The sequence below is a fragment of the Shewanella nanhaiensis genome (assembly GCF_019457885.1).
GTDB lineage: Bacteria > Pseudomonadota > Gammaproteobacteria > Enterobacterales > Shewanellaceae > Shewanella > Shewanella nanhaiensis.
Window position 1 is genome coordinate 57,672 of sequence record NZ_JAHZST010000007.1, and the last position, 57,671, is coordinate 115,342.

At 45.1% G+C, this 57,671-nt stretch carries 39 protein-coding genes and 1 pseudogene (1 of these 40 only partly in view); 18 read left to right on the forward strand and 22 right to left on the reverse strand.

The window, feature by feature from the left end:
* Positions 1-424: 424 nt before the first annotated feature.
* Positions 425-525: pseudogene (locus K0625_RS11470) on the forward strand (cupin domain-containing protein); the annotation flags it as partial.
* Positions 526-619: 94 nt separating this feature from the next.
* On the opposite strand, the gene rsmS reads toward K0625_RS11470, so the two are convergent.
* Positions 620-787, reverse strand: a complete 168-nt coding sequence (rsmS, locus tag K0625_RS11475; protein ID WP_220109824.1) for a pleiotropic regulatory protein RsmS — start codon at positions 785-787, stop codon at positions 620-622.
* Between the two features lie 164 nt (positions 788-951).
* On the opposite strand from rsmS, the gene K0625_RS11480 reads away from it, so the two are divergent.
* From K0625_RS11480 to K0625_RS11490, 3 genes are all read left to right on the forward strand, one after another.
* Complete coding sequence (locus tag K0625_RS11480; protein ID WP_064791932.1) at positions 952-1,191, forward strand: hypothetical protein; 240 nt, start codon at positions 952-954, stop codon at positions 1,189-1,191.
* A gap of 134 nt (positions 1,192-1,325) precedes the next feature.
* Positions 1,326-1,841 carry an NUDIX hydrolase gene (locus K0625_RS11485; protein WP_220109825.1) on the forward strand — a complete coding sequence of 172 codons (516 nt, stop codon included), beginning with the start codon at positions 1,326-1,328 and terminating at the stop codon, positions 1,839-1,841.
* A 390-nt stretch (positions 1,842-2,231) separates the two neighbouring features.
* Positions 2,232-2,729 carry a universal stress protein gene (locus tag K0625_RS11490; protein ID WP_220109826.1) on the forward strand — a complete coding sequence of 166 codons (498 nt, stop codon included), beginning with the start codon at positions 2,232-2,234 and terminating at the stop codon, positions 2,727-2,729.
* A 72-nt stretch (positions 2,730-2,801) separates the two neighbouring features.
* Here K0625_RS11490 and gltS read toward each other — a convergent pair whose 3' ends face one another.
* Both gltS and K0625_RS11500 read right to left on the reverse strand, forming a co-directional pair.
* On the reverse strand, positions 2,802-4,046 hold the full coding sequence (gltS, locus tag K0625_RS11495; RefSeq protein ID WP_220109827.1) for a sodium/glutamate symporter: 1,245 nt from the start codon (positions 4,044-4,046) through the stop codon (positions 2,802-2,804).
* Between the two features lie 106 nt (positions 4,047-4,152).
* Positions 4,153-4,614 (reverse strand): DUF3291 domain-containing protein, encoded by a 462-nt coding sequence (locus tag K0625_RS11500; protein WP_220109981.1) that lies wholly within the window; start codon positions 4,612-4,614, stop codon positions 4,153-4,155.
* A 240-nt stretch (positions 4,615-4,854) separates the two neighbouring features.
* Between K0625_RS11500 and K0625_RS11505 the strand changes: the two genes are divergently transcribed.
* Positions 4,855-5,988 carry a GGDEF domain-containing protein gene (locus K0625_RS11505; RefSeq protein ID WP_220109828.1) on the forward strand — a complete coding sequence of 378 codons (1,134 nt, stop codon included), beginning with the start codon at positions 4,855-4,857 and terminating at the stop codon, positions 5,986-5,988.
* On the opposite strand, the gene K0625_RS11510 is transcribed toward K0625_RS11505, so the two are convergent.
* The 6 genes from K0625_RS11510 to K0625_RS11535 all read right to left on the reverse strand — a co-directional run bounded on the left by K0625_RS11510 (position 5,975) and on the right by K0625_RS11535 (position 11,439).
* On the reverse strand, positions 5,975-6,382 hold the full coding sequence (locus tag K0625_RS11510) for a GFA family protein (protein ID WP_220109829.1): 408 nt from the start codon (positions 6,380-6,382) through the stop codon (positions 5,975-5,977). The two genes, K0625_RS11505 and K0625_RS11510, sit on opposite strands and share 14 nt — an antisense overlap.
* A 104-nt stretch (positions 6,383-6,486) precedes the next feature.
* Entirely contained in the window at positions 6,487-7,770 is a 1,284-nt protein-coding gene (locus K0625_RS11515; RefSeq protein WP_220109830.1) for a dicarboxylate/amino acid:cation symporter, read from the reverse strand.
* A 132-nt stretch (positions 7,771-7,902) separates the two neighbouring features.
* Positions 7,903-8,817 (reverse strand): pseudouridine-5'-phosphate glycosidase, encoded by a 915-nt coding sequence (locus K0625_RS11520; RefSeq protein WP_220109831.1) that lies wholly within the window; start codon positions 8,815-8,817, stop codon positions 7,903-7,905.
* Positions 8,811-9,902, reverse strand: coding sequence for a PfkB family carbohydrate kinase (locus K0625_RS11525; RefSeq protein ID WP_220109832.1), 1,092 nt, complete (start codon positions 9,900-9,902; stop codon positions 8,811-8,813). Before K0625_RS11525 ends, K0625_RS11520 begins: the two co-directional genes overlap by 7 nt.
* A gap of 386 nt (positions 9,903-10,288) precedes the next feature.
* Positions 10,289-10,744, reverse strand: a complete 456-nt coding sequence (locus K0625_RS11530; protein WP_220109833.1) for a YaiI/YqxD family protein — start codon at positions 10,742-10,744, stop codon at positions 10,289-10,291.
* Positions 10,745-10,860: 116 nt separating this feature from the next.
* Positions 10,861-11,439, reverse strand: coding sequence for a PhnA domain-containing protein (locus K0625_RS11535; RefSeq protein ID WP_220109834.1), 579 nt, complete (start codon positions 11,437-11,439; stop codon positions 10,861-10,863).
* 278 nt (positions 11,440-11,717) lie between these two features.
* Here K0625_RS11535 and K0625_RS11540 point away from each other — a divergent pair, with 278 nt between their 5' ends.
* The 4 genes from K0625_RS11540 (at position 11,718) to K0625_RS11555 (ending at position 15,003) form a co-directional block, all read left to right on the forward strand.
* Complete coding sequence (locus K0625_RS11540) at positions 11,718-11,894, forward strand: carbon storage regulator (RefSeq protein ID WP_220109835.1); 177 nt, start codon at positions 11,718-11,720, stop codon at positions 11,892-11,894.
* Between the two features lie 235 nt (positions 11,895-12,129).
* Positions 12,130-12,747: an NAD(P)H-dependent oxidoreductase gene (locus K0625_RS11545; protein ID WP_220109836.1), complete on the forward strand. Its 618-nt coding sequence runs from the start codon at positions 12,130-12,132 to the stop codon at positions 12,745-12,747.
* Positions 12,748-12,772: 25 nt separating this feature from the next.
* On the forward strand, positions 12,773-14,707 hold the full coding sequence (locus K0625_RS11550) for a monovalent cation:proton antiporter-2 (CPA2) family protein (protein WP_220109837.1): 1,935 nt from the start codon (positions 12,773-12,775) through the stop codon (positions 14,705-14,707).
* Complete coding sequence (locus K0625_RS11555) at positions 14,704-15,003, forward strand: DUF6506 family protein (protein WP_220109838.1); 300 nt, start codon at positions 14,704-14,706, stop codon at positions 15,001-15,003. The genes K0625_RS11550 and K0625_RS11555 overlap by 4 nt, the downstream gene beginning before the upstream one ends.
* 30 nt (positions 15,004-15,033) lie before the next feature.
* On the opposite strand, the gene K0625_RS11560 is transcribed toward K0625_RS11555, so the two are convergent.
* Together K0625_RS11560 and K0625_RS11565 are read right to left on the reverse strand one after the other, a co-directional pair.
* Positions 15,034-16,452: a leucine-rich repeat-containing protein kinase family protein gene (locus K0625_RS11560; RefSeq protein WP_220109839.1), complete on the reverse strand. Its 1,419-nt coding sequence runs from the start codon at positions 16,450-16,452 to the stop codon at positions 15,034-15,036.
* Positions 16,453-16,539: 87 nt separating this feature from the next.
* Positions 16,540-17,787: an MFS transporter gene (locus K0625_RS11565; protein WP_220109840.1), complete on the reverse strand. Its 1,248-nt coding sequence runs from the start codon at positions 17,785-17,787 to the stop codon at positions 16,540-16,542.
* Between the two features lie 228 nt (positions 17,788-18,015).
* On the opposite strand from K0625_RS11565, the gene K0625_RS11570 reads away from it, so the two are divergent.
* A complete protein-coding gene (locus K0625_RS11570; protein WP_220109841.1) occupies positions 18,016-20,382 on the forward strand; it encodes a glycoside hydrolase family 65 protein in 2,367 nt (788 codons plus the stop codon).
* Between the two features lie 12 nt (positions 20,383-20,394).
* Positions 20,395-21,096, forward strand: a complete 702-nt coding sequence (gene pgmB / locus K0625_RS11575) for a beta-phosphoglucomutase (protein WP_220109842.1) — start codon at positions 20,395-20,397, stop codon at positions 21,094-21,096.
* Here the strand turns inward: pgmB and K0625_RS11580 are convergent.
* Complete coding sequence (locus K0625_RS11580) at positions 21,026-22,045, reverse strand: LacI family DNA-binding transcriptional regulator (protein ID WP_220109843.1); 1,020 nt, start codon at positions 22,043-22,045, stop codon at positions 21,026-21,028. The genes pgmB and K0625_RS11580 overlap by 71 nt on opposite strands.
* A gap of 223 nt (positions 22,046-22,268) precedes the next feature.
* On the opposite strand from K0625_RS11580, the gene K0625_RS11585 reads away from it, so the two are divergent.
* Positions 22,269-24,530 carry a TonB-dependent receptor gene (locus K0625_RS11585; protein ID WP_220109844.1) on the forward strand — a complete coding sequence of 754 codons (2,262 nt, stop codon included), beginning with the start codon at positions 22,269-22,271 and terminating at the stop codon, positions 24,528-24,530.
* A 57-nt stretch (positions 24,531-24,587) separates the two neighbouring features.
* Here the strand turns inward: K0625_RS11585 and K0625_RS11590 are convergent, their stop codons facing one another.
* The 6 genes from K0625_RS11590 to K0625_RS11615 all read right to left on the reverse strand — a co-directional run bounded on the left by K0625_RS11590 (position 24,588) and on the right by K0625_RS11615 (position 31,270).
* A complete protein-coding gene (locus K0625_RS11590; protein WP_220109845.1) occupies positions 24,588-25,538 on the reverse strand; it encodes a M14 family metallopeptidase in 951 nt (316 codons plus the stop codon).
* A 114-nt stretch (positions 25,539-25,652) separates the two neighbouring features.
* Positions 25,653-26,945 carry a hypothetical protein gene (locus K0625_RS11595; RefSeq protein WP_220109846.1) on the reverse strand — a complete coding sequence of 431 codons (1,293 nt, stop codon included), beginning with the start codon at positions 26,943-26,945 and terminating at the stop codon, positions 25,653-25,655.
* The gene (locus K0625_RS11600) at positions 26,942-27,625 is read right to left on the reverse strand and encodes an ABC transporter ATP-binding protein (RefSeq protein ID WP_220109847.1); all 684 of its coding nucleotides are present in this window, start codon (positions 27,623-27,625) and stop codon (positions 26,942-26,944) included. Before K0625_RS11600 ends, K0625_RS11595 begins: the two co-directional genes overlap by 4 nt.
* Positions 27,626-27,714: 89 nt before the next feature.
* A complete protein-coding gene (locus tag K0625_RS11605) occupies positions 27,715-29,001 on the reverse strand; it encodes an ABC transporter permease (protein ID WP_220109848.1) in 1,287 nt (428 codons plus the stop codon).
* A complete protein-coding gene (locus tag K0625_RS11610; RefSeq protein ID WP_220109849.1) occupies positions 28,994-30,229 on the reverse strand; it encodes an ABC transporter permease in 1,236 nt (411 codons plus the stop codon). The genes K0625_RS11605 and K0625_RS11610 overlap by 8 nt, the downstream gene beginning before the upstream one ends.
* 237 nt (positions 30,230-30,466) lie before the next feature.
* The gene (locus K0625_RS11615) at positions 30,467-31,270 is read right to left on the reverse strand and encodes an outer membrane lipoprotein-sorting protein (protein WP_220109850.1); all 804 of its coding nucleotides are present in this window, start codon (positions 31,268-31,270) and stop codon (positions 30,467-30,469) included.
* Positions 31,271-31,724: 454 nt separating this feature from the next.
* Here K0625_RS11615 and K0625_RS11620 point away from each other — a divergent pair, with 454 nt between their 5' ends.
* A complete protein-coding gene (locus K0625_RS11620) occupies positions 31,725-34,634 on the forward strand; it encodes a TonB-dependent receptor domain-containing protein (protein ID WP_220109851.1) in 2,910 nt (969 codons plus the stop codon).
* Positions 34,635-34,748: 114 nt separating this feature from the next.
* Here the strand turns inward: K0625_RS11620 and K0625_RS11625 are convergent, their stop codons facing one another.
* Positions 34,749-35,129: a DUF6841 family protein gene (locus K0625_RS11625; RefSeq protein WP_220109852.1), complete on the reverse strand. Its 381-nt coding sequence runs from the start codon at positions 35,127-35,129 to the stop codon at positions 34,749-34,751.
* Positions 35,130-35,655: 526 nt separating this feature from the next.
* Here K0625_RS11625 and K0625_RS11630 point away from each other — a divergent pair.
* The 5 genes from K0625_RS11630 (at position 35,656) to pfaD (ending at position 54,929) form a co-directional block, all read left to right on the forward strand.
* The gene (locus K0625_RS11630) at positions 35,656-36,522 is read left to right on the forward strand and encodes a transcriptional regulator (RefSeq protein ID WP_220109853.1); all 867 of its coding nucleotides are present in this window, start codon (positions 35,656-35,658) and stop codon (positions 36,520-36,522) included.
* Positions 36,522-44,891 (forward strand): type I polyketide synthase, encoded by an 8,370-nt coding sequence (locus tag K0625_RS11635; protein WP_232847056.1) that lies wholly within the window; start codon positions 36,522-36,524, stop codon positions 44,889-44,891. Before K0625_RS11630 ends, K0625_RS11635 begins: the two co-directional genes overlap by 1 nt.
* Positions 44,891-47,233: a PfaB family protein gene (locus K0625_RS11640; RefSeq protein ID WP_220109854.1), complete on the forward strand. Its 2,343-nt coding sequence runs from the start codon at positions 44,891-44,893 to the stop codon at positions 47,231-47,233. Before K0625_RS11635 ends, K0625_RS11640 begins: the two co-directional genes overlap by 1 nt.
* Positions 47,233-53,079 carry a hotdog fold thioesterase gene (locus K0625_RS11645; RefSeq protein ID WP_220109855.1) on the forward strand — a complete coding sequence of 1,949 codons (5,847 nt, stop codon included), beginning with the start codon at positions 47,233-47,235 and terminating at the stop codon, positions 53,077-53,079. Before K0625_RS11640 ends, K0625_RS11645 begins: the two co-directional genes overlap by 1 nt.
* Before the next feature lie 212 nt (positions 53,080-53,291).
* Positions 53,292-54,929, forward strand: coding sequence for an eicosapentaenoate synthase subunit PfaD (pfaD, locus tag K0625_RS11650; RefSeq protein ID WP_220109856.1), 1,638 nt, complete (start codon positions 53,292-53,294; stop codon positions 54,927-54,929).
* 134 nt (positions 54,930-55,063) lie between these two features.
* On the opposite strand, the gene K0625_RS11655 is transcribed toward pfaD, so the two are convergent.
* The 3 genes from K0625_RS11655 to K0625_RS24595 all read right to left on the reverse strand — a co-directional run.
* The gene (locus K0625_RS11655; protein WP_220109857.1) at positions 55,064-56,476 is read right to left on the reverse strand and encodes an alginate export family protein; all 1,413 of its coding nucleotides are present in this window, start codon (positions 56,474-56,476) and stop codon (positions 55,064-55,066) included.
* A 147-nt stretch (positions 56,477-56,623) separates the two neighbouring features.
* Positions 56,624-57,586, reverse strand: a complete 963-nt coding sequence (locus K0625_RS11660; RefSeq protein WP_220109858.1) for an MBL fold metallo-hydrolase — start codon at positions 57,584-57,586, stop codon at positions 56,624-56,626.
* Between the two features lie 29 nt (positions 57,587-57,615).
* Positions 57,616-57,671, reverse strand: the end of a protein-coding gene (locus tag K0625_RS24595) for a VOC family protein (RefSeq protein WP_232847057.1). It continues 160 nt past the right edge of the window; the window shows 56 of its 216 coding nt (coding positions 161-216); its start codon lies off the right edge, out of view; the stop codon is at positions 57,616-57,618.

Sequence of the window (57,671 nt, forward strand, 5' to 3'; positions counted from 1 at the left end):
AAAATAGCAGAAAAATCGCAATCCATTGTTTAAGCATAATCCATTACCCAGAGTTTATTTTGATCCCTATTCGCAAAATAGTTACACCAAAAGAACAAAATGTAAACAAATATTACAGTTTTCACACTAAAAATAGTTGCGCATTCGAGATTTTGTGCTATCAGAATACGCATATGATTTCTTAATAGCCTAAACGACTAGGTTTTGGGAATATAGGAACTTCGCCTTAGGAATATTCACACTTTTCATAAAAGTATCCACTCCCTAATGAAAAAGCTCGGATTTTGATGTTAAATGAATGACTACTAAACGCGCAATATCATTTATCAGATGGGGTTTATTCACAAAGTAGTAATGGTAAAAATACCCAAGGTACACTTCGAATGTCTGTAGCTGTAACTTTTATTGAGGCATGTATGGACAATACCCAGCAAACACTTGGATACGTAGCCCGCACATGAGCCAACATCACCCTTTTGTTAAAGAGGAGACCACCAAGTTAAAGTAGGACACTTGCCAGTTTAATAAAATAAAAAGTTAGCCTGAGTTGATCAGCCTTTTGACTAGCCCATCAACTTAACAGTTTGATGGCATAACGATTTTATCTTGGAGATGAGAGCTATGTCTTAGCAAGCTTAGCTTTAAGATCTGATGCGACTATCTCGATGGCTGATAGTGCAACTTGCGGGTCGATATTATGGCTTTCAAGCAGATAGATAAGATCTACCGCAAGCTTAACTTCATCACTGGCACTGCCGATTGTGCTTTTGGGAGTATCTGTAGCCATCACTATGTCCCCTATTACAGGTCTTTAATTTACTTGAACCAATATTCTAAGTAGTTAGATTGCAAGTTCACAGTAAAAAATGATTAATTAAAAATATTAATCCTTATCTATTCAAAATAGCTTGGGTATAATGCCGCTATAGCTTAAGTTAATCACGAATATTTATGACCACAGAGACTAACAAAATCGACTTTTCAACTATCAATAAGACAACCGCTAAGTCGTTTAATGAGCAGAAAAACCTGATAAAGCGCCTCTTTAAAGGTAACACTGTGTTGTGTGAAACCTGTAAGCAGCCACTGACTTTAATCGTCCCTACCGAAAAAGACACAGAGAAAAAATATGGTGTGTTCTGCAAAAAACATTGCACTGACATTGAGCTAGAGCTTGAATTAATCCTTTAACGATAACAGCTTAAAAACTCAAGCTGGCTCCTGAAACAAGTTCAGGATGACGAATAAAGATTCAAGGCCTAGATTCGTTTTAAACGACTATCTAGGTATAATCCTTTGCCTTCACTCTAACATCAGATCTTCATATGCGTTTATTAGCCTCAAGCACACACCCAGATATCCAATCACGTGAAGGTAAAAGTTTCACCCGAAAAGCGGCCCGTGGCATCATTCTCGATGGTGAGAATATATTAATGCTCTACACCGAACGTTACCATGATTACAGTCTTCCTGGCGGCGGAGTCGATGAGGGCGAGTCAATAGAGGCGGGGCTCATACGTGAGCTTGAGGAGGAGACTGGAGCGCAGCACATCGAAGTGTTACAGGAGTTCGGTCTTTATGAGGAGTTTCGGCCTTGGTATAAAGGTGATTTCGACATTGTGCATATGGAGTCCTACTGCTTTATCTGTGATATCCATCCAGAGCTTGGAGAAACTAAGTTAGAGGCTCATGAGATCCAAAATGGCATGACTCCAGTGTGGATAAACATCCATGAGGCCATTAAGCATAACGAGCACACCCTAGCCAACAGCGACAAAAAAGGCCTCTCTATCGTGCGCGAAACCTTTCTATTAAAACGAATAGTAGAAGAACTACTCTAACCTTAAAAATCCGCTATCAAACAGGGCAGACAAAACAGCCCTATCACCAGCTTATACCAATTGCAGTAAGTATCTGACCATTCAGCGGGAGTTCAAAGCGCTGTAGGCAAGGCTGGGTATTGAAGCTAATTATTCTATATCTAGAGACCCAAACGCAGCATAAAGTGCTTTGCCATTTGCTTTGAGCATCAGCCGCACTATGTGAGCGTCTCAGGATTTCCTCTTCTGCTTTGCATTGACTTAAAAGGGAATAACCATTTCCTCGCCAATGCGCCTTGAATAGAAAAACCTGAGGCACTCTGAATTGATTACATACTTAATGCAATTGGTATTACAGTCAATTTTTCTTAATGGTCGCATTGAAATAACTCAATGTTACCCAGAGTCATTATGGTCTACTCTGAACTTATACCTAATCAACTTCTGGTTTTGCCAGTGACGGTGATCATGATGAACTACAAGCATATTCTTCTTTCAGTCGCTCTAAATAAAGACAGTGAAAAAATCTTAAAAAAAGCCACTCAAATAGCGAAACAAAATAATGCCCAACTCAGTTTGATCCATGTGGACTTAGATATCCCCCATACCTATGAAGGTATGCTTGGTGTCGACTTTCAGGAAAGGGAACAAGCGTTAAAACAAGAGTCTATCGCCTCTATGAATCAACTGGCTAACTCACAAGATTACGAGATCAAGGAACACATCATTCATAGTGGCTATGTCGATGATGAGATTATCGATAGCGTCGAGAAGTATCACATTGACCTCTTGATTATGGGACATCACAAATCAAGCTTTATTAGGCAGATGTTACTCTCTCCCAGCGAACCCGTTCTACGTAACATGCCTTGCGATCTTATGTTTATCAAACTAGAAGATGAAGAGTAATATTTTATATCTGAAACCAAAAAGGAGCCTTAGCTCCTTTTCATCCACACAAATTTAACAGCCCAAACGCATTTAAAAGTATGCAAAAAGGTTAATGATCATCGCATTGATAATATCGATAAAGAAACCACAAACTAAAGGTACAATAATAAAAGCTCTGTGCGCTGCACCATATTGTTGGGTAACCGCAGTCATATTCACAATTGCAGTTGCCGTAGAGCCTAAAGTAACCCCTCCAAAACCCGAACAGATAACAGCAGCCTCATAATCTTTGCCCATCATTCTAAAAACAATAAACACAGTAAACACTATTGAAAGCAGCACCTGTAAGCTCATTACCACTGATATATAAAACAGGCTACCTTCAAGCTCCCATATTTTAAGACTCATCAATGCCATGGTTAAAAACATGCCTAGACAGATATCTTGAATCAAAGAGAGCCCTTGAGAAGCATCTTTAAGGTAAGCCTCTCCTTTATCTTTCTTGCGGTTAAGCAGGGCTCGCCCACTATTACCTATGATGATACCAGCCAATAAACACGCTACAAACATGGGCAGTTTAAGCCCTATCTCTTGCAGTGCAATATCGATAAAATAACCAATAATCAAGGTCACATTTAACCAGAGCCAAGCTCTTAACACACCAAAATAATCCACCCTAATATGCTGTGAGCTTGTTGCATGACTAGCACCAATATCTAAGCTCTCATCTTGATTAGCCTTAATATGATGGCGTTTCATCAAGTATGCCGCGATAGGTCCACCAATTACACAAGCTGAAATTAACCCTAATGTATTTGATGCAATCCCAAGCTCATTTGCATTAGCGATACCCAGCTCTTCCACAAACGTCGGCGTCCAAGCCATTGCCGTACCCACGCCACCAATCAACGAAATAGAGCCCGACATTAAGCCTGCTTTAGGATCTAATCCAAATAGAGATGCAACGCTGACCCCCATAAAGTTTTGCATAAAGATAAACAGCGTCGACAATGTGATTAAAATAAGTAAGGGTTTGCCACCTTTAATTAAGGTGGCAAAATCAGCTTTCAATCCTATTCCAGCAAAGAAATACAGAAGCAAGATATCTCTTACCTCCAAATTAAACTCTATTTGTAGATCAAATCCATAATAGAGAATGCCGACAATAGAAGCACATGCAAAACCACCAACTACGGGCTCCGGAATACTATATTTACGCAATAATTCATAGCGGGAGATGATGGCTTTTCCGATAAAGAGTGCGATGATAGCTAAAGTGAAAGAGACAAAATCTTTAATCTCGAGCAGTTGTGGTTCTAATACTTGGGGATCCATTCTAGTTTTTATCCTTTATAAGCGTGAATTTAGCTTACAAAATAATAACGCTTAGTAAAAGATAAAAACTGATTAAAATAAATAACTTATTTAGATGCAGACAAGGTCAAGCTATCTTAGTGGTTACTAAATCACTGGGCTCAAATCGGCTCTTAAAACTAAACGCATAGGGTGACTCCCCATGCTCTCTTAAGTGCTCTAACCTTAACTTTCCCTCCTCGACATCGGGTATATGCCCTTTAGGTACCCACCAAAGCACATAGTTCGCCTGGGTTAACTTCTCAAACCACTCCTTTTTACGCTTCATAAAGCTAATATGGTGAGTCATGTACATAAACCCCTTAAGTGCATCGGGAGATTGCCATACTGACATATTGACCAGTAACAGAGGATCATCAAAAGCCTGAATAGCGGTTGCATCACCACTCTCATCTTTAAGTCGCCAGATAAAGCCTTCACTGGACTCTGCCATCGCGTTGACAGACTCTAAGTTATCGACGAACTCCTTCATCAAAGGCTCATCCATCTCTCCTCTGGCTTTAGCAATATTTAATTGTGCCAGCTCCATATCATGCTTTCTCATCACTCCATCCTTGAATCTAAAATGTCACGTTAGTCATAAGCATACACAAGAGTAAAATTGCATCAAGCCTATTGCATCAAACCTATTGCATCAAGCCACAGCTCATCACTTTCCTCTTCAACTGCTAACGCATAAAAACAAAACTGTGCGCCAGAACAACGACAGTGCACTGATCTCTATCTAAAATCTATCGTCGATAAAAAATATGAGAGTGATAATTTTAAAATGGATTCATTTCAATGGGATAAAAACTTTGCTACAGGGATAGATGATGTTGATTTCCAACATAAAAAGTTAGTGGATCTGATAAACCGCTTTGGTCATCAACTCGCCAGCGATGAGCTGGTCATGGAGGATATTAATCAGGTATTGCAGGAGTTATGGTTATACACCCAAGAACACTTCCAAGATGAAGAGCGGTTAATGCATAAAAAGGGGATAGACCCAAGACACCTTACTATGCAAAAACAGGCTCATCGTTACTTTCTCCATGAAGTGCAGCAGATGCAGGCAAGCATCTCCATCGACCAACCTGACGCCCTTAAATACCTGTTAGATTTTCTGACTCAATGGCTTGCTTATCATATTTTAGGTGATGACAAGAACATGGCTCGTCAAATTGAAGCAATAGATGCAGGCATGAGTCCGCAGGAAGCTTTTGCAAAGGAGGAGTCACAGGCCGATAATGCCACCGCTCCCCTACTGACCGCGCTCAACGGCCTCTTTAATCAGGTCTCTCAACGTAATAAACAGCTAATCGATCTCAATCAAACCTTAGAGGAGAAAGTGCGCCTACGAACTCAGGCCCTTAGCGATGCTAACACTCATCTGGAAAAGCTTTCCATTACCGATATGCTTACAGGTTTGGCAAATCGACGTTTTGCGATGGAGAAATTAACTCAGCTTTGGCACAAACCTGACTCATCTCTTGGCTGCATTATGATAGATGCCGATCACTTTAAAACCGTAAACGACACCTATGGCCATGATGCAGGCGATCTTGTGTTATGTCGGCTGGCCAAAGTTCTCGAACATGCTGTGCGCACCGATGATTTTGTCTGCCGCTTAGGGGGGGATGAGTTTCTTATTCTCTGCCCCGAAACAGATTTGGCAGGATTACAGTATATCGCCGACCAACTCCTCACTAAAGTTAACGCCATCTTAGTGACATTTGGCGCCAACAAGAGCAATTTAAATTTAAATGGACACTGGAGAGGCAGTGTCAGCATAGGCTTGGCGGTGAGAACCCCAGATATGATGCAGCAAACTGAGCTTCTTAAACAGGCCGACCAAGCCCTCTACCTTGCCAAAGAAGCGGGGAAAAACTGCATACGGACTGAAACTGCTATTGCCTGCTAGGTTCAAAAGAATCGTACCTAGGCAGCTGGATATCTAGCTCTTCCCAACTCGCTTTCGATGAAACAAAATTGTGGGAGATGGGTCGCTCAGTAATATCTGAGTCGAGGATCCCTAGCCTTAATCTATAACGGCTAGGATCCTGCTCATTTGAACTATATACAGGTGAGCCACAGTGAGAGCAAAAATGTCTATTTCGGCCAGGTTTAAATGAAAATGTACTTAAGCTTTCTTGGCCTGATACGATCTCAAAATCTGCTGCTTTGACGAATCCATTAGTGGCAAAAGCTGTACCGCTATTCTTTCTGCACAATGAGCAGTGGCAGTGAATAATGTCACTAATCCCGCCATTGATTTTTATCTGCACTTCACCGCATAAACACTTTCCGACATACATAATTAATTCTGTCTCCAACTTACTTTACTATCTCAGGCTTAGCATCCAGTTTGCCAAAAACTGCCACTAAGTTAAAGTTCAAGCAGAATCCTCCTCACCCAGACTTAATCCTCCTCAGGCAGCTCCACCTCATGCTCTTGATTTAGTACCCAGCTCTCCCCCTCTGTTCTGGCAATGATCACTGCGGCGCAAGCATCGCTGAACACATTCACCGCCGTGCGCATCATGTCCAAAATTCGGTCCGTGACCAGCAATAGGCCTATCGCCTCCAGCGGCAAACCGATGGCACCTAAAATAACGGTAATGGCGACTAAACTGGCTGCGGGGATCCCTGCGACGCCAATTGAGGTCAATAGCGCCACTATCACTATGGTAAATTGGGTCACAACTCCAAGCTCCAACCCATAGGCCTGAGCAATAAACATGGCGGCAACGCACTCATACAAGGCGGTGCCATCCATATTAACCGTTGCACCGAGAGGCAGTACAAAGCTGGATGTTTTTCTCGATACACCTGCGCGTTTCTGTACACACTTCATGGTTAACGGCAGCGTTGCCGAAGAGGATGCTGTAGAGAACGCCATCAACATGGCAGGCATCATAGCAAGTAGGTGTTTTTGGGGGGAGACACCGCCAATAAATTTAAGTAGAAGAGGCAAGACTACAAGTGTGTGAACAGCCAGTGCAACTATCACAGTGAACATAAAAACTAACATAGGTGACAGTGCTGAAAAGCCTGTAACAGTCACCGTTTTAGCAATTAACGCAAATATACCTAGCGGGGCAAACTTAAGTACAAAGTTGGTTATTAGCACCATGGTCTTGGAAACCCCTTTGCAAAAATCCCTTAACACCTCCCCCATCCGCCCTTCGACGCGGCCCATAAAAAAACCAAACAGCAGACTAAAAAAGATAAGCCCCAACATCTGACCCCCACTGGCTGCGGCGACGATATTTGTTGGGATCATGCGAATAAAGATATCGAGTAGATCTTTACCACCTCGCCCCTCAACTTTCTCTAAAGTCGACTCAAGCTCAACAGGATCGGCATCAAGGTTTAAAGACTCCCCAGCAGCTTGTCCATCAACCACTCCAGGGGTTGTAATATTAACAAGCGTTAAACCTATTAAGATGGCAAATAGGCTAGTCGTGGCGTAGTAACCTAAGGTTTTAAGCCCGAGCCGACCTAAATTTCCCCCTTGATTCAGGCTGGCCATACTCGAGATGATAGATGACATGATCAAAGGCACAATGATCATCTTTAAGGCATTAAGAAAAAGCGTCCCTACAAACTCATAACCTTGGTAAAGCCAAGTGTCTACACTTGTAATGCTTCCTATGACAACCGCCAACACCATAGCGATTACGATCTGCCAATGAAGTTTCATCGAGTTAATCCGGCTATTAGCTGAACTTACTTTAATCCTAGACAAGAAAAGAGATCTGCAACCAACTAAACGTAAAAAAGCGCCCTAAGGCGCTTTATCTCTCTAATTGATGATTTATCTAATCAATATTAGTTATTTTACATATTCAACCGCAATCTCAGCAGCAAGCTTAGCATTATTAAAAACCAGCTCAATGTTGGCCTTAAGGCTTGAACCTTTGGTCTTTTCAGCTACTTTAGCCAATAGGAATGGCGTCGATGCCTTACCCGATATGCCCTGATCATCCATCTGAGCCAAGGCATCTAAGATAACCTCATCAATCATAGCGCGATCCAGTTGATGGGCTTCAGGAATAGGGTTGGCCACCACCACGCCACCTTTTAATCCCATGGCCCACTTAGCTTTCAATACATCAGCGATCTGCTCCGGAGTATCAAGTCTGTAGTCCACACCAAAATCACTTTCGCGGGTATAAAATGCAGGCAAGGTATCAGTTTGGTGGCCGATAACCGGCACACCTTGGGTTTCTAGGTATTCAAGGGTTAGGCCGATATCTAAAATCGATTTCGCCCCTGCGCACACTACGGCGACATTAGTATTGGCTAGTTCTTGCAGATCGGCAGAGATATCAAAGGTTTGCTCAGCTCCGCGATGAACACCGCCAATGCCTCCAGTGGCAAATACCTTAATCCCTGCCATTGCCGCTAAGATCATCGTTGATGCAACAGTTGTGGCGCCATCAACTTGCTTAGCAACGATAAAAGGGATATCGCGGCGACTGGTCTTAATCACATCCAAGCCCGCTTTACCTAAGTACTCAATCTCATCAGGCGTCATCCCTACCTTTAGTCGCCCCTTTAAGATAGCGATCGTCGCAGGAATCGCCCCATTGTCTCTAATGATCTGCTCAACGCGCAGCGCCGTCTCAACATTTTGTGGATAAGGCATGCCATGGGAGATAATGGTCGACTCTAATGCAACAACTGGCTTTCCAGCAGCTAATGCAGCTGCAACTTCAGGGTTAATATCTAGGTATTGCTCTAACATATAGACTCCTTGATAACGCGATTGACTGACATTTCAGACATGTTTGGGTTGATGGTCGCAAGATGTGACAAAGCCACTACGGCTGCGGCCATGGCAAATTTTGTTGATTGTTCGATATCCCAATCCTGAAGCCAGCCATGGGCAAGGCCTGCAAGAAACGCATCCCCAGCGCCATTGGCATTGACCATAGGGACATCGACAGCGGGAATAAGCGCTTGAGTTTGACCATCACTATAGAAAACCCCATCAGCCCCTAAGCTTAAAAAGATGCGTTGCACCCCCTGCTCATGAAACCAACGACCTAACTTAGGTAGCTCGCCATAATTCGCGATGCTTATTCCAGAGAGCTGCTCAGCTTCTTTAAGATTGGGCTTTAATGTGTGAATAGCGCTCAAAAAAGGTTGAATTTTCTTTGCTTTTGCACAGGAGACAGTATCGACAAATATCGGCCTGTCGGAGAAGTTGCTTAGCAGATACTCCAGAGCTGGCGCCGAAAGATTAGCATCTAAGATAAGCAGATCTGCACGTCTTAGCATCTCCTCTTGTACCTTTAATAACTCAACGCTCAGCCTATCTAAAATCGCCATATCATTGATAGCAACATGCATATCGCTATCACCGTCAAGTACTGACAGGTAAGTAGAGGTTGATGCATCCTTTAGCTGCAAACAGGCCTGCATATCGATACCGGCTTGCTGACACTGGTCGATAATAGCCTGCCCATAGGTATCTTTTCCCACCGCACTCAGTAGTCGAGTTTGCGAGCCTAAGCGGGCTAAGTTTTCGGCAATATTTCGTCCCACTCCACCAGGAGAGCAGGTCACGCTACCGGGATTTGAATCACCCACTTGCAACGTATCTAAAGGGCGACCAAGGATATCCATATTGGCCCCCCCAACCACCACGGCATAACGGGATTCAGCCAAAATATAGCCCTTGCCGCGAATAATGCCTTTATGGGTCAGGTTCATAATATGCCCTGCAACAGCTGAGCGACTTATTCCAAGTCGATCGGCAAGGTCTTGTTGTGCAATTAACGGGTTCTGTTTAAGTATTGCCAGTATCTGATGTTCGCGTTCTGTCATTGTTATTATCCAGTTTTAACGACCAAACATTTGTTTGGATACCAAACTTAAGTCCAAGGTTGGATTTTAAAATATGCTGAATAAGAATAAAGTTCAAGTAAAACAGATAAAAACCTTGCTCAAACCGTGAACAAGCTCCGATTAAGCCAGTACTTAATTAGTAACAGATAGAGAACAGTGGGGGTTGTAAGTTGGGAAATAACAGAGCGGAACAGGATGGGCTAAAGATACGGCATAGAGAGTGGTGATCAGAAAGAAATAGATAGTGATTAATCACGAGTAAAGGCTGCTCAAAAAAGTTTGTAGCCTTAAACTCGATATCTGTTACACGTAACCACCCTAGCTCTTAGCTATTACTTGTAACTTATAACTCGTAACTATAAAGCTTAAACTGGCTTATGGTGTTTAGTGACAAAACGGTCTAGCTGATTACCAAAAGCTTGTTTCTCGCTAGCACCAATTGCAGCAGGTCCTCCAGTTTGCACGCCACTGGCACGCATGGTATCCATAAAGTCGCGCATGTTTAAAATCGACTTGATGTTCTGCTCAGTATAAAGCTCACCTCGAGGATTTAATGCAACGCCACCTTTATCGATCACCTCTGATGCTAGCGGAATATCGGCGGTGATCACCAGATCGCCTGCATCAAGACGCTTAACGATTTCATCATCGGCCACATCAAAGCCTGACGGCACTGTGACCATGTTGATATAACGTGAAGGTGGAATACGCATAGCGTGATTTGCCACTAGAGTGACTTCCACTTTCGCTCTATCGGCCACCCGAAACAGGATCTCTTTTATTACGCCTGGGCAGGCATCGGCATCAACCCAAATCTTCATCAACTTCCCTTCTTTTATAAAACGCTAATTCTACATATAAAAAACCGCCATGTTCAATAATACCAATCGGTATAAGAGCATAGCGGTTAATCAGCACAACTTACTAAGTGTTGAAGTTACTCTTCACCAGCAGGTACTTTTTTCACAAAACAGGTCAGGATAACAATGCGAGTGCCGTTTACACGACCTTCGATATGCTCTGGGTTGTTTGTTAACGAGATCCCACGAACTGTAGTACCACGCTTGGCCGTAAAGGTGGTTCCCTTAACGTTAAGATCTTTAATGATAACCACGTTATCACCTGCTTCCAAGATAGCGCCATTACTGTCTTTATGAGGCACAAAATCTTCATCGACCTCTTCAATACCCGCTTCAGCCCATGCTTGCATATGTTCATCAAGGTATAACATATCTAACAGATCACGAGCCCAAGCCTCAGCACTTATCTGCTTTAGCATACGGTAAGCCATGATCTGAACAGCCGGAACTTGACTCCACATGCTGTCATTAAGGCAACGCCAGTGATTCATATCGATACTGCTTGGATCTTGGACTTGACCAGTACAAGTGTCACAAATCATGATACGCGCATCGCCATAACCTTTTGAATCAGGAAGCTCAAAAGAGGCTAACTTTGTCTCGCTACCACATAACTCACACTTACTATCACAACGCTTTAATAGTTCTCTAGTCATATCAATCTTATCTATCTGAAATCAAAAAATTGCACGGCAAAAATACCACTACAATAAGGATAAAATGCTGGCATATTTGGCAAATGCCAACAATTAATTGGTGCGCATTATAGCATATTTGAATAGGTCAAAAAAGTGAGCTAAGTAGCCTATAAGCAAACTGTGATTAATAAGGCAAAGGTGCTCATTGTAGATAGATTTTTTGTTATCCATTGAATTTTGGGCATTAGGCAACTACACCTTAATAGAGTAACACCACTGCTTGTAAGGGAATACATATGCTTATACTCACCAGAAAAGCCAATACCTCACTCATTTTGACTAATATCTATGATAAAGATGGCCAGCCCTTAAAAGATATAGAGGTTCACCTCTACCATGATAATCGGGTTGGTATCGATGCTGCCCCCAGCATCGATATCTACCGCTCTGAGATATTAGATCTGGATAAGTAGCCCACTGTTATCAAATCGTGCCCAGCTAGCCTATATTCAAAGCAATGTTCAGGCACACTCGCACGGAAGAGTTACAAACTACAGATAACCAAAATTAAAGACCATTAGACCAAAGATGAAAAGCGAAACAAGTTTAACCACTAAAAACAAAAGGAGTAACAAAGCAGTTACCCCTCGGCTCAACCTATGCTAATTTACTAAAGTTAATCATATTAAAGGTGCAAGGATCGGAAGCATGCCCGAGGAAAAAAAGAAAATTTTAGTGCTGTTTGCACACCCCGCCCAAGAGAGATCAGAGATCAATAAGCCACTTTTTACCGAGTGCCAACAACATGGTGATGTCACCTGTATTGATCTCTACCATGAATACCCCACATTCCATATCGACATAGACAAGGAGCAGCAGAGGCTCGTTGACCATGACGTGGTCATCTTTATGTTCCCCCTCTATTGGTACTCCACTCCCGCTATTTTAAAACAATGGCAAGATCTGGTACTGGAATATGGCTTTGCTTACGGCACTAATGGCACCGCATTGAAGGGAAAAACGTTTCTGTGTGCCATCTCTGCCGGAGGCTCTGAAGATGCCTATCAAGAAGCTGGCTATAACCATTTCTCCATACGCGAACTACTTCAGCCTCTTGAACAGACCGCCTCATTAACAGGCATGGAGTATTTGGCCCCTTTTGTTCTATTTGGCTCCCGTAGTGCCGTCGAGGAAAATCGCGTCCATGAGCATATTAACCAGATGCACCAGCTACTTAATGCACTGGCCAATAATAAACTCGACTTAGCACAAGCCAAGTCACTGCCGCTGTTGAACAAGAATTTGGCAACACTTATCCAAGCATAACAATAATTAAGGAAGACAAAACGCCATGACAGCTTACTTTATTCAAGCCTTTATCTACCTTTGCGCTGCGGTTATTGCCGTGCCTTTGGCTAAACGACTCGGGCTTGGCTCAGTTCTTGGTTATCTGATCGCTGGAGTCATCATTGGACCTGTGATCGGACTGGTCGGTAGTGAAACGAATACGCTACAACATTTTGCAGAGTTTGGTGTCGTGATGATGCTATTTCTCGTTGGCCTTGAACTTGAGCCTAGAATGCTCTGGGATATGCGTAATAAACTTATCGGACTCGGCGGCCTGCAGATAGGACTCACAACATTAGTTATCACCGCAGGCGGGCTCTATTTTGGACTCGTGTGGAGTGTCGCACTCACCGTCGGCCTTATCTTTGCGCTCTCATCGACAGCCATCGTGTTGCAAACCTTCAGTGAGAAAGATCTCTCAAAAACCGAAGGCGGAAAGAATGCTTTTTCGGTATTACTGTTTCAGGATATCGCCGTCATCCCTATGCTGGCCCTTATCCCACTACTGGCGCTGCCTGAGCTGATAGAAAAAGCGCAATCCATTGCGGGTCAAGCCGCAGAACATCATGAAGAGCTCTCCTTAGTCGCTGGACTTCCGGGCTGGGCTTACGGGATCGTGTTACTGCTCTCCATCGCCATCGTTGTCGTCGGTGGTCACTATTTAAGTCGCCCTCTATTTCGCTATGTGGCTAACTCAGGTCTGCGGGAGATTTTCACCGCCACGGCGCTTATGCTAGTTATCGGTATCGCTGCACTGATGAGCCTTGTGGGCCTATCGCCTGCGCTAGGAACTTTCCTAGCTGGGGTGGTACTAGCCAACAGCGAGTTCCGCCACGAACTCGAGTCCAATATTGAGCCCTTTAAGGGGTTGTTATTAGGGTTGTTCTTTATCACAGTAGGGGCTGGCATCGACTTTAACGTACTGGCAAGTAATATTGGTCCGGTATTGGGGTTAACTGCTGGCGTAATGCTCATTAAAGCTTTGGTTTTATTTGCATTAGCTTTTATCTTTAAAATTAAGAATAGCGACCGTTGGTTATTTGCCTTGAGCTTAGCCCAAGCAGGGGAATTTGGCTTCGTACTCCTTAGCTACACAGTACAGAACCACGTGATCCCAAGCGACCTTGCTCAGATGCTATCTCTGGTCGTCGCACTCTCTATGTTCCTCACCCCAGGCCTATTTATCTTCTTCGATAAGGTGATATTGCCAAAATATGAGCATTCCGAAAACGACAGAGAAGCCGATGAGATCACCGAAAAAGGCACTGTCATTATCGCAGGTATCGGCCGTTTCGGTCAGCTGGTGAACCGTTTTTTACGGGCCAATAAGATTGATACCGTGGTGCTAGATCACCAAATATCCCAAGTCGAAAACCTTAAAAAAATCAATGTTAAAAGTTTTTACGGTGATGCCACTAGGCCAGATCTATTGCACACGGCAGGCATAGAAAACGCCGCTATGATCGTTATTGCCATCGACAATAATGAGCGCGCAGTTGAGCTGACAAAATATGTCAAACATACCTACCCTAAGGTCAAAATATTTGCTCGAGCCTTCGACCGAGGCCACCACTTTGAACTCAAACACGCAGGCGCCGATTTTATTATCAGTGAGACCTATCATTCAGCCTTAGAGTTAGGCAAAGAAGCACTGATCTCCTTAGGCGTGCACCCCTTTAAAGCTGAGCAGAAAAAGGCCACGCTCCGTGAGCTTGAACTCTGCTATAAAGACTCTCTCTACGAGATGTGGAAGGCAAATAGCGAAGACAGTAAATACAGCACACACTTTAGGGATCTGTTTATTGAACTGGAAACCGCCATCGCTAAAGCGATGAAAAGTGAACGTTTTGATGAACAAGCTAAGGTAGAGCGTGGCTGGACTCCACCACCAAAAGGGTATGAGAAACAGTTTAGTGACTCAGATGAAGGAGCATCATGACACTGTCAAACTATGGCTTTATTGTGTTGGCAAAAGAGTATCAGCCAACACAAAATAGCTCAGTCATTGAGAATAAATACTTTAAAACTCAGGTAGTCGGTGTCAGCACTGTGGAGCAGGCAATCACAGTGTGCCGAGAACTTATCGAGGAGGGAGTACAAGTGATTGAGCTATGCGGTGGCTTTGGTGAAGAGAATGCCAGTAAAATTATCAATAGCTTAGACAGCCAAACTCCTATCGGATTTGTTGGGTTTTCAGTCTCTGAAACCCAAAAGCTGACTAAGCTATTAAGTTAACTTTTATTCAAACTTCCCTAAGGGTTATATCTAAATTGCTACATCAGCTAAGCCTTGCACTTTATATTGCAAGGCTTTCAGCGCTGAGCCTATCTCGTTAAAACGAGGACGCATAGGAAGTTGAGTCTGCATACAAGCTTGGCTTAACTCAATAAGCTCATCAAATATCGCTTTATCAGCAATGCAACTGACTTGCTGTGAAACCTGATTTAGCATGTCATCTAATAAACAACCAAAAGCGCGCACCTCAATGCTTTCCATCGCCTCAGCTTGCAGGCTTGGTAGCAAGTGTAAATTGGAAGCCGCGCCGAAGTCACCAAACAGCGTAGTGCCGCTCTTTGACAACGTAGCTGTATTTAACATCGTATTGTGAGCGTAAAGATCCCCATGGCTAACGCCATTGTGATGCAGGTGTTTCATAGAGTCAGCCATCTGCTTACCCACATTGATAATGGTCGCTAAGCTAAACTCGGTACCAGCAGGGAACGTGTCTCGAGTACAGGTAATTAACGAGGGGGGCAAGCCTAAATTACTAAAAGTTGAAGGTATAAGATCCATCACTAACCCAAGCTGACCGCCATCATCTATCTGGGCAATCACCTTAATCAGGTTTTGATGTTCACCCGCCTGTAAACAGTTAGCTAACTCATCGCTTGGGTAGCCATCGCTGGTCACCTCACCTTTAAAAAGTTTCACCGCGATATCAAGAGACTCACCCAGCAACCATTTAGGTTGAACTAACCATCTGGCACGATAGATAACACCAGATGCCCCCTCGCCTATCTGCTCACCCAACTCAATATCGCTCAAGTTCACATGGCCAACACTCTTGTTAGTCTGAGTGGTACTCACACATTCGCTCTGGCTATCATCAAAGCGTCTATCTTGTGTAGCTAATGTGTTCCCCGACACTGCCAACCAAGAGAGTTTTGGCAGTTGAAACAACCAGTCAGGCAGAGAGGTGAATTGATTTGCCGATAAACGAGCCAACTCTAAGCTGTGACAATTGGCCATAGTATCTGGCAGCGCAGTCAAGCAGTTACCCGCTAGAGCCAACTTTTGCAGGCGATACAGATCGCCCATAGAGTTGGGCAGGTGCGTTATCTTATTGTCGGTCAAAATAAGCCAGCGGGTATGCTTAGGCAATGAATTTTCGGCAACCGACACTATCTGATTGGCTTTAAAGCCAATCATCTCAAGCTTTGGGCAGTTCGCAATCACGCCTGGAAGCTGAGTAAAATGGTTATTGGAAAGGAATAAGATCTTAAGCTCTTTAAGACAGCCAAAATCATCGGGCAAGCTATCAAGCTGATTATTAGAGAGATCTAGCACCTCTAAGCTGTCAGCAAGTTCAAAAATTTCCGTCGGAAACAGTGATAAGTTTTCAGCAAGTTGTAGGCGTGTCGCCCCCTTTAGCTGCCCAGATTTAAGTTGTTCAAGAGTCTGCAAAGTGATTAGCCCTGATTAATCGTTAATGATTTTAAAGCCCAAAGTAAGCTTTAGGCTTTCGAGGTCGGGCATCTTAATACATATACTTTATGACGTCACCACTTCGCCAGTGTCACTGCGTTGAACATTTCCCTTCAAGAGTCTTAAGGTGATCATGATAATTAAGATAGGGATGAGGATGAGATAGAAAGCTGTCTGTCCATCAAAAACAGCAAATACATATCCTGTTAGCATTGAGCCACAGGTGCCACCTAAGGCTGAAAAAAGTACAATTAGTCCTGTCATAGCCGCATGCTTATCTTTAGGTAGAGCACTTAAAATTACTGAGTTTATTGCTGGGTATATGGGCGCCATAAATAGACCAATACAGGGGAATAACCAAGCGGCAAGAGGGACACTGCCCCAATCATTATTGGCAATTGGTGCAAGATTATTTGTCATAGGCAAGGTCAACAAAACCAAGGCCGCCATTGCAATTAGGCATATATTCAATAACAGATACCAATGAATACGCTTTAGAATAACGCCTGCACTAAGACGGCCTAAAGCCAAGCACGCTGCAAATATACTAGTAACCTGAATACTCATATCGGTAGGTAAGCGAATTATTTCATTATTAAAGGTTGGCAGCCAAGTCCCTATACCTTGCTCTATAAGTACATAGAGAAATGCTGAAATGACAAAAACATACACCATAGGTAGTTTAACTAGTTTCAGCATTGCCAAAAACTCTGTGATAGCTGAGTCTTTTCTTTCAACCTGACGACTTTGCTTAAATGGGGTGGATAGGAGTAGCAGTATATTGAAAGCACACAGTAGGGCTAGCCAATAATACACCTGTAGCCACTGTGTTGATTTCGTATTGTCAGGATCGATAAATAGGCTAAATATCCAATATCCTGACAAGACTCCCACCATGAAAAAGCCCTCAATAGTATTGAGAAAAGCGGCATGAGATTGCCTATCATGGGTGATTAAGCCTACGGTTGCGTATACAGAGACTTTCACCAAAGCGAAACTAACACCTACGGATAAAAATAGGATTTTTGTCATAGCAAAACTGGGAATTAACGGCATCACGATACAGGCTAAGGTCACAATAGCCAGCCCAAGCACAATGGCATTTCGATAACCAAAGCGAGGAAGATAGGAAGCAACAAAAAAGGAGACTATTGCGATAGGAAGATCTTTAAAACCTTCAAGAACACTGGCTGAAGATTTGCTTACTTCATAGTTATTAATAACTTGTAATATCACAACGCCAACACTATTGAGCAAAATAGCAAACACCAAATAGGTTAACAATAACGACAACTTAATACGCCAAGAACTCATAACACCCTCAAACTAATATTATTATAATTCAGACTGATAAGACCAATAAGAAGGTAATTTTCTTAACTATTGCCCCTGTAATCATAGGCAATACAAACAAGTTAAAACCCAACATCTCACCATCAATTGATTAACATACTAGCGTAAAAAAATATTTTTGCAATCGTTTGCAAAAATACAATAGATGAGTATGATTCAGTTATCGCAACATGGATTATGAGATAAATATTGAACACTCTCTCGAACGAAATCGTGCTAAATAAGAGCAAACAATGGCTTTTATCTTCAGATGAACTTTCCCATTTGGGAGAGGGTGTCGTTGAAACCCTCCTCTCTTTAGGCAATGGCTTTATAGGAACTCGAGGAACTAGCGGTTATAAAAGCCCAATTACCGATGCTGAAATTGAGGGCTCTTATATTAATGGAGCCTTTACAAAAGAGGCTATTGAATATGACGAAACAGCTTATGGGTTCGCTAAATTCAATAATAAAATGCTGCAAGTTGAAAACACCAAACAGATTGAAATATCTAATGGTGAAGAGATTTTTCAGCCTATCAGCAGAGGTGAGAAAGTCTTAAATATCTATCATGCAAACCTTAAAGAGTCTCTGCTACTTGCCACTAGGCAAGGTAAAACCATTAAGCTCAATATCACCAGAACAGTTTGTCAGCATCAGCAAGACTTAATGTTAAACCACTATCAAATAGAGCCGGTTAACTTTACTGGAAAACTCTCAATAACCTCCTTCATTACATCGAATCATCTAGACTCGAACAGCAACGATGATCCTAGAGTGGGCGATCTATCCAATCAAGAGCAACTGACCTTAATGAGCTCGGCATCAACACTCGATTTTAGCTATCGGATCCACCAACTAGACTCACCAAAAAGCTTAGTGATAGCAGCAGATAGGCATGAGTTCTATCAAAGTCAGACCATCGAGTCTAGCGCAGTAAACGAGGCCAATTCACTAGGAACTCAATTTGATTTGATGCTGACCGACACAGGAGTTGAGTTTACCAAATACAGCGTATTTCATTGCAGCCAAAGTGAAAGCTCTCAGCACGAATGCTCTGTCATTGAAACCTGTGACCAGCTCAAAGAGGTTCTGTCCAGATCAGCTCTACTAGGCTACCGACATCATCAACAACAGCACCAAACAATCATGGAGGAGTTTTGGCAGAACAGTGATATTCAGATCACTGGAGAGGCTGAGCACCAAATAGCCATACGGTTAAACATGCTTCATTTGACTATGTCTGCTGGTCGAAATGGCAAGAGCAACATAGCAGCGAAAGGCCTAACAGGGCCAGGGTATAACGGTCACTACTTTTGGGACTCAGAGATCTATATCACACCTTACTTTATCTACACTCAACCCCATATCGCTAAAGGCCTTCTCAGCTATCGATATTCAGGTTTAGCACAAGCAAAACAGAGAGCCCAAGAGTTAGGTCATTCTAATGCCGCCCTCTTTCCATGGCGTACCATAGGCGGTGAAGAGTGCTCATCATACTTTCCAGCTGGAACAGCCCAGTACCATATCAACTCAGCCATAGCTTATGCGGTGAAACACTACTTCAGTGCCACCAAAGACTGGGAGTTTATCTGGCAAGAAGGCGCTGAACTTGCTATTGAAACGGCAAGATTATGGCCCAGCCTAGGACACTTTAATCCTTTAAGAGACAATCAGTTCTGCATCGATACAGTGACAGGACCTGATGAGTACACAGCACTGGTCAATAACAACTACTACACCAATGCCATGGCCAAAATACATCTAAGTTTTGTCTGTGACCTATTAGCTTTACTGCAAGCTAACGATAGTGAAAAATATAGCAGCCTAATAAGCCGCTTAGCTGTAACTAAAGATGAGATAGCACTGTGGAAAAAGATCTCAGAGACTCTCTATCTCCCCCACCAAACAGTGCTTAATCTAACTCCCCAAGATGATAGTTTTCTCAGTAAAAAAGCCTGGGACTTTACCAATACGCCAAAAGACAAATATCCATTACTGCTCCACTTCCATCCATTGACCATCTACCGCCATCAAGTGTTAAAGCAAGCTGATGTGATATTGGCAAACTTTCTACAAGATGATCATGTGGATATTGACCTCAAAAGAAATAACCTGAATTTCTATGAGCCACTTACCACCCATGACTCCACACTATCAGCTTGCACTCATAGCTTGGCATATAGCGAAACGGGTAACCCTATTGCCGCTTTCGATTATTTCGAAGAGACACTGTTAACAGATATTAAAAACCTACATCACAACACTGAGCAAGGGGTGCACACGGCAGCCATGGCGGGTTCATGGATGTGTATAACCCATGGTTTCAGTGGATTACGCTTGCGAGAGGAGTATGTCAGCTTCACGCCTCAACTTCCCAAACAGTGGCAGGGCTTGAGTTTTAAATTAACCCTTAGAGGCTGCCAACTTGAGGTTCAAATGTCCAAGGAGAAAGTTATCTATCGGCTTATTTCTGGCTCAGAACTTACCTTAAAACATTACAGCCAAACATTCAGGCTCGATAGCTTACATTCGAGAAAAGAGATGCTCATTCCTGCCGTTGCGCAGAGTGAATAAGTGGAGTTAAACATGGCATTACAAGCAGTAATATTCGACCTAGATGGTGTGCTCACCGATACCGCGGAGTTTCATTTTATCGCCTGGCAATCGATTGCCCAGGATTTAGGTGTCGACTTTAATCTAGACGATAATGAAAAATTGAAAGGCGTAGACCGACATAACTCATTGCAGCATATTCTAAACAAAGGCAACTTGACGATTGACGAGCAGGCATTTAACCAGCTACTCGATAGGAAAAATAAACATTATCTATCATTGATAGCCGCCATCACGCCACAACACTTATTTGAGGGAGTATTAGCCTGCTTCACAGCACTTAAGGCAAGGGGGATAAAAATAGGCCTAGCATCAGCCAGCAAGAATGCGACTTTAGTGCTTAATAAGCTCGGCATTGAATCCTTATTCGATTTTATTGGCGATGCCGCCTCAGTCAAAAACAGCAAACCCGCACCCGATATCTTTTTATCTGTCGCTGCTGGCTTAGGTGTTGATGCCCATAACTGTATGGGCATAGAAGATGCAGCTGCTGGGATCACAGCAATTAAATCAGCGAAGATGTATGCCGTAGGCATTGGAGACAAGAACACGCTAAATCAAGCAGATCAAATATTTACTACATTCGACCTGTTAAATTTACACCTTAGCGACTGCTTGACTGCCTTTGAATCATCTCAACATTCAAAAGTTGAGAGTCCACAGGTAGATGGTTAAGTTTATCCAACATAAGCTTGACCAATAACCTTCCCCCTGCCGCCGTATTTTGTCTAATCGTCGATAGAGACGGCGAGCAGTATTCTGACATCGATATATCATCGAAACCGATCACAGCAACTTGCTTAGGGATAGTGATATTTTGCTCAAACAAATATTTAGTCGCTCCCAATGCGATTGCATCACTGACTGCAAACACTCCATCGATTGGGACATCATCACTTAAGCAATGATCGCGTAAACTCTGATAACCATCGACCGAGGTAAAGTCAGTTTTGATCTGTAGCTTGTCTTCGACAACTAAACCCGCTTCAGCAACCGCATCTTGATAACCTAACCAACGCTGCTCAACCTCCGTATGATTAATGTCACCTAAAAAAGCGATCCGCCGACAACCTTGCTCAATCAGATGGGAGACAGCGAGATAGCCGCCTTTTCGATTGTCGCTGCCTACGGTTGTATAGTTTTTCTCATGTATCTCGGTGCCCCATACGATAAACGGTAGATCCGTCGAAATTAATGCTTCGATGCGTTGATCGTGCTCGCCTTGACCAATAATAATCAAACCATCCGCACGCTTAGACTCATAATAGTAACTGTACCAATCATGGGTGGCAGTCTTGGTCGTGGTTAGCAACATGTCATAGCCAAAATGGGTTAGCTCATCCGCTATTGTTCCCAAAATTTCCATCAGAAATGGATCTGAAATTGCCTGACCAGACTTTTGATCAAACATAACAACAACAGCAATGGTGTTGGTTTTTTGAGTCCGAAGATTACTCGCCGTCGCATTCACCTTAAAGTTATGCTTTAGCGCAATCTCCTGCACTAACTCGCGGGTGTTTTTATTAATTAGCGGATTATTTCTCAGGGCTCTAGATGCTGTTGATTTTGATACATTAGCCAGAAGAGCGATATCGGCTAAAGTCATTACTCTTTTTTTATTCATGCCCAGAATTATTACATAACTCACCACGTTTTAAAATGATAGTCAGCCTTACCTATTCGCATCAAATGCAAACGATTGCAAAAAGTAATTGCAATCGTTTGCAAGCCTGTCTATATTGGTTGAAAAGAAACCAGGTAATTAACAAGAACAACGCAGAATTAACAACTATAACTAAATAAGCCAATAGTAATATGATGTATGTTGGCGCTAAAGGAGACCTTAGATGAAGTTCCAACTTAAGCTAACTTACCTTGCCATATTAGCTAGCCTCGGTAGCTATGCTCAAACAAGTTTTGCTGCCGAAAGCAGCGAAGCTGAGGCTCAGGAGAACATAGAACAGATTGTTGTAACTGGGTCATTCAGTGGTAAAGCCATTAGAAAAGATGAAGCCAGTTTTGCTATCAGCTCTTTCACCGATGAAGATATTCAAAAGATGTCCCCAAAAAGCACCGCCGATCTGTTTAAAGCGGTACCGGGTGTATGGGCAGAAAGCTCAGGTGGAGTATCTGGGGCTAATGTTTTTGTTCGAGGTTTCCCCGGTGGCGGCGATGCTCCTTTTCTTACGGTCCAACTCCAAGGTGCACCTATTTTTCCCCCTTCAACACTCTCCTTTCTTGAAAACTCAACCCTATTTCGCCTCGATGAAACCGTAGAGTTTATGGAAGCCCTTAGAGGGGGGCCTAACCCCGTTATCTCTAATGGCCAGCCCGGTCTCACCACTAACTTTCTGCTAAAGGAGGGAAGTGATGATACCGAAGGCTTAATCAAATACTCCACTTCAGACTACGGACTGCAGCGGATCGACGGTGTGTTAAGTGGAAGTCTTGCTGAAGATCTTTACTTCATGGTAGGCGGATATTTTAAAAGCTCACCAGGCGTTCGAGATGCAGGTTTCGATGCTGAAGAGGGCCAGCAATTTACCATCAATCTTACGAAAGAACTCGATAACGGTAAGATAAACCTCTATACCCGTATCACAGATGATCATGGTGTCTGGTATCTACCTGCACCGCTTAATGTCGATACAGTCGATAATGAATATGTACAGATAGGCACCAATAACCGCCAAGCAACTGTCCAATATGGACCTAACAGTACAAGTGAAGCCTTTGATTTTGGCGATGGTAGAGGTTGGAACGGGTCTGTCACAGGCGGAAGCATAGATTTAAGTTTTGATAACGGCTGGGATCTCGTCGACCGCTTTATCTACACCAAAGGGGATGCCGATACCTATGGTTTAGTTCCTAATGGAGATCCAACGCAACTGTCTAATGTCGCCGACAGCGGCAGTACCGCGACCGGTGCTGTCACAGGCACAGAGTATGCGGGTTCCACTATGGTTCAACAGATTGGTCGCTGGGTTGTTAAAAAGCAGATTGAGTCCTTCACCAATGACTTTATCTTAACTAAGACCTTCGATGAGGTGTCAGTCACAGCAGGTTATTACAACTCAACTTTCAAGGCGAAAGACTGGTGGGCGCTAGGTAATCAAGCTTACCATGTGGTTGAATCTGGCGGTGAGATGCTCACAGGTATCGACTGTAATGATAATCAGGACAGTTGCGGCTGGAACTATGATATCAACAGCATAGGTGAAGGTACCACCCAAGCGCTTTATACCGCTATCTCCTATGATATCTCTGACGACTTAACCATAGATGCAGGCCTTAGAGGGGAGAATCATCAAATAGAGTACACAGTTGATGAAGGCTTAGATGGCAAAATCACTAAAGCCGTCTCCTATGATGAATCAAGCACAGCTTGGACCGTAGGAGCAAACTGGATGTTTGCCGATCAGATGGGCGTGTTTGCTCGCATCAACGATGGCAGTAAAATGCCCTATTTCGACGACTTCAGAGATAATTTTGGTGCCTATGAAAGTGGTGAAGATCTGATCAAAGAGGTCAGCCAATATGAGCTAGGTTATAAACTGGTTGATGACGACTTCGAACTCTTCGCCACCCTATTTATGAATGAGGTGAAAGGCGATACCTTCGTTCGCCAACCCGGCGCGCCAGGGGAGATTCTCACCAATGAAGCCTACGGTATAGAGATCGACTTTAACTACTTCAATGATAACGGCTTCTCTGTCAACTTGAATTCGACCATTCAGGAAACTGAAATCACAGAAAGCCCAACCAACGAAGGTAACGAAGCCCAGAGACAACCAGGTTGGCAGGTTCGCGTCACTCCAAGCTATGACATAGAGTTAGACAATGGAATGTACGCAACCCTATATGGCACGATATCTGCCGTAGGAGATCGCTATGCAAACAATGAAAACACAGTGACTTTGGATGGTTACGAAAAAGTTGACCTAGGAGTGCTGTTTAACTTCACTGACGAAGTTCAAGTACAGTTAGCCGTTAGCAACTTAACCGATGAAGAGGGGTTAACAGAGGGCGATCCTAGAAGTTCTATCTCATCAAATGGGCGCTACATCCTGCCTAGGTCCATTGATTTAAGCCTGAGTTATGCATTCTAATCTGCTATCAAAATAAACAAAACGCAGCTTTACGCTGCGTTTTTTTATAAAGAAAGCCTAAAGCCCTCTGTCCTGAATAATAAAATCCAGACCGCTGGTTATCGCTTCCACTTGGGCAAGAATACAGTTCTCGTCATTAGAATGTGGACTATCTGGATACACCTCAGTGGTGGTGTTGTAGCAGGCATCACTAAAACCGGTGCAGAGACTCAGCGCCTTAGTTGCGTAGTTGATCACCCCTTTTTGTGAAAATGGCACACCAATTAATCTGCCATCCTCATCTGGCGGCGCAATATGAGTCACCTTCTCAACCGCTTTGATGATTGCCGTTTGAAACTCATCAACTGGGTTTTCACTGTCACCCACCAGATAGAAACCATCGGGAATATTCCAGTTATCATGGACGACAGCATCTCTGGCCGCTAAAGCAGGTCTGAATTCAGAGTTATCGGTATCTGTGGTTTCATGGAGATCGATATGCGCCATCAAGCGCTTACCTGAGCTATTGTCCAAGCTCTGGCCCAGTGATGCGACCATGGCCATCAAACCGGCTGACTCTTCTGCAGGTGAACCTGCATAAAATGAGCGATTAGGATCCACCGCATTGGGATTCCAGCGGTTAATGGTCTCATAACCCCAAGGGCTAACGCATGGCGCAACGACCAGATTAAACTTGTCACTGTAACCTAGCGCTTTAGTCTCTAAGAAACGCAGCGCACCATGAACGCCGCTGGTTTCATAGCCATGTACACCGCCAGAAACCAGTACCGTTGGTTTGTTGTTATCCCAATCACGGCTCTTAACCACAAACAGAGGATATGTCTCAACATCATAGGAGAGTGCACCATACTGCTCGACCTCAAAATGGGCCTTAAGTGGTAAAATTTTACTCACTACATCATCTTGGTAAGAGCGTTTAACGCTCTGTAAGTTACGCCACGCTAATCGCTCTTCAGCCCCCCACTTCTGCCCTATTTTACCGATGGAGTACACATCTGACTGACTCATATTCTGAACCCTTTAGTTATCATTTTTGTTATTTGAATTGGTATTAGCCAGCAGGATAAACACCGACAGAGGTGAGTGCAACTAAAGTGATTTAAGTAAACTGATATTAAAAACTTAAAAGCTCCATTTAAGCTGCACAGAGCCTAAACTTGATGGAGTCTGACCAAATAAACTACTGCTACTACCATCGAATCGCTGCAACACCAGTAAAAGACTCCAGTTGTTCGCCAATGAATGAATCGTGCTTGCCCCAACAAAGTAGGAGCCATCATCATAGTAACTGCTGCTGAAAGTGACTCTATTTAATGCTGAAATATCAAAGCTCACATCCAGATAGCTGGTCCATCGACTAAAGCTTAAGGTTCTCGCCGTCAAAGGCAGATTCAGATACAGCAGCGCACTATCTGACTCTGTAGGATTAGAGATATACAAGATTGAGCCACGCACCATCCAGTTTCTTACGCTACTAAAGCTATAATCCATCTCAAGTGTGGAGACGCTGGTAGAGCTTAATGTTTGTGGGGCTAATCTTTGGGGAACTAACATGTTCATCGAGACTGGAGAGCTTGTACCTTCAGTATCCACAACGACTCTCTCGATAGGCCAACGCTCATATTGAGGATCGAAATAACTAAACTCCCCCCTAAAACCAGCACCAAACAGCTCACCAGCAAAGCCTGCACCTATCACATGATCAAAACCTGATTTACCAATCACTCCCTGCAGATCCCACCCCTGATAGTTAGTGAGATAACGCATAGCGTAACTGCTCAGTTCACCCTCTGAATTGGGGTTATAGACAAAGTCCAAGCCGCTGGCAAATCCAAGCTTGCGACTTACTAATAGAGCATCGACACCGCTACGCTCTTCATAATCGATGTCATAAATAGAGTAGGCATTAAAGATATCATTAGGATTCCAAAGCGTACTCATTGCCCAGTTGATTCTAAAACGCCCTGCACGAACTTGCCAATTTCCCCCGTCAAACTCGCTGGGTTTCCAATCAAGATAAGCTCGGTCAAACTGAGTATTTCCCACCAAACCACCGCTGTCGAGCCAAGTGGATGTTAGATCCCAGTAACCAGAATCCTCGCCAATGGCATTCCCATAACCGGGTATATCAGCCCTATCGCCATAAAATACCCGGTTACGCATCGACACCTTAATGCTCAACTGACGATCAAATCGATACTCAAAATTAAACCTTTGGTGCAGAAGATGATCAAGAGTGTCAGAGCTTGAATCAAAAGAAGTCACTGCCCCCATATATTTAACATAACCGTCGAGATCCCACGACTTAGTGGGCTCAAGACCAGGGATAGGCGCCGCTAAGACAATAGGCTGCCAAGATATAAGTGCTAAGAGCAACCAAGGTAAAGCAGTCAATAGCCTGCAGGCTCGCTTCACTGCTGTTTATCCTCTGTCAGCTTACCATCCTCAAATACAATCACCCTTTTGGCTCGCTTTATCACCCTTTGATCATGGGTTGAGAAGATAAAGGTCGTGCCCTCCTTCTCGTTAAGACTCTGCATAATATCCAGCAGTTCAGACGTACTTTTTGCATCCAGATTTGCTGTCGGCTCATCAGCCATCACAAAGCGCGGACGTGGAGCAAGCGCTCTAGCAACCGCCACTCTTTGCTGCTGACCACCAGAGAGTTTAGAGGGCACCTTGTGCATCTGCTCACCCAGTCCGACCATAGTTAATAACTCACTAGCTCGCGCTCGACACACCTTCTCGCTAAGTCCCTGCAGCTGCATCACAAACTCAACATTTTCCAGTGCTGTTAACACTGGCAGTAAGCTATAGTCCTGAAATATAAAACCCACGTGATCCCGCCTAAAAGCGATCAGCGCCTTGTCATCCAGCTCGCAAATATTCTCACTGTCGATAAGCACACTGCCTGATGTGGGAGTGTCGATACCGCCTATCATATTTAGCAAGGTAGTTTTCCCTGAGCCAGATGGCCCCATCACAGCCACAAACTCTCCCTGCTCTATAGTAAGATCAAGAGACTTAACCGCATGCACAGGAAAGTCACTCTCTTGGTTATAAGTTTTACTTAACTGACTTATTTCAATACTCATCAATTAACTTCTCTGCTGATTATCCAAATTTAAAATAGCTGTCGCTAATGCTTATACGGCTAGTGCTTATGAGACTAGTGTTTATGAAGCTAGTGCTTATGAGACATAGCATCCACTGGTCGCAGCTTTAAAATTTGCCTAGCGGGATACAAAGAGGCAAGCATGCTGGCCACCACCACTATTAAAAAGACCCCGAAATATTCACCTGTTTTCAACACAGGATAAAGCGTGGTATCGACGCCAAAAGCACCTAATCCTTCAGACATACTGCCTAGGGGGATCCCCGTCTGGCCTAACAGGGCTATTACTGCAAAACTGCCGAGTAACCCAAGCGCTGCTCCTGTCACTCCCAGTAAGCAAGATTCGAGCAAGATAAGAAGAAACACTTTACTCTTTACCATGCCAACCGCCATCAAAACGCCGAACTCACGGGTACGTTCAAACACCGACATCAGCATGATATTGATGATGCCAAAGCCCATGGCTGTCACGAAGATAAGTAAGATAACGCCGTTACTCACCCCCATTTGTGAAATGATGGTCGCGAGCATAGGCTGAACTTGTTGCCAATCTCGGATCTGGTTTTGTGTTGAGCTCACCTTCATCAGCGCCTGCGCCACCAGCTCTGCACCTTGGTTATCAAAGCTATCACCGCTTTGGCTAGCATCGAGTAAAACAGCGATCTCATGGACACCTTCGACGCCAGCGAGTTTACTTAACTCCTGCTGCCTGACATACAGGTTCGCATCATCAAAACTGCTCGATGGAGAGCGATAGATCCCTCTGACCCGAAATGCTGCGCCAGTCACATCCTTATTCACATCACTGAAGGTCAGCACCACTTTAGAGCCTAAGGACAATCGCAATCGCTCCGCGGTCTTTTGAGAGACCACAACCGGGTAACGTCCGGTTTCTGGTAACCAAGTCCCCTGCTCAATATGCGCTGCGATAGGGGTGACTGCAGCCTCATCAGTAACATTGACGCCATTTATCCGTATGCCCCGATTCGCTCTAGCTGAGGCGACCATGCCATCAGCGACCACTCGCGCCGAATAGGCACTCACTTGCGGTAAACGATCAAGTTCAGAGTAGAGCGCAGCGGGGTTAACAATCACCTCATTGATATCGGGATCCTCAAGGTAGCGTTTGTTTTGCACCTGAACATGGCTGGTTTGCCAAGCGATAGCATTGTCTATCATGCTGACGTACATACCTGACAGGAACCCCATCATGGTGACTACACCCATCAAACCAAATACCATAGAAGCAAGCATGATCCCTGTGCGGATTTTATTGCGCCACAAATTACGCCAAGCCAGCTTCACTATCTGAGCTGTCATCGCCTTTTTTCTGGCAACTTGGCTGTTATTACCCATAGCTATCTCCTTTTAATGCTGACACCAGATCGATACGGTAAGCACGCCACAGAGGATAGAGCAGGCAGATAAACATCAGCCCCAACACGATTTTGACTTGATCGAATACCAAGCTAAAGGACAACATCATAGGGATTATGGGCTCCCAGCCCATCTCGAGCATCAACTGTGCGGTCTCACCAGTCAGTTGAATGGGATGATAATGAAAATAGGTAACCACAGGCAGGGTGATAATTAAGCCTATCAAGACACCAATCAGGGCGATAAACCCAGACTCAATGGCGATCAACCCCAATAACTTGCGTCGTAACAGCCCAGTGGCGAGCATGACGCCAAACTCTCGTTGCCGCTCTAAAGTCATCATTAGAATCGTAGCAAACAGACCAAAACCCACCACGCCATAGAGCAGATACATCATAAAGACACCGCCGGCTTTATCCATGGCAATTTGCTGCGCCATCTCAGGGGAAAGTTGTTGCCAGTCTCGTACATTCACCTTGCTACCAAAGGCCTGAACAAGCTCAGATTTAACCTCAGCGACCATGTCGAGTGAGTCGGTGTGAAGTACCCAAGAGGTTACCTGTTCTCCGGTTGAATAGAGAGTTTGAGCAAGCTTAATCGGCATATAAACCAGTTGGTTATCCATGGCGGCCAGTGGAAAATGGATAATGCCTTTTACCTTATATAAACCAGCAGCAGTCTGACCTCGGTACCCTTGACCATAGAGCACTAACTCATCACCGAGCTTGATTGATAAAAATCGTGCCAGCCCCTCTCCCACCAGCACCTGTTTATCATCGGCGTCGATAAACTCACCAGCAATCAATTTATCGGCAATACCTGAGTAACTGTTTTCACGTTCAGGCTCAACACCAAATACCATCACCCCCTTAGCACGTTCACTGGCAGATGCCAGCGCAAAGGATTCAATTCTTGGCAGGTGGTGTGTGATATGGGGGCTAAGAGGAGGAGCGGTGACAGGGGTAATAAAATCAGTTGTCCCTGGCAACAGGTCTTCAATGCTTTGGCTCTCACTAAACTCAGGATTTTGCAGCTGCAGCAAACCAGTTGAAAAGCGGGCACTATTATCAATGTTATTCTCATAACTTCCCTCCTGCATACTGCGCATAAACAGCGACAGGAACAAAGCCAGAGAGAGAGCTAAAGCGGTTAACAAAGTGCGCCGTTTCTGCCGCCAGAGATTACGCCACGCCAACTTGAATAACATAGATTGTCCTTACGCATTTAACTTAGTCACTTCACTTGTTTCTAGGCTCTAGACTCAGTACGCTAGGTCGTTCGCAAGCTCACGGCTAGAATGCTTCGCTGCTAGATTCTATAACGTCAAAAGAAAGAGCCAGAGCAACGCAGTAAACTCCATTCTTTGTTTTTCCTAGAACCTAGGAGGCCGTAGGCCGATCCTAGAAGCGCAGCGCCCTCGAAGTCACCAAGTGACACCCTGCTCTTAATCCCTTAAGGCCCTCATCTGCTGCTGAGAGAAAAAATCATCGCCTAGCTCAAAATCGAACTGGGCTTCATGGGTGATCATCTCGGTTTTATTGCCAGGTTTTTCCGCTGGCACCATAGTCATACGGGTAGCAATTAAACGGCCACCAAGCTGCTTAACATCGAATGTTTCCATGGTATTTATCAAGGCATCGGACTCATCATAGAACTCGACTCTTCTTTGCAGGTAACTCTTCGTTGAGATCCACAATCGAACCTTACTCCACACCACGGGCGCATCCTCTTTAGAGAAGGCATCAATCACATAGCTATTGTCACCATCAACCATCTCCTCTTTAACTAAGGTATGGGTATAGTCAACCACGATAGATGACTGATTAATAAGGTCGTCATTAGTAAAATCAGAGCCCATCCAAGATTGACTGAGCATAGAGGGAGCGATTTTGATGACACGCTCAATAGAGGGGATCCAGTTCCACATCTCTTTCTTGCGTTTAAGTGAAGCGCTGCCTTTATTTTTTGCAGGCGCTGTCACCAGCACAAGCGACAAGTCTTGCCCTTTTGTCCAGCTCTTCATACTCATGGAGCGAGTCCAATCAGGGCGAATAATGTTCATGGTTGCCACGGTATAACTAGACTCACCACGCATCTGTTTATCAGACAGAGCCACTATCTCTTTGGCTGACCTTGTCTCTAGCTCTGGCCCTACATCTGTCTTTGTCACCGCTGCCATTGAGAGAACAGGCAAAAAAATCGCAAAACTCAGAGTCAGTTTAACGTAGTTCAATAAGCTCATTCTCATCCGTCGCTCCGTCCTGAATTACGAGTAAATAACAATCACTCACCACTATAAACGATTGAGAAAAAAGCGAAACAGTGATGAACAGAGTTTACTCCCCCAAAACTAAAGTTCACAAATTAGCCCATTGCTGTTTGAGTCCGGCTAAATGCAAACAGCCCAATATCAGGCATATTATAGAGCTCCAGATCCAAAACTCAGCGCTCTGCCCATAGGATTGTTTAGCCAAAGAAAAGTCTATTTAACTCAAATTCAAATGTAACAAATATGGCGTTAAAAACGCCACTCCCAGATAACAAACATCTTTATCACACCGCCAACTCCGATTTGTGAACTCTTTGGGCAATAAGCGTGACATTTACGTGAATATTTTATGGCATTTTTACGTTTCCGGTGCTGTATCAAAAAGACTACAAACCTAAACGGCACCTCAACAGATTGTTTTAGGGAGAGAAAAATGTTTCCAAACTCCAAATTAACCCGATCGATTCGATTGGCTATCTCCGTGAGTCTCGTTACCTCACTTGCAATACCTGTTTTTGCAGAGAAAAACGATGAGAATGGCGATAACATAGAGAAAATTGCGGTCACGGGATCTCGAATTGCAAAAGCTGAACTCACACAACCCGCTCCAATTGTCACACTGGACTCAGAAGAGCTGGCTAAATTTGGTAACTCAGATCTAGGCAGTATACTCGCTGAGCTACCTGCCATTGGCGCTACCAATACCATTATTGGCAATAACAACAGTAATGAAAGTGCAGGAATAAGCTCGGCGGATCTACGTCGATTAGGCGCAAATAGAACCTTAGTGCTTGTAAACGGTAAACGTCATGTTGCTGGCGAGCCAGGCTCATCACAGGTTGATCTATCGACCATTCCTGCCAGCCTGATCTCACGGGTTGAAATAGTGACAGGCGGGGCATCAGCAATCTATGGCTCTGACGCTGTATCAGGCGTTATTAACATCATTCTAAAAGACAACTATGAGGGTTTTGAGTTTAATGCTCGCACCGCAGGTTCAACCGAGAGTGTTGGTACCCAGGAACACTCATTTGATATTCTTGGTGGAGCCAGCATCGCTGATGGACGCGGTAATATCACCTTCTTTGCTGGTTACGATCGCACTAAAGAGGTGTTATCGAGAGATATACGCCAATTTGACGGCTGGGGAACCATCATTAACCCAGATAGTGAAACAGAAACCGACGGGATCCCAGATAGACTAAGAGTGCCTAAGGTCTATTCTGAGCTTATCAGCAGTACAGGGGTAATTAATGCTTTTGGTGGGCCTGCTGGGCGCTGGGTATTTGATAACGCAGGAAATCCATTGAGGCAGGTAGAGCGCGTTGGTACCAATAGCTTTGCTTTCGGCTCATTTCCCGACGGTTGTGACACCTGTTTTGACGGCGAATCCTATGAAAACTACATTCCCGGCGTAGAAAGAGTCACTGTATCCTCTTCGCTCAATTTTGACCTAAACCATAATATCGAACTGTATAGCGAATTTAAGTTTGTAAGATCTGATATTAAGCAGCAGTTCCAGCCCTCATTTCGCTTCGGCAATGTCAGTGTTAACGTAAATGACAATGCTTTTTTAGATAAAGGCTTAAGAACGACTTTACAAGACGCAGGCCAAGAAACTGCCGTATTCGCCAAGTTTTTTGATGAGCTAGGCAACCGCTCAGCCTCGAACACTCGAGAGCTATTTCGCTACGTTGGTGGCTTTAAAGGTGGCTTTGACTTAAGTGAAACCACTCTAGATTACGATCTCTATTATATCTACGGTGAAACCAGTAACGAACGTAAAACCTTAAATGACCTCATCCCTGATAATTTTGTCGCGGCACTCGATTCTGTCATTGACCCTGAAACAGGTTTAGCAGCTTGCCGAAGCCAAGTACCGACTGCTCAAGGGGATGATTATACCGATCCAGCTTCAGTCAATGGCAGTGACTGTGTTGCCTATAACCCCTTCGGTTTAGGCCAGTCTTCAGAGGAAGCACGAGACTGGATCTCTGCAGATGTCACCCGTGAAGATAAGATCACTCAACAGGTCATTGGCGGCACGATTTCAGGAGATTCTGAGGAGTTTCTTGAGCTACAAGGTGGACCTCTTGCCATGGTTGTCGGTTTTGAGTACCGTGAAGAGACCTCAGCTTCAATTACCGATGAATTCACCAAAGCAGGCTTTTTAACAAACGCAGCAACCCCTGACTCTTTTGGTGAATATGATGTCACCGAGTACTTTGTTGAGGTGAATGTCCCACTGATAAAAGATCTTGCCTTTGCTCACGAGTTAACTGTAGACGGTGCTTACCGCACAGCTGATTACTCCCATGCAGGTAAAGCTGAGGCCTGGAAAGTAGGCATGTTCTATGCCCCAATTGAGCAGGTCAGTGTACGCGGCACCTATGGTTCAGCCGTTCGCGCCCCCAACATATCAGAGGCATTTAGTCCTCGCTCTCCAGGCTTTGGTCGCGTATCAGATCCCTGCGACGCAGACAATATCAACGATGATCCAGATCGCGTAGCAAACTGTGCTGCACTAGGTATTCCATCAGGATTTCAGGCAAATGATAACGTCAGTGTTGATATCATCTCCGGTGGTAATTCAGAATTAAAGGCTGAAACTTCAACTTCATTTACTGGCGGTCTCGTTTGGACACCGACCTTTGTCGATGATCTATCCTTTACGCTTGATTACTATGATATTGAAATTGAAGATGCGATTATTGAGGTAACGGCTCAGAGTATTGCAGACAACTGTGTCGATGCCACAGGCGGCCCCGATGATGCTTTCTGCTCTGCTGTCGACCGTGATCCAATAACTCACGATGTGAGCCTAGTTCGCTCTGGATTCTTAAATGCTGCAGCCCTCAATACTCGTGGTTTAGAGTTTCAAGCCGCTTACAATTTTGATCTGGCAACATTTAGCCTTCCTGGAGAGCTAAAGTTTAACTTACTGGGTAACCAATTACTCGAACTAGAGCGCCTCGAGTTCCAAAACCGTCCAGATGAGATCAATGATGAAAAAGGAGAAGTGGGAGATCCTGAGCTACAGTTTCGTTTAGCTATCGATTACCAGCTTGAAGACTTAAATCTTAGTTGGGCTACACGTTATATAGATAGAGTCGTGACCTATGATGTCTCGGTAAACGGGGGGTCTCCTGAAGATCTAGAACCAGGTTATATCAGCTCGATGACAACTCATGATCTAACAGCTACGTACCATATCACCGATAACGTAATGATTAATGGCGGTGTGCGTAATCTGTTTGATACCTTACCACCTGGATACACCAATGACGCCCTTTATGACCTTGTTGGCCGTAAAGCCTTTATCGGCATTAAGGTATCCATGTAATACCAATCAGTCTTATGCAAAGTAGATGCAGCCTCATATTGAGGCTGCATTTTTTCTAATATGATTTGATAAGGTTAACCTCTTAAGTTCACAACTTGCTTCTTAATTGTTCACTTACTTTGAATGTGCTTCGGCATAGAGGTGGGCACTGAATATTCGCCAGCCCAACTCCGTTTTATGGACTATGTATAAGCATCTAAATTCACTCGACCTATCAGTGAAATAAACTCGCCAACCAACATCCACCATAGCAACCCCTTTACCGAGTTGGCGTTGCTCTGAGAGTACAAACTCAGAATATTGATGGCCTAACTCACTAAGGCGATTACAGTTATTTTCAAACTTTTCAAGTAATGCCGAATGCTCACTAAACACTAAAGCACCATCGGCATCAGATATCGCACAGGGAGTGGTATATTTACTGGAGATAGCCATGGCATCTTTGTCATCAAAGGCTTGGCAATATAACTGAAATAGGGATGTTAACTCTTCCATAAGCACCATTATCAAATAAGTTAGCCTTAGAAACTAACATTTAAGAATCATCGACTTCAAGAGCACTTAAGATCAGGTGAATCTAGATGGGAATTAAGCGTAACCTGAGCTTAACTACCATTTTTAACTTGCAGCGCTAACCCCATTCACCACCTGATGCTAACTATACCTGCCCCTATGCCCTTTTACTAAACAGACGTGAGGCAAACAGAAGCAATTCACACGCTTGTTAACTCAAAGTGCCGACTTGTATACCTGAGTGTTATTTGACCTTAATGATGTTTTATTCCAATAGAAAAAATGAAACATCTATCACACATAAATAAACACGTGTAAGCTCAAACTGGTCGGAAGAGGAATTATTAAGTCCCAGGTGATTGTGTTGTCACTTAAGGTCAGGTAGTCTGCTCAACCATTAGCCAAAAAATACTGATAAATTACGATAAAATGGATATTCTGCAGATATTCTCTAGTCATAAAGTCGTAGTAAGTCCCAGTAGATTGTTCATGGATACCCGCTAAACCGATGGCAGAGCAAGATAGTGTGAATAAAAGTCCGGAGCAGATAAACTCGGATAAGCGTACGCAGTGCGCAACAGAAACTAGGCACCGAAATGCCACCACTACACCAGAGATGCGTCGATTTATCCAAGGATCGGATCTTACAGTGTCCCAGCTCGCTAAAGTGCTCAACATTAGCGAAGCGACTGTGCGCAAGTGGCGAAAGCGTGATTCAGTAGCCGATACATCCAATACTCCCCATCATCTCAATACCACCCTCACACCACTGCAAGAGTATGTTGTGGTCGGATTGAGATACCAGTTAAAGATACCCCTAGACAGATTATTGGTGGTCACTCAAAAGTTTATTAACCCCAATGTCTCTAGATCTGGTTTAGCACGCTGCCTGAAGCGCTATGGTGTTTCCCGCATTAATGGCATTGAAAGTCCCCATGTCCCGCAACGTTACTTTAATCAACTGCCGATCACGCAAGGCAGTGACATCGAAACCTATACACTGCACTACGAAACACTCGCCGAGACCTTAGCGCTGCCAAATACAGATAGCGACAATGTTGTACAGGTGGTCTCCCTGACCATTCCACCTCAGCTGAGTGACGAAGAATCCTATTCAATCCTGCTCGGTGTCGACCCTGACAGTGACTGGATATATCTAGATATCTACAAAGATGGCAATACTCAAGCCACAAACCGATATATCGCCAATGTATTAAAGCATGGGCCGTTTCATCTGCGTAAGTTGCTCGTTCGCAACTACCACACCTTTTTACAACGCTTTCCCGGCGCCAAGCTTAGTCATGGCAATGTCACAGAAAACGTTGAGACTAACAACAAGACGCCTGAATCTCAGGCACCCAGTGGAGACTCATAATGAGCCAGACCTCTAAACCCTCAAAGCCGTTAGCTGATAAAAAATCAGCAAAAGCATCCTCGAAAAATACAGCTGAATTGAATCAAGATCCCCAAGCTGATAAGCGTCTTAATAAACGCCTTAAAGATATGCCTATCGCCATCGTCGGCATGGCCAGTATCTTTGCTAACTCCCGCTACCTAAACAAGTTCTGGGATCTTATCAGCGAAAAAATTGATGCCATCACGGAACTGCCCTCAACTCACTGGCAGCCTGAAGAGTACTATGATGCGAATAAGAGCACCCCAGATAAGAGTTACTGTAAGCGTGGTGGTTTCCTTCCAGATGTTGACTTCAACCCAATGGAGTTTGGCCTGCCGCCAAATATCCTTGAACTAACCGATTCATCACAGCTGTTATCACTGATCGTGGCAAAAGAGGTCTTGGCCGATGCGAACCTGCCAGAGGGCTATGACAGAGACAAGATAGGCATAACACTGGGTGTGGGTGGCGGTCAGAAGATCAGCCACAGTTTAACCGCGCGTCTGCAGTATCCAGTACTTAAGAAAGTCTTCGCCAACAGTGGCATTAGCGACGAAGACAGCGCGATGCTTATCAAGAAGTTCCAAGACCAGTATGTACACTGGGAGGAGAACTCATTCCCAGGTTCACTGGGTAACGTTATTTCGGGTCGTATCGCCAACCGTTTTGATTTAGGCGGTATGAACTGCGTCGTCGATGCAGCCTGTGCAGGCTCTCTTGCCGCTATGCGTATGGCGTTAACTGAGCTGACAGAAGGTCGCTCAGAGATGATGATCACAGGTGGTGTGTGTACCGATAACTCACCATCTATGTACATGAGTTTCTCTAAGACGCCAGCCTTTACCACTAATGAAACTATTCAGCCATTCGATATCGACTCAAAAGGCATGATGATTGGTGAAGGGATCGGCATGGTTGCTCTTAAGCGCCTTGAAGATGCCGAGCGCGATGGCGATCGAATCTACTCTGTCATTAAAGGCATAGGCTCATCATCCGATGGTAAGTTTAAGTCTATCTACGCCCCACGTCCTGAAGGTCAAGCTAAAGCACTCAACCGCGCCTATGATGACGCAGGATTTGCACCGCACACATTAGGCTTAATCGAAGCCCATGGTACAGGCACCGCGGCAGGTGATGCAGCCGAATTTGCAGGCCTTTGTTCTGTGTTTAGCGAAGGTAATGACACTAAGCAGCACATTGCTCTTGGTTCAGTTAAGTCTCAAATTGGTCACACTAAATCAACAGCGGGTACTGCAGGTCTGATTAAAGCAGCGCTTGCACTGCATCATAAAGTACTGCCGGCGACGATTAATGTTAGCCAACCTAGCCCTAAGCTAGATATCGAGAACTCGCCGTTCTATCTCAACACAGAGACTCGCCCTTGGCTACCTCGTGTTGATGGCACGCCGCGCCGTGCGGGTATCAGCTCATTTGGTTTTGGTGGCACAAACTTCCACTTTGTTCTGGAAGAGTACAACAATGAGCACAGCCGTTTAGATAGCGAGAAAGCTAAGTACCGTCAGCGCCAAGTTGCTCAAAGCTTCCTCGTCAGCGCAGCGTCAAAAGATGCGCTAATCGCTGAGCTAAATAAGTTAGCAACTGCAGCAACAACCGATGAGTTTATCATCGCCACTGCCGCACAAGATTACGGCCTACGTGAGCTGGACGCCAACGCTCCGCGTATCGGCTTAGTTGCTAATACAGGCGAAGAGCTAGCAACACAGATCAAGCAAGCAATTGCAAAGCTAACCAGCAGCACAGACGACGCTTGGCAGCTACCCGGTGGCACCAGCTACCGCGCTAACGCTGTGACAGGTAAAGTTGCCGCACTATTTACTGGCCAAGGTTCACAGTACCTCAACATGGGTCGCGACCTCGCTTGTTACTACCCAGAGATGCGTCAGCAATTTGTAACTGCAGATAAAGTCTTTGCCGCAAATGACAAGACTCCGCTTTCACAGATACTTTATCCAAAGCCTGTGTTTAATAAAGATGATGTTAAAGCTCAAGAAGCTATTTTGACCAACACCGCTAATGCACAAAGTGCTATCGGTGCCATCTCTATGGGTCAGTACGAGCTGTTTACCGCTGCGGGCTTCAATGCAGATATGGTTGCAGGTCACAGCTTCGGTGAGCTAAGTGCACTTTGTGCATCTGGCACTATCTCAACGGATGACTACTACAATCTAGCCTTTGCCCGTGGCGATGCCATGGCAACTAAAGCCCCCGCTAAAGACGGTATAGAAGCAGACACTGGTGCGATGTTCGCCATCATTACTAAATCAGCTAGCGACCTAGAAACTGTTGAAGCGACTATCGCTAAGTTCGATGGTGTAAAAGTGGCTAACTACAATGCGCCGACACAATCTGTGATTGCAGGCCCAACTTCATCAACTGGCGAAGCGGCTAAAGCCCTTAGTGAGCAAGGCTTTAAGGCGATCAACTTACCTGTATCGGGTGCCTTCCACACAGAACTTGTGGGTCATGCCCAAGCGCCTTTTGCTAAAGCTATCGACGGCGCAAAATTCAGCAAGCCGACTCGCGCACTATATTCCAATGCCACTGGTGAGCTTTATGCCAACACAGGCGCTAAGATTAAGGCCTCGTTCAAGAAACATATGCTTCAATCGGTTCGCTTTACCGCTGAATTAGAAGCCATGTACAAGGATGGTGCACGTATCTTTGTTGAGTTTGGTCCTAAGAACATTCTACAGAAACTAGTTCAAGGGACTCTTGGTCACAAAGCGGGTGCTGATAAGGCTGATCCAAATAAAGCGGAAATAGTTGCCATCTCTATCAACCCAAGTCCTAAAGGCGATAGCGATCTTCAACTTAAGCAAGCTGCCGTCCAGCTAGCCGTTGCTGGTATCAAGCTTGATAATATCGACCCATACCAGGCCGATATTGCTGCGCCAGAGAAGAAGTCGCCAATGAGCATCTCTCTTAATGCAGTTAACCATATCAGCAAATCAACCCGCGCTAAGATGGAAAAATCTCTCCACACTGGTGCTGTCACCAGCTCTACTATCGTTGAAGAGAAGATTGTTGAAAAAGTAGTCGAAGTTGAAAAGATCGTTGAAGTGGAAAAAATTATAGAAGTCCCAACAGTCGTTGAGAAGATTGTTGAAGTATCAACAGCTCAAGCCAACCCTGTGATAACCCATTCTGTTCAAGAGAGTCAAGTCGTGTCTCAAAACAAACCCGCCTTTAATACCGAGCCTTCAGCGGTTCTTAATGTTAGCAGCGATGCTCTTACTAACTTCTTTGCAGCGCAGCAGCAAGCAGCAGAGCTTCATCAACAGTTCCTTGAGATCCCGCAGCAATATGGCGAGACCTTCACGACCTTGATGACAGAGCAAACGAAGCTTGCAGGTTCAGGAGTTGCCATTCCAGAGAGCCTACAACGCTCAATGGAGCAGTTCCATCAGCTTCAAGCTCAAACTCTGCAAAGCCACACTCAGTTTCTTGAGATGCAAGCAGGCAGTAATATCGCAGCGCTTAGCATGCTGAACGGCACGCCAGTTCAAGTAGCTCCTGCTCAACCAGCTGTCATCCAAGCAGCATCAAGCGCTGCGGCGGCTCCTAGAGTTAGTACACCAGTTCAAGCCACTCCTGCGAAAGTTGCAGCTCCAGTGGCCGCACCTGTAGCTCAAGTAGCTCCAGCCGTAACACCTGTGCAAACAGCCCCTGTTGCTCAAGCAGCAAAAGTAGAAAGCAGAGTTGAGCCTGTCGCGACATCTAATACAAGCGCCGCTGACTCTACTAATACAAGTGCAGCTGTAGCCCTTTCACAAGCCGCTGAAGGCTCACTCTCTGCTGAAACAGCCTTGATCGCGGCTCTTTCTACAGAGAAAGTCCAAGCGACCATGCTTGAAGTGGTTGCCGAAAAAACGGGTTACCCTACTGAGATGCTAGAGCTTGAGATGGATATGGAAGCCGATCTGGGTATCGACTCTATCAAGCGTGTTGAGATCTTAGGTACTGTTCAAGATGAGCTTCCAGGCCTACCTGAGCTAAACCCAGAAGATCTAGCCGAGTGCCGTACACTGGGTGAAATCGTAGCTTATATGAACAGTAAACTTCCTTCAGGAAGTTCAACTGCTCAAGCAACAAGCGCTCCTGCTACTAATGCAACTGCTGCTGAGGGCTCTAGCGCCGCGGCTGCTCTTGGAATTAGTGCAACTCAAGTCCAAAGCACTATGATGTCTGTGGTTGCCGAGAAAACGGGTTACCCAACTGAGATGCTAGAGCTTGAGATGGATATGGAAGCCGATCTGGGTATCGACTCTATCAAGCGTGTTGAGATCTTGGGTACAGTTCAAGATGAACTACCTGGTCTACCTGAGCTAAGCCCTGAAGATCTAGCCGAGTGCCGTACACTAGGCGAAATCGTTAGCTATATGAACTCTAAGCTCTCCACAAAAGACGCTGAAGGCTCACTCTCTACAAGTGACGCCGCAGGCACTTCATCTGAAGGCGCGGCTCCTCAAGCAGCTTCAAGCGGATTAAATGCAACTCAAGTGCAGAGCACTATGATGTCAGTGGTTGCCGATAAGACTGGCTACCCTACTGAGATGCTAGAACTTAGCATGGACATGGAAGCAGACCTGGGTATCGACTCAATCAAGCGTGTTGAGATCTTAGGTACTGTTCAAGATGAGTTACCAGATCTGCCTGAGCTAAACCCAGAAGATCTAGCTGAGTGTCGTACTCTGGGCGAAATCGTGACTTATATGAATAGCAAGTTGCCTTCTGTAAGTTCTCAAGCAACAGCAACAAGCGTAACGGACTCTTCACCTTTAAAAACCGCTGAAGGCTCACTCTCTGCGGATCAGGTACAAAGCACTATGATGTCTGTTGTAGCCCAGAAAACTGGCTACCCTACTGAGATGCTAGAACTTAGCATGGATATGGAAGCCGACCTTGGTATCGACTCTATCAAGCGTGTTGAGATTTTAGGTACTGTTCAAGATGAGCTTCCAGGCCTACCTGAGCTAAACCCAGAAGATCTAGCTGAGTGTCGTACACTGGGTGAAATCGTTGCTTATATGAACTCTAAACTGGCTGATGGCTCTAATCTTCCAGCAGAAGGTTCTGCTAACACAAGTGCAGTCGCGGCGCCAGCTACGAGCGGACTCTCTGCGGAAACAGCCCTGAGCGCCGAGACAGTACAAAGCACTATGATGTCAGTAGTTGCCGAGAAAACGGGCTACCCTACTGAGATGCTAGAACTTAGCATGGATATGGAAGCAGACTTAGGTATCGACTCTATCAAGCGCGTTGAAATCTTGGGTACTGTTCAAGATGAGCTTCCAGGCTTACCTGAACTAAACCCTGAAGATCTTGCCGAGTGTCGAACTCTGGGCGAAATCGTAAGCTATATGAACTCTAAGCTGACTAACACAAGTGCAGCTGAAGGCTCTGCTAATAAAAGTGCCGCCGCAGCGCCTGCGATGAGTGGTCTTAGCGCAGAAAAAGTGCAAGGCACTATGATGTCTGTGGTAGCCGACAAGACTGGCTACCCAACTGAGATGCTAGAACTTAGCATGGATATGGAAGCCGACCTAGGTATCGACTCCATTAAGCGTGTTGAGATCTTGGGAACCGTTCAAGATGAGCTTCCAGGCTTGCCTGAACTAAACCCTGAAGATCTTGCAGAGTGCCGTACGCTGGGCGAAATCGTAAGCTACATGAACAGCAAACTCTCTACAACTGACGCTGAAGGCTCACGATCTACAGTAGGTGCTGCTGTATCAGGTGCTGTAAAGTCAGTCGCTGAGACAATTACCTCTACGCTAGAACTGCCTCCTCACAGCGAGGTAGCGCTAAAAAAGCTTAACGCGGCGGATCAAATCAACAACTGTTTCGCCGCAGACGCTACTCTAGTGATCACCGATGATGGTCACAATGCAGGCGTGCTCGCAGAGAAACTCTCTAAGCAAGGCCTTAAGGTTGCCGTTGTACGTCTACCTAAAGGCGCGGCACAATCACCGCTAAGCAGTGATGTCGCAAGCTTCCAAGCAACCAGCCTTGATGAAACAGGTATCAGCGCTATTATTGCTCAAATTGAGCAGCAACTGGGCCAAATTGGTGGTTTCGTCCATCTACAACCTGAAGCAGATAGCTACAGCGTTAATGACGCCGTCAATCTTAGCGATGACAGCTTCACTCACGTTAGCCAAGCCTTCCTTTGGGCTAAGTTGCTACAGCCAAAGCTAACAACTTCAAGTGATAAGCGCCGTAGCTTTATCACGGTTAGTCGTATCGATGGTGGCTTTGGTTACTTAGACGCGAAAGCGCTACAAAACGCTGAGCTAAACCAAGCAGCACTTGCTGGTTTAACTAAAACACTGAGCCATGAGTGGCCAAGCGTATTCTGCCGTGCACTCGACATATCAACTAGCCTAGATGCAACTCATCTTGCTGATGCCATCACAGCTGAGCTATTCGATAGCGTCACAGGGCTTCCTGAAGTCGGTGTGTCTATTGATAGCAAGGGCAACGTAAGTCGCTGCACCTTAGTTGCGGGTGAGGCAAGTAACAAAAGTGCCAAAGCAGAGCTTAATTCTACCGATAAAATCCTAGTGACTGGTGGTGCAAAAGGGGTCACTTTTGAATGTGCCCTGGCTTTAGCTAAGCGTACACAGTCTCACTTTATCCTTGCAGGCCGTAGCGAGCTCTTGGCTATCCCAGCATGGGCAACGGGTAAGCAAATAAGCGAGCTAAAACCTGCCGCAATTGCGCATATTATCTCTACAGGTAATAAGCCAACCCCTAAGCAGGTTGAAGCGTTAGTTTGGACTGTTAAGAGCTCTATTGAGATCAACACAGCCCTTGCAGCTTTTGCCGAAGTTGGCGCAAGCGCTGAATATGTCAGCATGGATGTGACCGACACCGCCGCTATTACAGCAGCGCTAAATGGTCGCTCAAATGAGATCACAGGCCTTATCCATGGTGCAGGCGTACTTGCCGATAAGCATATTCAAGATAAAACAATCGAAGAGCTTGCTCGCGTATACGGCACTAAAGTTAACGGTTTAAAAGCGCTACTTGCAGCCCTTGATTCAAGCAAGGTGAAGCTACTTGCTATGTTCTCATCTGCCGCTGGTTTCTATGGCAACACAGGTCAGAGCGATTACGCTATGTCTAACGACATCCTTAACAAGGCAGCGCTGCAGTTCACTGCGCGTAACCCACAAGCTAAAGTGATGAGCTTTAACTGGGGTCCTTGGGATGGTGGCATGGTTACCGATGCACTTAAGAAGATGTTTACCGAACGTGGCGTGTACGTTATCCCACTAAAAGCGGGGGCGGAGCTTTTTGCTACCCAACTGCTAAGTGAGACTGGCGCTCAACTGCTTATCGGTACCTCTATGCAAGGTGGCGACGACGCTTCTAAAAAGGACGCTTCTGTAAAAAAGCTTAATGCGGGTGAGGTGTTTTATGCATCACACCCGCTAGCACCTGTCTCTCTAACTAGAGCATTAAACCCTAATACGATGGTCTTTATCCAAGACCACCGCATTAGCGGTAACCCTGTGTTGCCTACCGTATGTGCAATTCAGTGGATGCGAGAAGCTGCAAGTGAGATGCTTGGTGCTCAAGTCAAAGTAGTCGACTATAAGCTACTGAAAGGGATCATCTTCGACAGCAGCAATGTTCAAGAGATGACTCTAGAGTTGACGCCAGAGCCTTCAGCGGCTGTTGGAAAAGAGCCTTCAGCGGCTGGTGGAAATAGTGGCGAAAGAATGCAGGCGTTAATCAGCAGTCAAGGTCGTCCGCAGTACAAAGCGACGCTTGCCGTATCTAACGACACCTTTGCCACTAAGTCTATCGATTTAACTGGTGAAGCCGTCACAACAGATGCAGAGCTCTACAGCAACGGAACCCTATTCCATGGGCCACGTCTGCAGGGCATAAAGCAGATATTTAGCTTTGATGATGCAGGGCTGCTGGCCAGTTGTCAGCTTCCACAAGTCGATGACAGTGATTGCGGCCAGTTTGTTGCCACGCAGCATATCGGTGGTAGTCAGCCATTTGCTGAAGATCTACTGCTACAGGCGATGCTGGTATGGGCAAGACTTAAGTACGGTGCAGCGAGCTTACCGTCGGCCATAGGCGAGTTTATCTCAAACAAGCCTTTAGCATTTGGTGATAAAGCAGTGCTAGCACTTGAGGTTGTTAAGACAAGTGCTCGCTCACTTGAGGCTAATGTCGCGCTTTACCATGAAAATGGTGAGCTAAGTGCGATGATGAAAGGGGCGAAAGTCACCATCAGCAAAAACCTCAATAGCGCTTTTTTGAATGAAAACAGCACTGCTAATCGCATTAGTGGAGAAAAGTCTTAATGGACCAGCTGACAGTTAACACGAGCGTCAGTGAGCAAGTTATCAAGAGTGAGATGCCTCTGCGCATCGCACTCTTGGTGCTGCCTGCCTCACTAGATTTAAGCAAGAGTGTAGATGCTGCACCTGAGCAGACTGAGCAGCTCTCTGTGCTAATGCCTGAGCTATATAGCTCAAAATTGCTAGAGACAACAGAGCTTGTCTCTATCAAGGTCGATGATTTTGAAGCGAACTTAACTGCGACTATCGAGTCGATAGAGCAAGGTAAGCTAGTACAGATCTCAACGCCATCTAGCTCACTGTTGATGATGCATGCACTCAAAGCAGCCCAAAATCGAATTCACCCCCATGCGCAGCTTGCTGCAATGCAGATACAAGAGCACTCTGATCCATCGAGCTCTATGGCTAAGGCCCTAAACCAAGCAAAGCGCAAACCTGACAGCGTCAGCAAGCGCTTTGATCTGCCAGAGCTTAATAGCACAGAGCAGTTTGATGCGGTATGTAAGCTCATCCAAGATCTTGCTTCCCGCACACACCATAGAGATCCACAGTCAATCGGTCCTAAACAGGCCAATAGCCACTACTGGTTTACCAGCCATCACCAAGCACGTGTGGTGGCCATTAACCTGACCAATAGCATTAAAGGTCAGAGTGCCAGTGCCCACAGCGATGTGAATAGTGCCCACAGCCCGAGCGAATGCGTTAACAATAAAAGCTGCATCAGCTTCGTACTCTCCCAAGGCACAGGCTTTACCGCACCAAAATCGATTATCAATACTAAGCGATTACAACTTGTTATCTCAGAGAATAGCCAAGCGGAACTCATTAGTTCACTAGGCGCGCTAAGAACTCAGTTGGTAGGAGCCTCAACTCCTGAATCACTACTTATTTTGATGCGTGATAACCTGCTTGCCTTCGAAGCAAGCACAGCCAATGAACTGGTTATCACACTGCAGGCAACTTCAGTTGAGGCCATGCTGCAAGAGCTTGATGCCATGGCTGAGACTGTATCTAAGATAATGGCTGAAAGTGGCCAAGCTCTTTCACAACAGTATCGCACGCCAGCAGGTAGCTACTTTACCGCTGAGCCTTTAGGAGCACCGGCTCAAAATGGCCTTGCCTTTGTCTACCCCGGAGTGGGAACGGTTTATAGCGATATGTTCAGTGAGCTGCATGGCTACTTCCCGTCACTCTACGCCCAACTTGAGCGTGAGGGTGACTTGAAATCTATGTTCCAAGCCGATGCCATCTATCACTTAGATCCAAAAGTGGCACCTGCCATGGCCTTAGGCGATCTGGCTATTGCTGGTGTGGGTAGCAGCTACCTACTTACCCAACTATTAGTCAAAGAGTTTACTATCACACCCAACTTTGCCTTAGGTTACTCCATGGGTGAGGCGTCGATGTGGGCAAGTCTAGGAGTGTGGAAAAAACCACATACCCTGATTGAAAAAACTAAGACTGACCCGCTATTTACCAGTGCAATTTCAGGCAAGTTAACTGCGGTTAGAAAGGCTTGGAAGCTCGATAATAACGATGCAGATATTGTCTGGAACAGCTTTGTTGTTCGATCGTCAGCTGCACCGATTGAAGCGCTACTCCCTGAGTTCCCCCACGCTTACCTCGCCATTATTCAGGGTGATACCTGTGTAATTGCAGGCTGTGAGACTCAGTGTCGAGAGCTACTCGCTAAGTTGAAAAAACGAGGCATTGCTGCAAACCGCGTCACGGCAATGCACACAGCTCCCGCGATGGAGGAGCATGACAATGTAGAGCAGTTCTACAATCAGGAACTAACTCAAGCTGCGCTTGGTAAAAGCCAAAACGCTCATGGCTCTTTATCAAGTGCCGCTCAAGGCTGTGACCCTAACAAAATTAAGTTTATCAGTGCAGCATCGGCTGATAGCACAGTATCCAATGCTCAAGGTGAAATAGACTCTCAGGTTATCGCCCGCTCAATCGCCGATACCTTCTGCAATACCTTAGACTTCACCGCACTTGTTCATAGTGCCCAAAAGCAAGGTGCTAAGTTATTTGTTGAGTTAGGTGCAGATAGACAAAACTGTACCCTTATCGACAAAATCGCTAAGCAAGATCGTCAATGCGGCGGTGCGTCAACAGACTTTCCATGCTGCACTGTGCCCGTTAATGCCAAGGGCGGTGATGATATCACTACCTTACTTAAGGCATTAGGCCAACTCATCAGTCACCGAGTACCTCTTACTGTCGCGCCTTTGATCAATGGATTAAATCGTGAGATAGCCCTGTCACAACTACAGGCTGCACACACGATTCAGCTCAAGAGTAAACAGATGTCGAATCTAACTTTACAAGGAGAAGTCTAATGTCTTCTTCAAACTCAAATAGCACTAAACAGAGCAAGATCGCCATTGTCGGCCTTGCCACGCTCTACCCGGATGCTAAGACGCCAGGTGAGTTTTGGCAAAACCTGCTGGATAAACGAGACTCACGAACCACCTTGACCAATAAAAAGCTCGGGGCTAACAGCTGCGATTACCAAGGTGTTCAGGGACAATCTGACCGTTTTTATTGTGATAAAGGCGGCTACATCGAAAACTTCCACTTCGATGCAACAGGCTATCAACTGCCAAGTGAAAGCCTAACGGGATTAGATGACAGCTTTCTTTGGGCCCTTGATACTAGCCGTAAAGCACTCAATGATGCAGGTATCACCTTAGGTGATGCCTCCCTTGATCGTACGGGGATCATCATGGGCGCCCTTTCGTTCCCAACGACTCGTTCCAACGATCTGTTTCTGCCTATCTATCACAGCGCAGTCGAAAAAGCGCTGCAGGATAAACTAGGTGCGAATGCATTTAAACTAAACCCAACCAATGCCCACACAAGCCGAGTACAAAGTGAGGCCACGTTAGATAACGCTAACGGCGCCATCGCCCACAACGCTTCAAAAGTAGTGGCTGACGCGCTAGGTTTAGGCGGCGCACAGCTCAGTCTCGACGCTGCCTGTGCAAGCTCAGTCTACTCACTGAAACTTGCTTGTGACTACTTAAGTGCAGGCAAAGCCGATGTGATGCTAGCAGGGGCGGTATCTGGTGCAGATCCCTTCTTTATTAACATGGGTTTCTCCATCTTCCACGCCTACCCAGATCACGGTATCTCAGTCCCCTTCGGTGGTAACAGCAAAGGGCTATTTGCAGGCGAAGGTGCAGGCGTACTCGTGCTAAAGCGCTTAGATGATGCCGAGCGTGATGGTGATAATATCTATGCAGTCGTGAGTGGTGTTGGCTTATCTAACGATGGGAAAGGACAATTTGTACTGAGCCCTAACCCTAAAGGTCAGGTCAAAGCGTTCGAGCGTGCTTATGCGGCCAGCGACATTGAGCCTAAAGATATCGAGGTCATCGAGTGTCACGCAACGGGGACTCCTCTGGGTGACAAGATAGAGCTCACCTCAATGGAGACCTTTTTTGAAGGTAAGCTCGCGGGCAGTCAGGCGCCGCTGATTGGCTCAGCTAAATCAAACTTAGGCCACTTGTTAACCGCTGCGGGCATGCCGGGGATCATGAAGATGATCTTTGCCATGAAAGAGAGTGCACTGCCTCCAAGTATCAATATTAGCGATGCTATCTCATCACCTAATCATCTGTTTGGCTCATCAACCTTGCCAAATCAAGTACAGCCTTGGCCAGCTAAAGAGGGCAATGCTAAACGTCACGCTGGCGTTTCTGTATTTGGTTTCGGAGGCTGTAACGCTCACCTGCTATTAGAGAGCTATTTACCTTCAAAAGACGCCGTGGGCGCCTCATCTAATCCAGCCGCTGGCGCTCAAGCCAGAGGCGTAGTCAAGCAGACTCAACAAATCGTGACACCACAGGCGATGAAGATCACAGGTCTAGCATCTCACTTTGGCCCCCTTAACAGTATTAATCAGCTTAACAGTGCGATTACCTCAAACAGCAATGGCTTTATCACCTTGCCGAAAAAGCGCTGGAAAGGGCTAGAGCAACACTCAGAGCTATTAGCTGAATTTGGTTTAAGCGCGGCTCCCAAAGGAGCCTATGTCGACAGTTTTGAGCTTGATTTCCTGCGCTTTAAACTGCCACCAAATGAAGATGACCGTCTCATTTCACAGCAGCTCATGCTGATGAAGGTCACCGATGAAGCGATCCGAGATGCCAAACTAGAGCCAGGCCAGAAAGTGGCAGTATTAGTTGCCATGGAAACCGAGCTTGAACTGCATCAATTCCGCGGCCGGGTAAACTTGCATACTCAGCTTCAAGAAAGCCTTGCCGCTGTTGGCGTCACCTTGAGTGAAGATGAGTATCAAGCATTAGAAACTATCACCATGGATAGCGTACTCGATGCGGCTAAGCTCAACCAGTACACCAGCTTTATCGGCAATATCATGGCTTCGCGCATCGCATCCTTGTGGGACTTCCACGGTCCAGCATTCACCATCTCAGCCGCTGAACAATCGGTGAGCCGCTGTATCGATGTCGCGCAAAATATGATGATAAGCGAAGCGTTAGATGCCGTAGTTATTGCTGCAGTGGATCTCTCTGGTAGCTTCGAGCAGGTGATACTGAAAAACAGTGTTGAACCTGTCTCTATCGACGCAACAGCGGCCCAACACTCTACCGCTCAAGAAAGCGGAAGCTGGAATGTCGGTGAAGGTGCTGGCGCTGTAGTACTTGTCGCTAATGATGCTAAACCAGAAAAATCATACGCCACTATCAATTCGCTAGCCTTTGGCAAAGCCGCAGAGGTCAATCTGGTTACCGATAACTTGCTGACTCAAGCTGGCACTGATATTAACACTGTCAAAGTCGTTGAAACCAGCATTGCACCAGGTAGCCATCGAAATCCCCCTGTTACAGATCTGTTCCCTAACGCCGTTATCACAAGTGCTGATGAGCGCGTGGGTCATAGTTTTGCGGCAGCAGGTATGGCTAGTCTACTTCATGGCCTGCTTAACCTTTCGCATAAAGATGCGGGTGCGGCAATCATTGCCAATAGCAGTGAAGCTCAGATATCCCAGCTGTTAATCAGCCAAACGGCAACCGAAAACAGCGCCCTTACCAGTCGATTAAGTCATGAGCTTAAATCCAATGCTAAGCACCAGCTATTGAAGCAGGTCACCCTAGGCGGCCGTGATATCTATCAACATATTGTCGATGCACCACTAGCAAGCTTAGCCTCGATACAGAACAAGTTAGCCCATAGCAGAACTTCATCTGTGGTGAAGTATAAAAAGCCTTTGGTTACACGCACAGCATTACAGCAAGTTACTGAGCCTACACAGGTAAAAGCAGCCTCAGTGAACCCTACACCAGTATTAGGTAACCCTATGACGTCTCAAACTAAAACAATAACAGCACAAGCGCCAAGCAAAACACTCGATGTTTCTGCGGGTGACTTAAACGCTTTTCAGCAAAATCAGCAGCTGACCCAACAAGCTCACCAAGCATTTTTAAAGAGTCGCTCAGCCGGCATGAAAGTGGCTGACGCACTGTTAAAGCAGCAACTTGCTCAAGTCACTGGACAAACACTAGGACAAGAGCCAGTAACCAGCACAGCAATACCAGCGCCAGTTTCATACGCTAACACCTTGAATACAGCCCCAGAACTCAAACCTGATCACGCTAACGTGCCACCATACACAGCGCCAACGCCTGAGCTTAAGCCCTGTATCTGGAACTATGCTGACTTGGTTGAATACGCTGAAGGCGATATCGCCAATGTGTTTGGGTCAGATTACGCCATCATCGACAGCTACTCACGCCGTGTACGTCTACCGACCACAGATTACCTACTGGTGTCTCGCGTCACTAAGCTAGATGCAACCATGAACGAGTTCAAGAAATGCTCGATGACCACTGAGTATGACATTCCACTGGATGCACCTTACCTAGTTGATGGCCAGATCCCATGGGCAGTGGCAGTAGAATCAGGTCAGTGTGACTTGATGCTCATTAGCTACCTAGGTATCGATTTTGAGAACAAGGGCGAGCGCGTATACCGTCTACTAGATTGTACCCTCACCTTCCTAGGCGATCTGCCACGTGGCGGCGATACCCTGCGTTATGACATTAAGATCAATAACTACGCCCGCAACGGCGACACTTTGCTGTTCTTCTTCTCATATGAGTGTTTTGTTGGCGATACCATGATCCTTAAGATGGATGGTGGCTGTGCTGGCTTCTTCACCGATGAGGAGCTTGCCGACGGTAAAGGTGTTATCCGCACAGAAGATGAGATTAAAGCCCGCAGCTTAGCGGTGAAAAAGACCTTTAATCCGATTTTAGATTGCCCTAAAACGAGCTTTAGCTACGGCGATATCCACAAACTACTATCAGCTGATATTGAAGGCTGTTTCGGTGCAACTCATGCCGGAGCTGCGCAGCCCTCATTATGTTTCGCATCAGAGAAATTCCTGATGATTGAGCAAGTGAGCAAGGTTGAGCGCAATGGCGGCACATGGGGACTTGGCCTAATTGAAGGCCATAAGCAGTTAGAGCCTGATCATTGGTACTTCCCATGTCACTTCCAGGGCGACCAAGTGATGGCGGGCTCATTAATGGCTGAAGGTTGTGGCCAGTTGTTGCAATTCTTTATGTTGCACTTAGGTATGCACACGCAAACTAAGAATGGCCGTTTCCAGCCACTTGAGAATGCATCACAGCAAGTCCGTTGTCGCGGACAAGTACTGCCACAATCAGGCACGCTCACTTACCGTATGGAAGTGACTGAAATTGGTTTCAGCCCACGTCCATATGCTAAGGCAAATATCGATATCATCCTAAACGGTAAGCCAGTGGTGGACTTCCAGAACTTAGGAGTGATGATTAAAGAGGAAAATGAGTGTACTCGCTATCCACTAGCGCCAGCGGCGTCTCTAAGTAAAGAGTCTATTAATGCTCCAATATCTTCTCCTAAGACGTACCAACCAGCATCAGCTAACGCGCCATTAATGGCTCAAATACCTGATCTGACTAAAGAACCAAACAAGGGTGTGATCCCAATTTCACACGTTGAAGCGCCAATTACGCCAGATTATCCGAACCGTGTGCCCGATACTGTGCCATTTACGCCGTATCACATGTTTGAGTTTGCTACAGGTAACATCGAAAACTGTTTCGGACCTGAGTTCTCAATCTACCGCGGCATGATCCCACCACGCACGCCTTGCGGCGATCTGCAGGTGACTACGCGTGTTATCGAAGTGAACGGTAAGCGTGGCGACTTTAAGAAGCCATCTTCATGTATCGCTGAATATGAAGTGCCAACCGATGCTTGGTACTTTGATAAAAACAGCCACCAAGCCGTAATGCCCTACTCTATTTTGATGGAGATATCCCTGCAACCAAACGGTTTTATCTCTGGTTACATGGGGACCACCCTGGGCTTCCCAGGCCTTGAGCTATTCTTTCGTAACTTAGACGGTAGCGGTGAACTACTACGTGAAGTCGACCTGCGCGGTAAGACGATTCGCAATGACTCACGTCTACTGTCAACGGTTATGGCTGGCACCAACATCATTCAAAGCTTTAGCTTCGAGCTAAGCACAGATGATGAGCCTTTCTATCGAGGTACGGCAGTATTTGGTTACTTCAAAGGTGATGCGCTAAAAGATCAGCTTGGTCTTGATAACGGTAAAGTCACCCAACCTTGGCATGTCGCTAAAGGGATTGCGGCCGATACCAAAGTGAACCTTCTCGATAAGAGTGGCCGCCACTTCACAGCCCCAGCAGGTAAGCCACACTACCGCCTAGCAGGTGGTCAGCTTAACTTTATCGACTCGGTTGAGATTGTCGATAATGGTGGCACTGAAGGCTTAGGCTACCTGTATGCTGAGCGCACTATCGACCCAAGTGACTGGTTCTTCCAGTTCCACTTCCACCAAGATCCGGTTATGCCGGGCTCTTTAGGTGTTGAAGCGATTATCGAAACCATGCAAGCTTACGCCATCAGTAAAGACTTGGGCGCTGGATTTAACAATCCAAAGTTTGGTCAAATATTATCGAACATCAAGTGGAAGTATCGCGGTCAAATCAACCCACTGAACAAGCAGATGTCTATGGATGTCAGCATCATCTCTGTCAAAGATGAAAATGGCAAGAAGGTGATCACAGGTAATGCGAGCCTAAGTAAAGATGGGCTGCGTATTTACGAAGTGTTTGATATCGCAATATCCATCGAAGAAGCCTAAAAGCTGCGCTTTTAGGCTTAAATTAAAAATAACAAAGAGTTAGAGGTATATAATCTCTAGCTTAAATCTCCCCTAAACCATAGGCGTTACAGTGAAGCCGTCAAGTTTGGAGAGACCTGAGTGTATGCTTTATACATGATGGTAACGACAAGCGCCGACAATAAAACTGTAGCGTCTAGGGTGACGGGGAAATAAATTATTAAGGGTCAAGAATGAATCCTACGACAACAAATGAAAAGCTCTCTCCATGGCCGTGGGCTGTAGCAGATAGTAAGATTAACTTTGATGTGAATGTGATGGAGCAGCAACTTAAAGATTTCAGTCGTGGCTGCTTTGTCGTTAACCACAGTGAAAAAGGGATTGGGATAGCTCAAGAAGCCCATGTCGTCTCTGAAGGTTCCTCTACGCAAGCAGCCAACGGCAACCAGCCGGTCAGTGCTTTTGCTCCTGCACTTGGTACCGAAAGTTTAGGTGACAGTAACTTCCGCCGCGTCCACGGTGTTAAGTACGCTTACTACGCAGGTGCAATGGCGAACGGTATCTCATCTGAAGAGCTAGTGATTGCTTTAGGTCAGGCCGGCATTTTATGCTCATTTGGCGCAGCGGGTCTTATCCCAAGCCGAGTTGAAGCAGCCATTAATCGCATTCAAAAGGCGCTGCCAAATGGCCCTTACATGTTTAACCTTATCCATAGCCCAAGCGAGCCAGCGCTAGAGCGCGGTAGCGTCGAGCTATTTATTAAGCATAAGGTTCGCACCGTTGAAGCATCTGCTTTCTTAGGTCTTACACCTCAAATAGTCTACTACCGAGCAGCGGGCCTAAGCCGTGACGCACAGGGTAATGTGGTTGTCGGTAACAAAGTGATTGCAAAAGTCAGTCGCACCGAAGTGGCTGAAAAGTTCATGATGCCAGCGCCAGCTAAAATGCTGCAAAAGCTTGTGGATGATGGCTCTATTACGCCTGAGCAGATGGAGCTAGCTCAACTTGTGCCTATGAGCGACGACATCACAGCAGAAGCAGATTCAGGCGGTCATACCGATAACCGCCCTTTAGTTACCCTACTTCCAACGATTCTGGCACTTAAAGAGGAGATCCAGGCTAAGTACCAGTATGAAACGCCAATACGTGTTGGCTGTGGTGGCGGTGTGGGAACTCCCGATGCAGCCCTTGCCACATTCAATATGGGTGCGGCGTATATTGTCACGGGCTCAGTTAACCAAGCCTGCGTCGAAGCTGGTGCTAGTGAGCATACCCGTAAGCTACTTGCTACCACTGAGATGGCCGATGTGACCATGGCACCTGCGGCCGATATGTTCGAGATGGGCGTAAAGCTACAAGTTGTTAAGCGCGGCACACTATTCCCAATGCGCGCTAACAAGCTTTATGAGATCTACACCCGCTATGAGTCTATCGAAGCGATCCCGTCTGATGAGCGTGAAAAGCTGGAGAAGCAGGTATTTCGTTCAAGCCTTGATGAGATCTGGGCAGGTACTGTCGCACACTTCAACGAACGTGATCCTAAACAGATTGAGCGCGCCGAAGGCAACCCTAAGCGTAAGATGGCACTGATTTTCCGCTGGTATTTGGGGCTTTCAAGCCGCTGGTCAAACTCAGGTGAATCAGGCCGCGAGATGGATTACCAGATCTGGGCAGGCCCAGCACTGGGCGCATTCAACCAGTGGGCTAAAGGTAGCTACTTAGATAACTATCAAGACCGTAACGCTGTCGATGTCGCCAAGCACCTGATGTACGGCGCAGCCTACTTGAACCGCGTTAACACCCTCACCTCACAAGGTGTGAAGTTACCGACTCAGTTACTACGCTGGAAGCCAACGCAGAGAATGGCATAAGCTTTTTATAAAGAGCTTGAGCGGCTGAAAGAGTTGCTTCGAGTTGTGATAAAAAGCCCGCTAGGATTTATGAGATCCTAGCGGGCTTTATGTTTGGTAAAAAGCAGACTCTCTTTGGCTTCGGAATCATAACACTAAAATCTAAACCTAAGAGTTGGAGAGATATAAACAATATCTTCTGCATCTCCTGTTTGCTCTAAAAAACGGCCAGCTTTAAAATAGCTAATATCAAAGTCAAATGACCAAAATGAGTTAAACTTATAAGTCAGTTTAAAACCTAACTGCTGACCTATATATTTACTATTCCCTTCACCTGGTTCTCTAGAAAGAAAACGTGTCACACGATACAAGCCATCCTCCTCAGATACTCTTTGAAACCAAGCCCATTCCAAGTAGAGCTTTAAATTCTCAGTAGGGTAAACAGTAAGTGATGGATGAAGCGACGCCATATTCGCAGGAGTAATAATTTTAATAACACTGTAATATGCAGGGTTAACAAACATAGGGTTAAAGGTATTAATTTCACCATCTCCCTGTTTATCATCACCGGATGACCACTCAAGTTTCAACCCTAAATTTGGCTTCCATATAGAATGATGGAAAGTATAGTTCCAATCAGTTTCAAAGTTAAATGCTTGTATTTTTGAGTCTCCGATATCACCAAACTGATAGGTAAACTCAGTATTATACGAAAATGCTTCACTTAAGCTTCCTGCACGCCTAAGCCCTAAACTATGACGTTTCTCCTCACCAGTTACATCATTAAAACGAGCATGATTAACATGAAACCCAAGATAATAGAGCTCATTTTTACCAAAATCACCAGGTACTACAAATTCTGACACTGCTCCCCATAATTTGGGGTTATTTTCTTCTTTATCAAAAATGTTAGATTTATTATCAAATACACCAAACTCTGGAATCACCTCTCTACCATAAAAAGCCTGCAATCGAAAATCTGCAGACTTCATATGCATACGTAACATATCAAAGCTTCTACGAATATTAGGCCCCTCTCTAAAACCAACCAACCTTGCAGAACCTAGTGACATCTCCTGACGACCAGCGCGTATATACCAATCATCTACAATTTCACCACTGGCTTTATACTCAATAAATCCTTGATGCCAATCTAATTCATCATACTCTGCAAATTCAGTATCATGGCTAGTATAACCATGATAAAACTCCATAAATCCTCTGAATGAAGTTCCAATCTGAATGTTAGTATGTAAAGCAATGCGATGTGAGTAAAAATTTACATCGTTACTCTCTTTCGAAAAGCGGTTAATATAAAATTCCCCTCTAGGTCGAACTTCACCACCTAAAGTTACGTACATATCTCCCTCACTATTTAAAGGGATATATTTCATCCTCTCCCAAAAGGAGAGGTCATCTAAATCGCTATTAATAAATTTATTATAGCTCTCCTCAGCTCTAAATAAATTAAAGTCATATTGAACATTAGGATGCTTATCTTCAGAATAAGAATAAAAACTAATTCCAAGCAAACTCAATATCGCACACTTATTTATTTTTATATTCATAACCACCTACTATTATAAATAGTTACAAGAAACTTAATTGAGGAGAAACAAACCGTCAGTAGATAATTTTAAAGCACTATATAAATCAAATTAACTGACAAACTAAACCCATATTAAGGGTAATTGAACATTACCCTTAATATATATTTATTTTTCACTAAGGTCCTTATAAGCTGCAGGGACATTTAAGCTAGGATGAACCCAAGGATATAATTGGTAACCTTGAAACTCAGGAAGAGTAACTTTTTCAACTGTTTCCTCTAGTGTTAGACCACCATCAATAGCTTTCTGAACTTGAGCCGTAACTGCTTCTAAATAATCAATATGCCACTTTAGATCTTCCTTTAACATAACAGAGCCATGTCCTGGGACAATTCGAGCATCCTCTGGAAGAAAGTCGTAAACACTCTGTAGAGTAGTCAAAGTTTCAATAAGATGACCATCTAACAACCATGGCAAAGAGGGCTTAACAGTTATAATAGGGTTTCCTGTCCACATCACTTTTGACTCAGGCTCCCATATAAAAAGATCACCACCTGTTTGAGCAAAACCGAAGTCAATAATATCAACCTGTTTTCCACCTAAATCTAAAGTAATTTGAGCACCATCAGACAATAGAATATCCCCAGTAACAGGTTTAATCTTTTCGATTCCCCGACCACGACCAAAGTTTTGTATCATGAACTCTGTATCAGCATTAAAGTGCTTATCAATATACTCTTTGGCTACTTTATGTTGAATAACTTGTGTCTCATCAGATAAATACATATTCCCATAAGAGTGATCTCCATGATAGCTCGTATTCACAGCATATAGGACTGGCTTATTTGATTGCTTTTTAATCATACTCTCAACTTGTTCATAAAGTCGTTTGTTAAGCATGGTCTCAATCATTAACACGCCATTATCACCAACAATATATCCACCACTGGTCGCTACTGGGATTCCTTTTTTCTCTTTTACTTTAGCCATTTCAGGATAGTAAGCATACACTCCTTCAGCTAATTTCTCTGATTTAAGTACCACTTTATTAGCATCCCAAATAGGATCACCAGCTAAAACACTAGCCGAAAATAAACCAATAACTAATAAAAACGTGCTCTTTTTCATACTTATCTCCTTATTATAAAACAAACCGTTTAATGCTGATATGGTGACCATTGAGACATCATTGTTCCATCTTCATAACCTAAAC

Excerpts from the sequence above, each read along its gene's own strand:
- rsmS (WP_220109824.1), bottom strand. The coding sequence starts at position 787 with ATGGCTACAGATACTCCCAAAAGCACAATCGGCAGTGCCAGTGATGAA.
- K0625_RS11480 (WP_064791932.1), top strand. The coding sequence starts at position 952 with ATGACCACAGAGACTAACAAAATCGACTTTTCAACTATCAATAAGACA.
- K0625_RS11485 (WP_220109825.1), top strand. The coding sequence starts at position 1,326 with ATGCGTTTATTAGCCTCAAGCACACACCCAGATATCCAATCACGTGAA.
- K0625_RS11490 (WP_220109826.1), top strand. The coding sequence starts at position 2,232 with ATGGTCTACTCTGAACTTATACCTAATCAACTTCTGGTTTTGCCAGTG.
- gltS (WP_220109827.1), bottom strand. The coding sequence starts at position 4,046 with ATGGATCCCCAAGTATTAGAACCACAACTGCTCGAGATTAAAGATTTT.
- K0625_RS11500 (WP_220109981.1), bottom strand. The coding sequence starts at position 4,614 with ATGGAGCTGGCACAATTAAATATTGCTAAAGCCAGAGGAGAGATGGAT.
- K0625_RS11505 (WP_220109828.1), top strand. The coding sequence starts at position 4,855 with ATGGATTCATTTCAATGGGATAAAAACTTTGCTACAGGGATAGATGAT.
- K0625_RS11510 (WP_220109829.1), bottom strand. The coding sequence starts at position 6,382 with ATGTATGTCGGAAAGTGTTTATGCGGTGAAGTGCAGATAAAAATCAAT.
- K0625_RS11515 (WP_220109830.1), bottom strand. The coding sequence starts at position 7,770 with ATGAAACTTCATTGGCAGATCGTAATCGCTATGGTGTTGGCGGTTGTC.
- K0625_RS11520 (WP_220109831.1), bottom strand. The coding sequence starts at position 8,817 with ATGTTAGAGCAATACCTAGATATTAACCCTGAAGTTGCAGCTGCATTA.
- K0625_RS11525 (WP_220109832.1), bottom strand. The coding sequence starts at position 9,902 with ATGACAGAACGCGAACATCAGATACTGGCAATACTTAAACAGAACCCG.
- K0625_RS11530 (WP_220109833.1), bottom strand. The coding sequence starts at position 10,744 with ATGAAGATTTGGGTTGATGCCGATGCCTGCCCAGGCGTAATAAAAGAG.
- K0625_RS11535 (WP_220109834.1), bottom strand. The coding sequence starts at position 11,439 with ATGACTAGAGAACTATTAAAGCGTTGTGATAGTAAGTGTGAGTTATGT.
- K0625_RS11540 (WP_220109835.1), top strand. The coding sequence starts at position 11,718 with ATGCTTATACTCACCAGAAAAGCCAATACCTCACTCATTTTGACTAAT.
- K0625_RS11545 (WP_220109836.1), top strand. The coding sequence starts at position 12,130 with ATGCCCGAGGAAAAAAAGAAAATTTTAGTGCTGTTTGCACACCCCGCC.
- K0625_RS11550 (WP_220109837.1), top strand. The coding sequence starts at position 12,773 with ATGACAGCTTACTTTATTCAAGCCTTTATCTACCTTTGCGCTGCGGTT.
- K0625_RS11555 (WP_220109838.1), top strand. The coding sequence starts at position 14,704 with ATGACACTGTCAAACTATGGCTTTATTGTGTTGGCAAAAGAGTATCAG.
- K0625_RS11565 (WP_220109840.1), bottom strand. The coding sequence starts at position 17,787 with ATGAGTTCTTGGCGTATTAAGTTGTCGTTATTGTTAACCTATTTGGTG.
- pgmB (WP_220109842.1), top strand. The coding sequence starts at position 20,395 with ATGGCATTACAAGCAGTAATATTCGACCTAGATGGTGTGCTCACCGAT.
- K0625_RS11580 (WP_220109843.1), bottom strand. The coding sequence starts at position 22,045 with ATGAATAAAAAAAGAGTAATGACTTTAGCCGATATCGCTCTTCTGGCT.
- K0625_RS11585 (WP_220109844.1), top strand. The coding sequence starts at position 22,269 with ATGAAGTTCCAACTTAAGCTAACTTACCTTGCCATATTAGCTAGCCTC.
- K0625_RS11590 (WP_220109845.1), bottom strand. The coding sequence starts at position 25,538 with ATGAGTCAGTCAGATGTGTACTCCATCGGTAAAATAGGGCAGAAGTGG.
- K0625_RS11600 (WP_220109847.1), bottom strand. The coding sequence starts at position 27,625 with ATGAGTATTGAAATAAGTCAGTTAAGTAAAACTTATAACCAAGAGAGT.
- K0625_RS11605 (WP_220109848.1), bottom strand. The coding sequence starts at position 29,001 with ATGGGTAATAACAGCCAAGTTGCCAGAAAAAAGGCGATGACAGCTCAG.
- K0625_RS11610 (WP_220109849.1), bottom strand. The coding sequence starts at position 30,229 with ATGTTATTCAAGTTGGCGTGGCGTAATCTCTGGCGGCAGAAACGGCGC.
- K0625_RS11615 (WP_220109850.1), bottom strand. The coding sequence starts at position 31,270 with ATGAGAATGAGCTTATTGAACTACGTTAAACTGACTCTGAGTTTTGCG.
- K0625_RS11620 (WP_220109851.1), top strand. The coding sequence starts at position 31,725 with ATGTTTCCAAACTCCAAATTAACCCGATCGATTCGATTGGCTATCTCC.
- K0625_RS11625 (WP_220109852.1), bottom strand. The coding sequence starts at position 35,129 with ATGGAAGAGTTAACATCCCTATTTCAGTTATATTGCCAAGCCTTTGAT.
- K0625_RS11630 (WP_220109853.1), top strand. The coding sequence starts at position 35,656 with ATGGCAGAGCAAGATAGTGTGAATAAAAGTCCGGAGCAGATAAACTCG.
- K0625_RS11635 (WP_232847056.1), top strand. The coding sequence starts at position 36,522 with ATGAGCCAGACCTCTAAACCCTCAAAGCCGTTAGCTGATAAAAAATCA.
- K0625_RS11640 (WP_220109854.1), top strand. The coding sequence starts at position 44,891 with ATGGACCAGCTGACAGTTAACACGAGCGTCAGTGAGCAAGTTATCAAG.
- K0625_RS11645 (WP_220109855.1), top strand. The coding sequence starts at position 47,233 with ATGTCTTCTTCAAACTCAAATAGCACTAAACAGAGCAAGATCGCCATT.
- pfaD (WP_220109856.1), top strand. The coding sequence starts at position 53,292 with ATGAATCCTACGACAACAAATGAAAAGCTCTCTCCATGGCCGTGGGCT.
- K0625_RS11655 (WP_220109857.1), bottom strand. The coding sequence starts at position 56,476 with ATGAATATAAAAATAAATAAGTGTGCGATATTGAGTTTGCTTGGAATT.
- K0625_RS11660 (WP_220109858.1), bottom strand. The coding sequence starts at position 57,586 with ATGAAAAAGAGCACGTTTTTATTAGTTATTGGTTTATTTTCGGCTAGT.